A 57671-nucleotide genomic window follows, 5' to 3' on the forward strand; every position below is an offset into this window, starting at 1 on the left:
CGATCGTCTCCACCTCCGGCAAGGGGGCCGCCAGTAGCGACGGTTCCGGCCCGGTCTCGCGTGGCAGGCTGGACCAGTCGTCCAGCACATACACCTCACGCCAGCCGAGCTGACGCAGCCAGTGGGCGGTCATGCGGGCGCGCACGCCGTCATCGTCCGTCAGGATGATCGTGCCGTGCCGCACGCCGATCCACTCATCGGTCGCCTGGACAAGCTGGCCGCCGGGGGCCGAGCGGAAGCCTGCCAGATGACCGTGCACATATTCTTCGGGCGATCGAACATCCAGACGATAGACCGTACGCGCCGGGTCCGCCGCCAAGGCACGCAGGCCGCCGGCGTCGATCGCCCGCACACCCGTCCGCTCCGCCAGTGTCGCGGCGCCTTGCCGCGCCAGTGCCGTGTTGCCGGGTGTCACGTCGCCCGCGCGGCGGGTCGCGCCGCGATCCAGCGCCAGCCCTTCCAGCGTCCAGCCGATCGTGCCGTTGCGCAGCGCGACGACCGGATTGGGGATGCCCGCATTGACCAGCGACTGGGTGCCGATGATCGAGCGCGTACGGCCCGCGCAGTTCACCACCACCGTGGTCTCGGCCGAAGGCGCGATATCGCGCACGCGCAACGCCAGTTCCGCCCCCGGCACCGAACGTCCGCCCGGAATCGACATGACAGTGTATTCGCTGAAGCGCCTTGCATCGAGAATCACCAGATCGTCGCCGCGCGCGATCCGGTCATGCAACTCCCGCGCCGGGATCGATGGCGTGTGGCGCACGTGCTCGACCAGTTCACCGAACGATTTGGAAGGCACGTTGACGTCGATGAAGATCTCGCCGCCCGACTGCCGCCAGCCAGCCAGCCCGCCGTCCAGAACGGCCACCTGGCTGTAACCCAGCGCCGCCAGCACGGGCCGCGCCCGCGCCACACGCCCCGCCCCGTCGTCATACAGCACGACCGGCGCGTCGCGGCGGGGGATCAGGCCGGCGATCCGCTCCTCGATCCGCCCCAGCGGCAGGTTGACGGCGAACAGCGGATGGCCGGCCGCAAATGGACCTTCCTCGCGCAGATCGAGCAAGGCGATTTCCTCGCCCTCGCGGAGGCGGCGACGGACCTCGTCCGACGACAGCGTGGGCGCTGCGGGGTGCGTCATGGCGCTAGTCGGCTCCCTTGTTCTTCGAGCGGTCCCACAGATTGGGCACCACCGCACTGGAATAGCCGGAGATGAAGTTCTTCTCCGCCCCCGTCTCGGGGTCGTAGGTCGCGCGCGACACGCCGCCGATATTGTCGCCATAGACATGGATCGAAATCGAGGTCCGATCCGTCAGGGCATTGGCGACCTGGTGATAGTCATTCACGCCCGGGGCCAGGAGCGCGACCTCGCCCGGTTCCAGATAGCTGGTCTCGCCCACGCGGAACCGGCCGTCTGTGTCGCGGGTAAACTGCGTCTCGCTCTCGCGCCCGCGCAGCATGCCGATCAGCCCCCACACGCGATGGTCATGCAGAGGCGTCTTCTGCCCCGGTCCCCAGACGAAGCTGACGACGGAAAACCGCTCCAGCGGATCGCAATGCAGCAGATACTGGCTGTAGCGTTCGGGATGCGGCTGGGCGAATTCCTCCGGCAGCCAGTCGTCCTGCGCCACCAGGCTACGCAGCAGTCCCGCCCCTTCCTGCTGCAGGGCAGCGCGGTCCAGGCCGCGCTCGTGCAATACCGTGAAGCGGACGACGAAGTCTCTCAGTCGGGCAATCGATGTCATGTCGGTCAATCCAGCAGATCGGGTTCCTGTGCGACGATCCAGTCCCACAGGGGTTGGAAGGAGTGGTAGCCGCCCTGATGCGTGCCGACCTGACTGGCGGTCAGACGCGCGATTTCGGGCGCGATGGGCCTGACGGGTCCCGCCGCCTGGGCCAGAAGTTGCGCATGCGCCGCGTTGTCCATGGTGATGAACCACCAGGCCGCGGCCTCGACCGTCGGCCCGACCGTCAGCAGCCCGTGATTCTGCAGAATCACCGCCTTGCGATCGCCCAGCGTCGCGGCCAGCCTTTCGCCCTCGCTGTCGTCCAGCACCACGCCGCTGAACGGATCAAATACGGCATGGTCTTCGAAGAATGCACAGGAATCCTGGGTGAGCGGCAAAAGCTCCGTTCCCAGCGCGGAAAAGGCCTTGCCATAAGTCGAATGCGTATGGGCCGCCGCGATCACGTCCGGTCGCGCCCTATGCAAGGCGGAATGGATGGTGAAGCCGGCCGTGTTGATCGGACGGTCGCCGATCAGGATCGTGCCGTCATGGTCCACCAGTTGCAGATCGGAGACCCGGATCTGCGAAAAATGGACGGCCAGCGGATTGATCCAGTACTGGTCTGGAAATTCCGGATCACGCGCCGTGACGTGCCCCGCCAGGCCCTGATCGAAACCGTAGCGGCCGAACAGGCGGAAGGTTGCGGCCAGCCGCTGCTTGCGATGCAGGCGCTCTTCCGCAAACGACGCCGCCGGCGGCCGCGGTTCCAGACGACGTTCCCGCGCCTGGGTGGAAACCGGCAGTGCCGGCGGGGCCGCGCCGCGCGCGCGACCGGTCAGGACCGGAGCATTCATGTCGTGGAGTCCCCTTTCGTTCGCTTCACTGTCAACTCAATATCCACGGGTCGCATCGACCACGTCGCGCAATGGCCGGCCATCGAGGAACGATTCGATATTTTCCACGAGTTTCCGGGCGAAATTCGCCCGCACTGCCGGACCGGACCATGAGATATGCGGCGTCAGCCGTACCGCCGGATGGGTGTAGAAGGGATGGCCCGCCGGCAGCGGCTCCGGGCTGGTCACGTCCAGCGTCGCGAAGCCGACCTGCCCCCGGTCCAGGGCCGACAGCAGCGCCGCGTGGTCGATCAGCGCCCCCCGCGCGACATTGACCAGATGCAGCCCCGGCCGTGCGCCCGCCAGCACTTCGGCGTCCACACACCCCGCCGTCTCGGGCGTCAGGGGGAGCGCCAGTACCAGGTGATCCACCTGGGCTGCCAGTTCCGCCAGGCTGCCGACGGGTTCGGCCAGACCGTCCCCGGTCCACGCCCCGCGCCGCCAGGCCAGGACACGCAGGCCGAAGGCGCGCGCCCGCGCCGCGACGGCCCGGCCGATGGCGCCATAGCCCGCCACCCCCAGCACCTGCCCCTGCAGGGAATCCAGCGGCGTGACGTCCCGGGTCGCGACCGCGTCCCGGGTCCAGTCATCCGGCCCCGTGGGACGAAGCGCGTCCAGGCGCTTCGCCCGCAGCAGCAGCGCCGTCAGCACATATTCGGCGATCGGCGCCGCCGCATCGCCCCGCCCGCAGGTGACGATCCGCCCGCGCAGCAGCCAGGACGGAAACCCGTCCACCCCGGCCGAGGCGATCTGCACCCAGAGCGGCCCCCCGGGGCAACCGGACGCCCATGCGACCGGCTGCTCGGTGGGGGCCTGCTTCCAGTTGCGCGACGGGCCCGTCAGCAGGATGTCGGCCCGCTCGGCGCCCAGCGCGGTCCAGTCCCAGGGGGCCTCGGCCTCACGGCTGCCCGCGACGACGCGCAGGCGCCCGCCGAACCGGCCCAGCGCGTCGCCCACCTCCGGCCCCAGATGGTTGACGACGACAAGCGGCGAGACATCGGCGGGCATGACCGCGCGCCCTATGCCGCGCGACCCGGCGCGGCACGGTCCTCGGCCGCGACCAGGGCGCGCACGCGCGGGATCAGGTCCCGTCCATAGACATAGGCATCCAGCAACGGATCGAAACCGCGGATCAGGAAGGTCGAGATTCCCAGCCGGTAATAATCCAGCAGCGCGTCCGCCACCTGGTCCGGCGTGCCGACCAGCGCGGTCGAATTGCCCCGCGCGCCAGTCAGGGCGGCGATGCCGGTCCACAGGCGCTTGTCCAGCCGCGCACCCTGCTCGGCCGCCGCCAGCAGGCGGCGCGACCCCTCGTTCGGGATCACCGCCGGGCGCGCGTATCCGGTGCGCTCCTGCAAGGCGCGGGCGGTCTCCAGGATCCGGTCGGCCTTGCGCCAGGCCTCGTCCTCGGTCTCCGCCAGGATCGGCCGCAGCGACAGCGAGAAGCGGGGCGTGCGCCCATGCCGCGCCGCCGCCTCGCGCACGCGGGAGACGGTCTCGCTCACCTGCTCGTAGGTCTCGCCCCACAGCGCATAGACGTCGGCGTGCCGGCCCGCCACGGCGATCGCCTCGTCCGACGAGCCGCCGAAATAGACCGGGATACCGACCTCGCGATAGGGACGGACCAGGGAATGCGCGCCCCGGACATCATAGAAGCGGCCCTGATGGTCGAACGGCGCCTGCGCCGACCATTCCCGCCGGACGATCTCCAGATATTCGTCGGTCCGGGCATAGCGCTCGGCCTTGGTGGTGTGGTCGCCGTCGGCCTGCAATTCGATATCGCTGCCGCCGGTGATGATATGGACCGCCACCCGCCCGCGCGTCAGCTGGTCCAGCGTCGCCAGTTGCCGCGCCGCCAGCGTCGGCGCGGTAAAGCCGGGCCGGTGCGCGATCAGCACGCCCAGATCGCGTGTCACGGCAGCCACATGCTGCGCCAGGAGCAGGCTGTCGGGCGAATTGGAATGAAAGGCGATCAGCGTGCGATCGAACCCTCCATTCTCATGGATCTTCGCCGTGGCCTCGACATGCGCCAGGTCAATGACGGGACCGGATGGCGGGATGGTTTCCGACTGGTTCTGGCCGTTGACGAAGCCGATAAACTCCACAGTCATCCTGACCTCACCGGATAATTGAACGATTATTTCATGTTATTTGTCCTATATAACACTTGCAATCAGATCTTCATCAAGTCAGAAATGATCATCAAACGCTTTTGAATCGTTAATATGAGCGTTTGCGGTTTCTCATTGCAGTGGAGATTTCCCGCCATGTCCCAGACCGCCACGGTGGCGGCGCCCCATCGAGCAACGCGGAATATCCCTACTGAATTGCTGCGTTCGTTCGTGGCGATTGCCGAGGCGGGCTCCATGGCGCAGGCGACCGACATCATCTTCCTGACCCAGAGCGCGCTCAGCCTGCAGATGAAACGGCTGGAAGATCTGTTGCAGCAGAAGCTGTTTCGCCGCGACGGCCGCCGGCTGACCCTGACGGCGGCCGGAGAGGATCTGGTCGGCTACGCGCGGCAATTGCTCGCGCTGAATGACCAGATCGTGCACAAGCTCGGCCTGACCGATGATCCCGAACCGATCACCATCGGCATGGTGCAGGATTTCGCCGACACCATCCTGCCCGACGTGCTCGTCCGCTTCCGGATGGAACATCCCCGTGCTCGCCTGGTCATCCGCGTGGGAGGGACCGCCGAACTGCTGGAGATGTTCGACCGCTCGCGCCTGGACCTGGTGTTGTGCCTGGGCCAGCATGGCGACCGGCCGGGCGCCACCTGGAAAGTCGTCGGCCATGACAGGATGGTCTGGCTGGGCGATCCCGCGGCCACCGAGCAGGAAGAACTGCCGCTGGTCCTGCTCGAACCGCCCTGCCGTTTCCGGGACGCCGCCTTGCGGGCATTGACCGGCGCGCGGCGGAACTATCGGATTGTCCTGGAAACCCCCAATCTCCCCGCTCTTCGCGCCGGGATCAGGGGACAATTGGGCGCAAGTTGTCGCACACGGCGCTTCGCGACGGCCGAAGGGCTGCCCACCATTCCACCAGGGATCCTGCCCGATGTCCCGGACATCGAAACCATCCTGGTCCAGCGGGACAAGTTGAGCGACGCGGCACGCGATCTCGGCGACCTTCTGTCCGAGGCCGCCGGCCATCCATAAGAAATACCCAACTCTCGCTTTAGGGAAACTCCCTGGAATGGATCAGCCGCCCTGATCCATAAGTTCAGCTATTCCTTTCCCTTTGCAGGACATTTCCCCATGGGCCTTTCCGGTTCCGATACTGCCCCGACGCTGCGCGAACGTTTCCAGACGCTCGAGGACGAACGCCGGCGAAGCTGGGCGCCCGAAGCCCTGGCAATCAACGTCAACCAGCGGCAGACGCTGGTGCGCGGGCATGCGGCGACACGTCATGTCCAGGCCGGCGACACCCTTCCGCCCGCGACGCTGCGCGGAACGGACGGTGGCCCGGTCGAACTCGACGCGCTGGTCGTGGACAGGCCGGCGGTCCTGATCTTCTTCCGCTTCGCCACATGTCCGGCCTGCAACATCGCCCTGCCCTATTACAGGGACACATTATGGCCCGCGCTGGCGCGGGCCGGCATCGCCCTAGCCGCGATCTCGCCCCAGCCGGAAGCCCTGTTGGGCGAGATCGTCGCGCGTCATGCCCTGCCCTTTCCGGTGCTGAGCGATCCCGGCCTGACGCTGTCGCGCGCCGTGGGCATCACCTATCTCTTCGACGATGCCTCGCGCGCGGCGGCCGAGGCGAGGGGCGGCACCAGCCAGCAGCTCAACGGCACCGGGTCGTGGGAATTGCCCAAGCCGGCGATCGTCATCGTCGATCCCGGCCGGGTCGCGCGCTTCGTGGACATCTCACCGGACTGGATGGACCGGACCGAAACAGCCGAAATCCTGGCGGCGCTGGACCTGTCGGCGGAGGGCGCGTCCCGTGCCGCGTGACACGGGCCTGGCGCTGACCAACGAGACTATCGTGACGGATATTGGAACGGACGTCAGCCGCGACGCCTTCCGCGACGCCATGAGCCTGCTGGGCGCGCCTGTGGTCCTGGTCACCACGGACGGTGCCGCCGGGTGCCAGGGGCTGACCGTATCGGCGATCACCAGCGTCAGTGACGACCCGCCGACCGTGCTGGTCTGCCTCAACCGGGCCAATCGCTCGCACGGGGCCTTCCTGCGCAATGGCATCATCGGCATCAGCATCCTGGGCCGGGGCCATGACGGGCTCGCCGGCACCTTCGCCAGCAGCCGCCTGTCTGCCGAGGAAAAATTCAGCCAGGGGACGTGGCGCGACGACGTGACCGGTGCGCCGCTGCTGGCGGACGCGCCGGTCACGCTCGATTGCACCATCGACGCGCTGCACGCATCGGGCAGCCATGACGTGCTGTTCTGCCGCGTCCGGTCGATCGGCCTGCATTCCGGAGCACGCCACGGCCTGGCCTGGTTCTCCCGCCGCTTTCACCTGTTGCCCGCCGAGTGAGGCGCGGGATGTCGTCATTCAAGGCCAGATCAATGTCCGATATGAACAGCCTGTCTCGCCGCACGCTGCTGGGGACGTCCCTGGCGGGCGTTGCATCGCTGCCCTTCGTGCCGGGCCTGGCCCGGGCGGATGACGGGACCCACTGCGCCGCCGCCGGCAAGAGCGACGTGCCACCGGTGGCCGGGCCGCCCCGCAAGCTGACCATCGCCTGGAACCAGAGTGCGATCTGCACCGCCGCGGTGCCGGTGGCGAAGGCGAAGGGCTTCTTCGCGCGCTACAATCTCGACGTCGATTATGTGAATTTCGCCGGCGCCACCGACCAGTTGCTGGAAGCCCTGTCGACCGGAAAGGCCGACGGCGCGCCGGGCATGGCGCTGCGCTGGCTCAAGCCGTTGCAGCAGGGATTCGACGTCAAGCTGGTCGCAGGCCTGCATGCGGGCTGCATGTATCTGCTGGCCCCGCCCGATGGCGGGATCAGGCAATTGACCGACCTGCGGGGCAAGACCGTCGGCGTGACGGATATCGGCGGCCCGGACCGGAATTTCTTCGGCATCCGCCTGAAGGAAGCAGGCGTGGACCCGGAAGCCGAGGTGCAGTGGCGGCAATACCCCGCCGACCTGCTGCCCGTCGCGCTACAGCGCGGCGAGGTTCAGGCCATCACCGATGGCGACCCGTTTTCCTATCTGCAGAAGCGGCAGTTCGGACTGGTCGAGATCGACAGCAATATGCATGGCGAATGGGCCCATATCGCCTGCTGCGTCATCGGCCTGCGCGGCAGCCTGATCCGCAACGAACCCGCGGTCGCGGTGGCGGTGACCCGCGCGATCCTGGAGGCCGGAGCGTGGCTCGCCTGCAATCCCGAAGAGGCAGGCCAGATCTTCAAGCCCTATGCCGCCCACGCCAGCGCGGAGGATCTTGCCGAGATGATCCGGATCCAGGGCCATCACCACCAGACCCTGGGATCGTCCTTCCGCGACGACATCGTGCGTTACGCCGATGCGTTGAAGCAGATCGGCGTGTTTCGCCTCTCGCTCGATACGTCCCGCTATGCCCAGCGGGTCACGCAGGATCTCTTCGCGGCATGAGCGGCTCCGGCTCCCTGGATCTGCCGGCCGGGCGGCCCCGTCAGGACCGCCAGGCCGTCACGCGCCGGCCCGTCCTGGGGCGTACCGTGCCCTCGCGGGCCCTGCTGCCTTGGGCCGCCGGGCCGGCATGGTTTATCGCGGCGCTGGTCACCTGGCGCTGGCCGGACGCCGACGATTTTCCCGACACCAACCAGCTCGCGGCCCTGTTCCTGGCCGCCGGGCTCGGCCTGACGGCCGCCGCAGCCCTGCGCCGCCTGTCGGCGCGCGCACCCTGGGCCATCGCGCTGGGTCTGGGCTTCACGGCATGGGAAATCGCGCAAGCCAAGCTGCTGTGGCTGCCCCGCCCCTTCTTCGGCACCCCGCAGGATCTGCTGGACGTGTTCCTGACCGACTGGAAGCGGCTGGGCGACAGCCTGCTGCATTCGCTCGGCCTGCTGGCGGTGGGGTACGGCATCGGCGCAGCACTTGGGGTCGCCATCGGTGTCGGGCTGGGCCGTTCGCTGCGGTTCCGCTACTGGGTGCGCCCGCTGATCCGCCTGATCGGCCCGCTGCCGCCGGTGGCGTTGCTGCCGCTGGCCTTCGTGCTGATTCCGTCCGGCCGGCTGGCCAGCGAGGCCCTGCTGGCGCTGGCGGCGTGCTTTCCCACCACCATCCTCACCTGGTCGGGCGTCGCCGCCGTCGATCCGGCCTATTACGATGTCGCCCGCACCATGGGGGCACGCAACCGCTTCCTGGTGCTGCGCGTCGCCCTGCCCGCCGCGATGCCGCAGATCTTCGTCGGCCTGTTCATGGGGCTGGGCGTGTCCTTCGCCACCCTGGTGGTGGCCGAGATGCTGGGCGTGAAATCGGGCCTCGGCTTCTACATGCAATGGGCCCAGGGCTGGGCGGCCTATCCCAACATGTATGCGGCGCTGCTGGTGATGTCGCTGATGTGCACGGGGCTGGTCACTCTGCTGTTCAAGGTACGCGACCGCGTCCTCTCCTGGCAGAAGGACGGCCTGAAATGGTAACCACCCCCACCCGCACCGCGCACCCGCTGGGGCTGGAACTCGACCATATCGACCACGGCTACATGATCGGCGGCGCGTTCACGCCGGTTCTCGACGATATCAGCCTCACCATCGCGCCGGGCGAATTCGTCGCCCTGCTCGGCCCCTCGGGCTGCGGCAAATCCACCCTGCTGCGCCTGATCGCAGGGCTGGAGCCCCCGCACGGCGGCACGATCCTGGCCGAGGGCACCCCCATCACCGGCCCGGGCCCCGACCGCATCGTGATGTTCCAGGACCCAACGCTCTATCCCTGGCGTACCGTGCGCGGCAACGTGGCGCTGGGCCACGACATCGCCGGCCGCAAGGACCCGGCATCGGTCGACGCCGCCATCGAACTGGTGGGGCTGAAGAGTTTCGAACGCGCCTGGCCGCACCAATTGTCCGGCGGCATGGCCCAGCGCGCGGCGCTCGCCCGCGCCCTGGTCAACGACCCGCGCGTGCTGATCCTGGACGAACCGCTGGGCAAGCTGGACAGCCTGACGCGGCTGACGATGCAGACCGAACTGCACCGCCTGTGGCGCGATCGCGGCTTCACCGCCATCATGGTCACCCACGATGTCGAGGAAGCCCTGCTGCTGGCCACCCGGATCATCGTCTTCAGCCCCCGCCCCGCCCGCATCATCGGCGACCTGCCGATCGACCTTCCCCCCCACCGCCACCGCGACGATCCGCGCCTGCTGGACCTGCGCAAGAACATCCTGGTCCAGCTCGGACACAGCGCAGACTGGTAGAAGGCATTCAAAAGCCCCGCTGCAGCCGGCCCGATGCCGGGGCCACCAGTTCGCACTGGTATCGGCCCCGGCACGCGCGACGGGTTTATGCGGCGGCGGCGTTCGCCCGCGCCTTCAAGGCGGCAACGCGTTCGCGTACCAGCGGGATCAGTTCGCGCCCGTAGCGTTCGGCATCGTCCAGCGGCTTGAAGCCCAGGATCAGGAAATTCTCAACCCCCCGAGCATGATAATCCAGCAGCGCGTCGGCCACCTGCTCGGGTGTGCCCACCAGTCCGGTCGAATTGCCGGCAGCCTCGGTCAGTTGCGCGACGCCCGTCCACAGGCACTTGTCACGCCGCAGGCCGGTTGCCGTTTCCAGCAGGCGGCGCGATCCGTCATTGGGCGGGGTGTGGCCACTGGTCGGCAGGCCCGCTGGCTCGCGGTTCGCGCGTACCTGCTCCACGATGTCCGCCGCGCGCTTCCACGCGGCGTCGTCAGTGTCCACGATCGCCAGCGACAGGGAAAACCCGACCGACCTCTTTTGGCGCGCGGCCGACGCCCGGACGCGCGCCACACCCGCGCGCGTCGCATCCAGGGTTTTGCCCCAGGTGGCATAGACATCGGCATGCCGGAGAATTCGACCCGAACGGGATCAGCACTCGATCGAAGCCTCCATCCTCCTGCACCTACAGCGCTGCCCGCACGTAATCGCCATCCAGCGACCGACTGCCTATGCCGGCATGCAGTTCCGAACTTTTGTTGAAGCCGATATAGCCGACAAAATTCACAGGCGCGCACGCTCTCTTTCCACGAACATGATGAGACGCGGAATGTCGGCCGTCATGGCCGTGCCTGTCACACGAGTAAGGATCAAGTCTCGATCCACAGCCCATCACTTGTCACCGGTCCGAACGCCACATGTGCTCGGGCATAGGGGTGCCGGCGACATACCGATGTGGGTTGGTTTTTTTCTCGCGCCCGAAAATTACAACGACGATAAAAATAATTTCGGTATAGATATTAACCTAATATCGAATCCGAAACAGACTGCGGTCAGAAACGCGCATATTATTTGATTAAAATTCAAAATGTCTGAGTTATGTTATGTAAAACTGTGGCAATTATACATCAATGTTTTACATTTACATTTATATTCACCTTTTCTTATTTTGCGTCAGGCTAATTTAACGCAATCATTCGTTCACTACTCAATAGAATTCTCGGAAGATCTTCATATGCTGAGGAAAAACTATCTCCTGGCTATTACAATCCTGACAAGCTCTGTCGGGTATGCGAATGCCGCCACGCCCCAGACGGACAGAACGCATTCTTCGCGCAAAACCACTCCTGCCACGCCGGTGACGCATGTGGACGCCAAAGCCTCCCCAACTGCCGTGATAGAACCAGTGACCCCAGCGACATCACGCCGCGACGCATCCAATGACGCAGCCGAGGCAGTGATCGTCACCGGTACCCATGCCTTCAATCGCAAGGCACGGGATAGTTCTGCGCCTATTTCTGTTATTTCAAATGCTCAGATACAGCGTTCCGGGCAGCTCAATCTGGCGGACGCCATCGCCCGAATCGACCCATCCATTACGCTGGGTGCCATGGGGAATGACGTTGGAGCATTGACGTCATCCATCCGCATGCGTGGCCTGAACCCCAATGAGGTTCTGGTGCTCGTCAACGGCAAGCGTCGCAATACGACGGCAAACATCTATGCCGATGGCGGGCCGCAGCAAGGCTCGACCCCGGTCGACGTGAATATGATCCCCGCCGGAGCGATTGACCATATCGAGGTCCTGCGTGACGGCGCAGCGGCCTTATACGGTTCGGACGCAATCGCCGGCGTGATCAACATCATTACCAAAAAGAGAGACCATGGCCTCAATGCAGTCACTCAGACCGGTGCGAACGCCTATAATGGCGATGGCTGGCAGTATCTGGTCGGCGCCGATGGCGGCCTGAAACTGGGCAATGACGGATTCTTGCATCTCAGCGGTCAAGTCTATCATACGGATCATTTCGTATCAAAATCGACTGGCACGAATGATCATCGTTGGACACCGACTTCAACCTGGCCAGCCAACTCGAACCAGAGCCTAATGACGCCCGAGGAAACCCGCGAAAATCTCTCGATCGAATGGGGCAAGCCCATTACCGAGGGAATTGAGACCTATGGCCTGATCACCTATGCACACCGTCACTCGGAAGCATATGAAAACTACCGCCTGCCTTCCATCGCCCCCAATGCCTATCCTTACGGCTTTTCACCGCTGGAGACGATCGAAGAAAACAATTTTCAGGCCAATATTGGGTTGAAGGGGGGCAATCTGCTCGGGTTCAACTGGGACCTCAGCACGCTATATGGCGAGGATGCCGACAAGATCGGGAACAAGAACACCTTCAACCCCAATTACTACGCCGCTTATGGCTGGTCGCCGACGACCGTTCGGGCCGAAAGCTACAGCCTCGCGCAATGGACCAGTAATTTCGACCTGCGCCGCAATTTCAGCATCGGGCATGTCGTCCCGGTGACATTCGCGATGGGGGCCGAACACAGGCTGGAAATATACGACGTCAAGGCAGGCAATCCACCCTCCTATCTGCTGGGCGGTACGGCCGGCTATGCGGGGTTGACCCCGCAAAACGCCGGCAACTGGCAGCGCAATGTCTGGGCCGGATATATCGACGGCGACTTCCATCCGCTGAAACACTGGGATCTCGATTTCGCCGGTCGCTTCGAACATTATACCGATGCAGGCGACACCGAGACCGGCAAGGTCACCACGCGCTATGACTTTACCCGTCGGATCGCGGTTCGCGGCACGATCAGCAACGGTTTCCGTGCCCCCACGCTGCCGGAAGAACATTTCAGTGCGCTCAACGTCTCGCCGACCGGTGCGTCCGGCCTGCTCTCCACGACCAGCGCCGCGGGCCGCTCCATCGGGGCGCAGCCGCTCAAGCCCGAACGGTCGACCAGCATCGAGGGCGGCATCATCGTCGAACCTGTCGACGGCTTCCATGTCTCGGTCGATGCCTACCAGATCAATATCCGCGACCGTATCGTGGGCGCGGCCAGTATCAACGGCCTGGCCGCCTATGACGCGATCGCGCTGACCGGCGTGACCGTGCCGAGCGGGCCGGGGGTCGAACTCAATGGCATCTCCGCGAACTATTTCGCCAACGCGGCCAGCACGCGCACGCAGGGCGTGGATATCTCCGCAGATTACGATTTCAGGCTGCATCAATACGGCAATCTGAACCTCTCCCTGCAACTGAACCTGAACCGTACGCGTATTCACCATGTCAATACGAATGCTTACGGCAATTCGCTGGTCAACGCCCAGACTCTCGCCTATCTGACGACGGAATCCCCCCGCAGCAAGATCGTGCTGGACGCGTACTGGACGTATCATGACTGGGGCGTGAACATTCGCCAGACCCGCTACGGGCAGACCTCAGGAATGCTGTCCTATTCGGATCTGGCCCCGTCCTCCATCCGTTATTCGACGACGACGTTCGCCCCGTTCACGAATACCCCAGCCTGGCTGACGGATATCGAGATCGGCTATCGGATCAATGCGCACTGGCACCTCGCTGTCGGAGCCAATAATATCTTCAACGTACGCCCGCGTCGCGTGAACCCAATCAATAACTATCTCGGTCCCAGGATGTATGACGTCAACTCGTCCGGCATTCCAATCACTGGTGGCTATTATTATGGCCGCGTAAACGTCAGCTTCTGACAGCAGCACCCCCACTTCGTACATGCGGTGGGGACGCTCATTCTTCCCGTCGCACGAGGATCGTTGTAATCAAGGCGTGTCCGGAGCCTCGGCTTGGCGGGCACCGCGCGCGGACGATATCTCCACCCCCTCCCTGAACAGCGGCCCAAGCTGCCAGGAGACGCGCAGGGGATCGTCCGTGCCGCCGTCCCAACCATAATCATGGCGCAGACGCCCGATCAACGCGCCCGGATGGCGCAGGGCTGTCCCGTCCAGCCGGCGCGCCGCCGCCTCCAGCCGGTCCGCACGGCGCCACGGGGCCCGATCCAGGTCCAGGATTTCCTCCCGCGTCACCCGCGTCGCCGCCCAGACGATCATATCCCGCCGTGCCGCCGATCGAACCGTCCGGCCGCGCCTGAAGCTCCAGCACCGGATGATGGTCGCGCACACGCACGCCCAGAGCTGCCACCGACGATCAGCACATCGGCCTCTATTTCTATCATGAGCCTGTTCGCTTTCACTTTTCCCGACCGAGACCACCAGAACGGCGCGAACGCCCGGCGACGGATTGCAATTGCCGATCATGAAAGCAGGCCAGGCCAGGCGCATGTCTGAATCATGCCTGCCGTCCTGAGTAAGCGGGAGTGCGCACCCACGCGCCGTGGCATAGCGCCCCGGCCATCTAATCACCGGCCTCCCCGCGCCAGGCTCTCACCCCGACACTACTGGATGCGGTCCATGACGTCGCATCTCACGACGATCATTTTCCACTGCTCGACAGTCAGGGCGACAGGACGGCCTTGCGGACATCCACCGCCACGGGCAGCAATCCTGCCTTATGGAACGTGTCGGCGATAAACTGTTGGCGGGCCATCGTGTCGGGTCCGACCGGCTGGATCCCATAAGTGACCTTCGCCACCGATCTGGCCACGACCGCCGGGTCCAGCCCCGTGGTGCCGGCAAGTATCCGCGCGACTTCCGGCTTGTTCGCCTGCGCCCAGGCATCGCATCGTGCCAAGGCATCGCGAATCACGTTCAGCAGCGCCCCCTGCCCTTCGACGAAGGCCCGTCGCGCCAGGAAGAACTCGGTGCCGCCGCCGACATCGGCCCCAGTCATCAGTACCCGCACGTCCCGCCCTGCAGCCGACAGGAACGGATCCCAGATCGACCAGGCATCCACCACACCCGTTTCGAACGCAGGCCGCGCCGCAGCGGGCAGCAGATAGCTTACAGAGACATCGCGCAGCGACAATCCATTCTTCAGCAACGCCGCCAGAAGCAACCAATGCGCATCCGAACCACGTGTCACGGCGATCTTGCGGCCTCGCAGATCGCCAACCGCCCGTATTGGACTACCGCTGGGAACGATGATGGCTTCGCTGGACCCCACCTGCGGTTCATGCCCGACATAGACCAGGGCATCTGGCGTACTGGCCTGGGCGAAGACCGGCGGCAGGTCGCCGGTCTGACCGAAATCGAGCGCGCCTGATGCCATCGCCTGCAACATCGGCGGCCCCGCCGGGAATTGCGCCCACTGCACGGCAATGCCCTCCGGCGCCAGGGCTGCCTCCAGGATCCCCTTCTGCTTCAAAAGGATCAAGGAGCCGTATTTCTGATAGCCGATGCGGACAATGCTATCGGCGCCATACGTGACACGCGACGAGAAAGACAACACCAGCCCCGCGAGCCCCAGCGAGAGCGCCGAACGTCTGGACGGGATCATCTGCCGAGCCATTTCTTGTCCTCAGATTTCATATTCGAGCGGCGGCAGCGTCTGATCCATGGTCAAGGACGGCAATCCTTCGTGGCGCGTACCGACGACACGCGCGGGATTGCCGACGACCGTCGTAAACGGCGAGACGGATTTCAGCACGATCGACCCGGCACCGACCTTCGCGCCTTCGCCGATCTCGATATTGCCCAATACCTTGGCCCCGGTGCCGATCAGCGCGCCGCGCCGCACCTTGGGGTGCCGATCACCGCTTTCCTTGCCGGTGCCGCCCAGGGTGACATTCTGCAACAGGGCGACGTCATCCTCGATGACCGCCGTCTCGCCGACCACGATGCCGGTCCCATGGTCGAACATGATCCGTTGCCCCAGCCGCGCCGCGGGATGGATATCCACCGCGAACAATTCCGATGCCCGGCTCTGGACATACTGTGCCAGCGGCTGGCGGCTCTCGTGCCACAGCCAGTGCGCGAGCCGGTAAGACTGGATCGCGTGAAAGCCCTTGAAGAACAGGAAAGGCACCAGATAACCGGTCGCAGCCGGATCGCGCGCGCGGATCGATACCAGATCGGCCGCCGCCATCTCGACCGTCGACGGGCGACTACGCTGGAAATCCCGCACCAAGGCGAAAATCGTGGCCTTGCGCACCAGATCGCTGCTGAGCTTGCGCGACAACAGGAAAGCCAGGGCGGAGGCGAAATCCGGCTGGTCGAGGACGGCAGGCCGCGTCAATTCCCGCAGCACGGGGTCGCGATGGCTCCTCGCCTCCGCCTGCATCAGTTCCCACAGCCCGGCCGGGGAGGAGGACAAGGAGGGCGGCAACGGCTTCGTCGTAACCGCCGTATCCGACTCCCCGCGCTCAAAGTAGGCGCGCAGGCTGGTGACGTCTCCAGCCATCTTCTGCTTCTGCTTCCGCTCCGGCTTCATTTCGGATCGTAGGGAGGGTCGCCCATGCCTTGCGGCCGGCTCGGCCCTCCCCGCATCCCTCAGTAACCCAGATCCGCACCTGCCGACGCGGTCGCCGGTTGCTTGGGCTCGGCCCTCTCGGTCACCAGCGCCTCGGTGGTGATCAGCAGGCTGCCCACCGACGATGCATCCTGCAACGCGGTACGCACCACCTTGGTGGGGTCGATGATGCCGGCCACCACCAGGTCCTTGTATTCACCGATTTGGGCATCGTAGCCATAATTGTAATCGCCGGTCTCCAGCACCTTGCCGGCGACCACCGCTCCGTCCTCGCCAGCATTCACCGCGATCTGGCGCAGCGGTGCCTGTAGCGCCTTGCGCACGATTTCGCCGCCGATACGCTGGTCCTCATTGTGGAAATGCAGCCTGGCGATCACCGAGGTGGCGCGCGCCAGCGCCGTCCCGCCACCGGGCACGATCCCTTCCTCGACCGCGGCCCGCGTCGCATTCAGCGCGTCGTCCACACGGTCCTTGCGCTCCTTCACCTCAACCTCGGTCGAGCCGCCGACGCGGATGATGGCGACGCCCCCCGCCAGCTTGGCCAGGCGCTCCTGCAGCTTCTCGCGATCGTAGTCCGAACTCGTCTCTTCCACCTGCGCGCGGATCTGTGCGATGCGCCCTTTGATGGACTCGGCATCGCCTTCGCCATCGACCACGGTGGTGTTGTCCTTGTCGATCACGACCCGGCGTGCCTGGCCCAGTTGCGCCAGCGTCACGCTTTCCAGCTTAATGCCCAGATCCTCGCTGATGACCTCGCCCCCGGTCAGGATCGCGATATCTTCCAGGATCGCCTTGCGCCGGTCACCGAAGCCGGGCGCCTTGACGGCGGCAATCTTCAACCCGCCGCGCAGCTTGTTCACCACCAGCGTCGCCAGCGCCTCGCCTTCCACGTCCTCGGCAATGATCAGCAGCGGACGCCCCGACTTGACCACGCTCTCCAGCAACGGCAGCAGCGGCTGAAGCGACGACAGCTTCTTCTCGTGGATCAGGATATACGGCTGCTCCAGATCCGCGATCAGCTTTTCGCTATTGGTGACGAAATAAGGCGAGATATAGCCGCGATCGAACTGCAACCCTTCGACCACGTCCAGTTCGGTCTCGAAGCCCTTGGCCTCCTCGACGGTGATGACGCCGTCCTTGCCCACCTTCTGCACGGCGTCGGAGATGATCCGGCCGATCGCCGCCTCGCCATTGGCCGAAATGGTCGCAACCTGTGCGGTTTCCTCCTTGGTTGCGATCGGGCGGGTCCGGGCACGCAGTTCCTCGATTACCGCGGCGGTGGCCTGGTCGATTCCGCGCTTGATATCCTGCGGGTTGAATCCCGCCGCCACCGATTTCAGCCCTTCCCGCACGATCGCCTGGGCCAGGACCGTCGCGGTGGTGGTACCGTCACCAGCCAGGTCATTGGTCTTGCTGGCGACCTCGCGCAGAAGCTGCGCGCCCAGATTCTCGAACCGATCCGCCAGTTCGATCTCCTTCGCAACCGATACACCATCCTTGGTGATACGCGGCGCGCCGAAGCTCTTCTCGATCACGACATTACGGCCCTTCGGGCCCAGGGTGACCTTCACCGCGTCGGCAAGGATATCGATCCCCGCCAGAAGCCGCGCCCGGGCATCACCCGCGAATTTGACGTCTTTCGTAGCCATGATGCTTGTCCTTGTCCCGCCTGTTACCGTGTGCCGCCGACGATGCCGAACAGGTCGGCTTCCTTGGCGATCAGCAGATCCTCGCCGCCGATCCTGACCTCGGTGCCCGACCATTTCCCGAACAGGACATGATCGCCCTCGCGTACCTCCAGCGGCACGACATGCCCGCGCTCGTCCCGCGCGCCGGGCCCGACCGCCACCACGACGGCTTCGACCGGCTTCTCCTGCGCCGTATCGGGAATGATGATGCCTCCCGCCGTCTTTTCGGCAGGAGAGATGCGCCGCAGGACCACGCGGTCATGCAGGGGACGAAAGCTGCTCATTATCTTGAAACCTCTGAATATCCTGAATTATCGCAACGGGGCGTGGGCGTTTGCCTGGGCCCGGGCATGGCGGAACTGGCGCGCCACCTGCCGCGTCAGTTCATCCGGCTCGGCCAGGACGCGGTTGTGCAGGGGGCGCACGCTGTCATGCGTCGCATAGAAGCGCCGCGTCCTGCGGTCACCTTCCACGATCAACGCACCCAGGAAGGTGCCCTCGATCTCCACGATCTGCGATTCATACATGGGTTGCTGCCTTGTCGTTCCGCTTGCGCGGGCCCGCCGGCAGCCTTCGCCGCCGGCGCGTTATCGGGCGGGCATCGGTCTCGTGCGGCCGGCTCGTCCTGCGCTACATCGTTCGATGCGACACATTCGCGCGGTGATGCGGGTCATCGGGCTCCATCCCTGGATCGGGCCGTCACAACGGGTGGCGACCAAGCCACGATTACAGCGTCCCCGCCTCGCGTCAAGCCAATACAATCATTTAATATAGTAATATGTAAAATTTACCGTCACTAACGAACCGCGATCACAAGACAGCGCATTGTCACTTTAACATATTGATATTTAAATATATAATATCCATATCGCCGCGACGAATCAGCATTCCGCACCTCGCCAGTCAAGCCGGGCTTGCGCCGATTGTGGCGCATTCCCATCGACATGAAAATTTAATCACACGATTATTTTTGTTGTTTATTTCATATCACGATTATATATCGCAGAGTGATGCATCCGACTGCCAAGCGAGCAAGACCGAGCAAACTCCCTGCGCCAACCATGCGCGCCGGATATTCGGGGAACGCCATCGATCGGTCAGGATCATTTGTCTGCGAGAGGATTCCGGAAAGACCATGCCGTCACGCGCTGCTCCGTCCACAGCTTGCTGTCCACCGTTCCCTTTTTACGCATTGCCCGCCCGGCAGAACCCAGGACGCTGCGGATCGGCAACTGACTGACATGACAGTTGGCATGAAGCCAGATCCGCTCCCCACGCCTATCGCACACGCGATTGTTCTCCGAAATATGTTCAGGATTTGGAATCGGGATAAATGAAAGCCAGCACGTCAGATTCCCCGTCGATCCGCGGGCCGTCTTACAAGGGCGTCTCCTTTCCCACAGATCACAGCGGACGCCAGGCCTATCCGGAAAAGCGCTTTATAAAATATGCCTCTTCCGATCTGCCACAGGACCTTCATACCGTTCGTCAGGTGTGGGTGTCCAAGTTCGCGACGATGGGCGCCATCTATCGTATCAAAGGCGAGCCGCGCGACGACGGATGGTTTACCCCCGAGGATGAAACACAAGCGTTGCGGATCGGGAGGGACTGCTTTCTCTCGCGCTACGAAGCCGCGCTGGATGCCGATTCACGACGCCAACACAAGATCACGTCCTTGAAAAATACGCTCGAACGGATCGAGAAGCTCATCGCCTCCGATTAGGCGCCCGTTCACGTCCATCCGCTCCAACGATCCGAAGCGATTCAGTTTCAAGAGGCCGACGAATGGCACTGTTCCCCGGCTGGACGGCTCCGGACTTCGCCTGCGACACGACATCCGGGCCGGTCCGATTTCACACATGGCTCGGCTCAAGCTGGGGTGTCGTTCTGACGCATCTGGATGATTACACGTTTCAGAGTCTTGAAGCAGGGATGGCATGGGCCAACGCATGTACCCGACCGATCAAGGTACTGGGCCTGGATTCCACATCCCATGAGTACAGCGTGCCGGCCGATCGGCCCTCGGTCTCCTTGCCAGTCCCACGACTCATAGACCCATCTGGCGCCGTTCAGGGCCTTTGGCACGGCATCGCCGTTGATATCGGTTGTAAAGCATCCGCTTTTGACGATGACCATGTGGTCTATTTTCTGGACCCGGCCAAAACCATACGCATGACGCTTTCATATCCCATTTCCCAACATCGTGATTTTTCGGAGGTTGTCGCTATTCTCCATGCCTTGGAGGCAGACCGCCATTGCGGATGCCGTCCCGCCCTGCGGGCAGCCTGAGATATGACCAGATTGCTTGGCACGCCCTACGCCCGTACGACGCACGACACGGGCCCGGTCGCGTGATGCAGGGACTCACTCCGGCTCTTGCCGCGCTGGAAACCGGCATGCTTGACCGTTCGCCGGAGGACAGCGAAGCGAACCCCTGGGAGTTCGTCTCTCCCTGGATCGTCTATGGACCATTGGTGATCTTCTGGATCATGATGGGGTTACGCTATCGCGACTTCGCCATCGCGACGCTCGCTAATCCGCATATACCGACCGGTGGTCTTTGCGGTGAAAGCAAAAGCGGCATCCTTGCCCGACTCCGCGCGCCACAAAGCTTTTGGATCGCCCCCTGGCAGGCCTTCATGACCGGCAAGGGCAGCATCCGACACGCCACGGATGCCATGGAGCGATTGGATCTATCTTTCCCCGTAGTCCTGAAGCCCGATATCGGCTGCAAGGGCGCCGGCGTCAGGCTGATCCGCACCATGGACCGCCTGGAGGAGACACTGGCTCTCTATCCGGACGATATTCCGGTCATGATCCAGAAATTCATCCCCTACGAATGTGAAGCCGGCATTTTCTATTCCCGTCTGCCGACCGAGAGCGAAGGGCAGATCCTGTCCATGACGTTCAAATCGTCACCTTTCGTGACAGGTGACGGCGTATCCACCCTGCATGAACTCATCCTCGGTCATCCCCGCGCCGGCAAGCTGCCTCACATCTATCTACCCCGGGTGAAAGGCCGCCTGGATGATATCCCCCCACGGGGCGAAGTCGTTCCTCTGGTCTTTACGGGCAATCATTCCAAAGGATCGCTGTTTCGCGATGCCACGCATCTGGTCACACCAGCGTTGACGCGACGCATCGATAGCATCCTGCGCGCGCTTCCCGATTTCCATCATGGGCGTGTGGATCTGCGTTTCGCGTCTATCGAAACCCTCCGGGAGGGACGCGGCTTTCAGATCATCGAAGTGAACGGCATCGGCTCCGAGCCGATCCAGATGTGGGCGCCGGAAGCGACTCTCGTTTCGATCTGGCGCACACAATTTCGCTTCTACGGCCGGGCCTTCAAGATTGGTGCGTTGATGCGGCAGCGCGGCTTTCGCAGCAAGGGAGCATTCGACATGCTCAGACAATGGAGACGCCAGTCGGCCCTGATCGCCCGGTATCCATCAAGCGACTGATCCAGCCAGCAGAATCACTCTCAAAAAAGGAGGAACCACCGATGCAGGTTGCCAATCAGCCCGACCAGGGCACAGACATCCTGCGCCAGTCACTGACCTGTCGTCAGTCAACTCCGCTGACGCTCGAACCGGTTTCCACTTCCGACACGATCGACATCCTGTCCCGCTTCGAGATCGTGATCGTTCCCGGTCTCGACGATTCTGGCCCCCATCACTGGCAATCAAGGTGGGAGCATTTTCTAGGTCAGCAGGGCGTTACAATCCACCGGGTCATCCAGACGAATTGGGAACAGCCAAGCTATCCCGCCTGGCGCCGTGGGTTGTGGCACGCTCTGGCAGTCTGCCGGCGCCCAACGATCCTGGTTGCACACAGCCTCGGCGCCGTCCTGGCCGCCCGCTGGGCCAGCGAGTGTCCCATGGAACCTGTCTCGGGTGCATTTCTGGTAGCCCCGGCTGACGTGGAACAGTATTCTGGGCCGGATGCCGGGCGAGTTTCCGATTTCGGCCCACTGCCGGCCGATCGCCTACCATTCCCGTCAATCCTGGTTGCGAGCCGCAACGATGAATGGCTGACCATGCAGCGCGCACGCGCCATGGCGCGTCAGTGGGGATCGACAATGCTCGATGTCGGTCAACTCGGGCATATCGGCAATAGATCGGACGTCGGACTATGGCCGGCTGGCTTGTCCGCCCTTGCCGACCTGGCGCGCTCATTGTCCGGCATCTCTGCCTGATCGTTGACGGGTCCACATCCCACAGCGATGGGAGCGAACCTCTCAGTCCTGCCCTTCGCCATCTGATGAACCAACGCATTTTACCATGATACAGGGCGTTCTTGCAGTGCATGACGTGAAGCCCAAATTTTCTCCCGAGTCCATAACATGGAAAGCCGAAACAATGAGCCGACTGACGATCTATCATGACGATGCGCCCCAGACGAAGCTGCTCGACATTACGCAGCCGCGTCTAATTGCCGAGACACTGCGGCCTGTCGGCATTCGTTTCGAGCGCTGGGAAACACCGGTCGTACTGCCCGCAGACGCGGAGCCAGAAGCTGTGCTGGGAGCCTATCGGCCTTATCTGGACGGCCTGATGGGAGAAACAGGCGCGGGTTCGGCAGATATGATACGCATCAATGCGAACACACCCAATCTGCCCGCCCTGCGGGACAAGTTCCTGTCCGAACATACGCACTTCGAGGACGAAGTGCGCTTCTTCGTCCATGGCCAAGGGACTTTCGTCTTGCATATCGATGGCAAGGTCTATTCGATCCTCTGCACGCAGGGCGATCTAATCTCCGTCCCGGCCGGCATTCCGCACTGGTTCGATGCCGGACTCTCACCAGATGTCGTGGCCCAGCGCATCTTCACCAACACCACCGGCTGGATCGCGCACTACACCGGGGACGAGATCGCGCGTCGTTTTCCGACGGAAATCCCGCAAACAACCCCGGCATAAACTCAGCGCGGTTCAATTCTACCGGTTCGAGGCTTACTTCTGGGCGAGGATCATCCATCGGCACCCAAAGTCGCTCAATCCTTAGGGATACTCTCAGAATCTGGCTTTGATGCTACCGCTCCAGGTTCGCATCATGAAGGGGTGGTAAAGGTATATAGCGCGCGTTGTTGATGTTATCGACGCCGATATCCGCCGTCATTGTCTTCGTCAGGTCGTAATGCACATGCAGGTCGGCGACCAGGAACGCGTCGAAGGCGCCAAACACGTTGGCGATCCGGTCGGTATTGTCCAACGTCGAATACATCTTGCCCTGGTACCGCAGCGCCCCGGTCAGATCCAGCCGCTTCGTCGCGTGCCACGTCAGTTGCAGCGTATCGCGCCATGCCGGCACATAGGGCACGTGCTTGCCGGTCGCGGTGGTGCCGCTGGTGCTGGAGAAGCCAGGGTCGGACAGGATGCGGGAATCGACATAAGTGACGCTGTTCGTCAGATCCAGGCCGCTGCCGAACAGGCTGCGTTTCTGGAGCACGAACTCGACACCACGATTGCGGATTTCAGTCACATTCTGGTTGGTGGTGACATAGATCTGATTCATCAGCGTCATCTGCGAGATCAGGGCATCATGCGTGTTTTCCTGGAACAGCGACAGCCGGACCAGGCTGTCCGCGGCGCGGCGTTCGATCACCGCCTCGCCGGACAGCACGCGTTCGGGGCGCAGGTTCGCGTTCGGTACCGCATAGGTCGGGCCGGTAGCGACGATCTGATACAGTTCCGACACGGTGGGGAAGCGCCACGCCTCGCCGAACGACAATTTCGCCTGCCAACGCGGATCGATCTCCCACGTTAGTGTCGCCTTGGGTGAGAAATGGGCGTCGGTCACACGCGGCTGCGCCCGGCCAACCGTTCCGGCCAGATTATAACCGTTCGACGCCTGCCAGAATTCCATCCGGCCGCCGACGGTCAGCGTCCAGCCCGGCAGAAAATGCCATGCATCCTTCTTCTGCCTGACCAGCAGTTCGAGGGCACGGAAGCGGCGCCCGCCCGCCGGCACCTCGAACGTGCCAGTTTCCGCGCCGTCCGCATCGAGAACCGGCCGCACGTTGAGGCTCTGCAACAGCCCGCGCCGCGCGATGTCGCCGGCCTTCACCCGGCGGACATTGGCCTGCGACAGCACCAACCTGTTGAAGGGAATATCACGGGACGAACTGAGGGTGATTTTCTGGATGGCGCTTGTCATGGCGGGAAACTCCGCGACGGACGGCCGGAAGACCCTCTCCCAGCCTCGAAATCCATCGCGCCCCCCCCCTCCCCTCTTCCTCCACCCAGGCTTCCCACCCGCGCGTCCTCTCACTCCATACGAATTCATTTGTCAGCAATGGCAGAAAGAACCATCACGATTCATCTCAGATCCGCACCACCAAACCCCGAGACTAAACACCTCGCGCGGAGGAATGAATCCTGGCAGGGCAAACCAGACTTCAGAACGCGCAATGACGCCCGGTCATAGAGAGGCCATCAGGGAAAAAACTCTGTCGATTTCCTGATCATCGATTTCGCCATAGCCGTGCGAGATGATGCGCGCGTTTATGGGCGACTTCATGTCCGAAGCCGGGACCAGCGGGTAGCGGCCCGGAACATAGATCCCAGCTTCGGCGGCGCGCGCGACGAAGATGGCCGTGTCGGGCCATTGTTCGGGAAGAAGCCAGCTCATCCTCGGCGCTTTGCCGGTGCCGACGGGCGTGACCTCGCCCAGATGGCGGCGCTGTGTGTCGAGAACCACCTGGCGGCGGCGCATCATCACCGTTCGGGTGCGGCGCAGGAGCTGGTCCAGTTCTCCGCTGTCGATCAGGCGGGCGAGGGCTTCCTGCTCCAGCCAGGGGAGGCCGTTATCCATGAGGAGCTTGGTCTCGATCACCGCCTGGAGTTCCGCCCACGGCACGACGAGATAGCCGAGCATGACGCCGCCGCCCAGCGTCGGCGCGAACAGCCCCGCATGGATGACGCCCTGCCCGCCGCCGAGCGACAGCAGGGACGGCGGATCGTCATCGAGGCTGAGCAGGTCGTACATCGATTCCTCGACGACCAGCGTTCCGGCCGCGCGCGCGGCGGCCAGGAGCTGGCGCCTGCGGCCGAGCGGCAGCGTGACGTTAAGCGGGACGTGGCAGCCCGGATTGACCACCGCGAGCCCCACGCCGTCGAACGAGGCGTCGTGCAGGTTGATCCCGTGTTCATCGACCGGCACCGGGCGGACGCCCTCGCCGAATGCCGCGTAGAGGCGGCGTTTGCCGACATAGCAGGGATCTTCCAGCATCACGCTCCGGCCGGGCCGCAGCAGCGCCCTGGCGATGATCGAATGTGCCTGCTGGAGTCCGGCGACGACAATGACCTGCCGGGCGTCGACCGGCAGGCCGTGCCGGGCGGTCAGCCAACGGGCCAGCGTTTCGCGCAGGAAGGGTAGGCCGGCATTGGGCTGGAATTGGCCGCCGCCCCGCCAGCCGTCATGGGCCAGGAGGCGCTGGACGACCCGGCGCCATTCGCGGGCGCGATAAAGCGGCATGTTGGAGCCGAAGCCGAGGCTGAGCGGCACCGCCTGGAGCGGCCTGTGCTGGCTGTCATCGACGAAGGCCGGATCGAGCGCTGAACGGGCCGGGCGCGGGCGCCGGCTTTCCCCGGCCTCGAGCCCCGCGGACGGATTGGTGATGGCCTGCCGGGCGCCCGGCGGCATGCGATGGACGAACGTGCCGCTGGAGGAGCGGGCCTCGACATAGCCTTCGGCCTCCAGGCGCTCATAGGCCAGGACGACGGTGTTGCGCGACACGCACCAGCGGGCGGCGCTTTCCCGCACGCTGGGCAGTCTCTGTCCCGGACGCAGACCGCCTTCCGCGATCGCCGTGATGAACTGGCGGACGATCTGTTCCTGCAAATTGTCGTCCGCACCCCGGTCCAGGGACGGAAGGAAGGCCTTCATGGGGTTACCTCATGCTTACTCACTATTTTATACCGTTATATCTGTACCCATGTAAAATTTAATCACTGTCCCTATGATGTTTTTTGGCCTCCACTACACTACGTTTCGTTGTTGTTTATGTGAAAAGGCATACACAAGTGTCCAATACCGTCCGGCACTTCTATCCCACGTTCCAGAACCGGAGAGGACGCCTGCACGCGCCCCGTCCCGGCATGGGCAGGCAGAGGGGAATGACGCCTGCCGCGCGCATTCTGGTGTGTGGTACGGTGCTTGTCGGCCTGTCCTGCCCCATTGCCCGGGCGGATACGCCGGCCCGGAAAGATGGCCATCGCCAGCCGCCGGCCCCCAAAGCCGCGACGACGGAGAAGAATCCACAGAACCATGGTGTGGAAACCGTCATGGTGACGGCGAACCGGCGGTCGCAGGATATCCAGAAAGTCGCCGGCACCGTCACCGCCATCAGCGCGCAGACGATTGCCCGCCAGCATCTGGACAGCGCGGCGGATGTCGCCGCGTTCGCGCCCAATGCGCTTGGCTACAATTTCGACGGGCGGCTGCGGCCGCGCTATTATATTCGCGGGGTCGGCAACGGAAACCAGGCGAACAACGCGGTGGGCGCCGTCGCGGTCTATGCCGATGACGTCTATCTGAACAGCCTTGCCTTCCAGGGATTCCCGCTCTTCGACCAGGCACAGGTGGCGGTGCTGAACGGGCCGCAGGGTACGCTCTGGGGCAAGAACGCGACGGCCGGGGCGATCCAGTTTACTTCGCACCGCCCGGAATTCGGCGAGAGCGGCCATGCGCAGGTCGATTTCGGCAATTACGGGCAGAAACGCGGCGAACTGGTGTTCAACACGCCCGTGGTGAAGGACAGGCTCGCCGTTCGGCTTTCGGTCCGCGATGAAAACCAGGATGGCTGGGCGCACAACCTGTACAGCGGCAAGCGCGTGGGGACGTTCGGCGATTTCGCCACCCGCTTCCAGGCGTTGTGGAAGCCCACCGACGCGCTGGAATTTCTGCTGAACCTGCATGTGCGCGACATGCAGGGTACGAACGTGCCCTATTACAGCGCCCGTGGCACGTCGGTCTATTCACCGCTGGTCATCGGCAGCCGGGACCATACGAACACCAACGTCAACGGACGCCAGGCGCTGGTGTCGGAAGGGGTGTCGCTTCATACCATCTGGCATCCGGGCCATGGGCTGACCTTCACCGCGATTACTTCTTTCGACAATGCCGAGCGCCGGGTATCGGGCGACGGGGATTATACGCCGATGGAATACAGCCGGTCGTACGACAAGCTGCACCCCACGCAGGTGAGCCAGGAATTCCGCCTGGCGTCCGATCCGCGCCGGCGCATTTCCTGGATCGCGGGGGCCTATTATTTCCACGAGAACCTGAACGACAGCTACGCCACGGCGACATTGCCGCCCGGTGCCGTCACCACGCCCACGATCATCGGCCAGCCGGCATGGGCGGGCACGCATTATACCCAGACGACCGACAGTTTCGCGCTGTTCGCCAATACCACGATCCATGTGGTGAAGTGGTTCCAGATCGCGGGCGGCGTGCGGTGGACGCATGACCACCTGCATCTGGACCTCGACAGCCGGCAGGCGCTGTATCCCGTCTCGTTCGCGGCCAATCCGGCGAACTGGTGGAACGCCGCCAGCGTCGGCAGCGGGATTGCGACGATCGACGCCTATCATGGGGCGCGGAACTGGTCGAATGTCAGTTTCGACGTCGAGCCGCAATTCCTGATCGCCGAGCATCAGATGCTCTATGTGCGGATCGCGGACGGATACCGGTCAGGCATCTTCAATACCCAGATCACGCCCAATCCGGTCAATCGCGGCGGGGCGCCGTTGCAGAAGGCAGCACCGGTCAGTCCGGAAACCCTTATTTCCTATGAGGGCGGATACAAGGGGAGCTGGTTCGATCGTCGCCTGATGCTGAGCGCCGACGGCTTCTATTCGCAGTACAACAACATCCAGACATCGTGGACCGCGACCGACGCGGCGACGAAGGCGACCGTGCTGGCACTGACGAACGCGGCGTCGGGCAAGTCCTATGGCGGGGAGTTCTCGTTCCAGGCCCGGCCGGTCGAGGACCTGACCCTTTCGGGCAATGTCGGCGTGCTGCGGACGGAGTTCACCCGCTTTGCAGCACCCGCCGGTACCACCGGGGCTACCAACCTGACGGGGAACGAGTTTGCCCGCGCGCCGCACCAGACGGCCAATATCGCGGCCGACTGGGACTTCCGCACGCCCATCGGCAATGGCTCGGTGGGCACGCGGTGGAACTATACCGGCCATTATTACTACCTCGTGTCCAACGAGACCGCATCGGCGCTCCAGCAGCGGGCGGTATGGCTGGGGGATGTCCATGCCTCGTTCCGCCCCGGCAACAGCCGGTGGGAGATCAGCGGCATCGTCAACAACGTCGCGGGTGCGCGCTACCTGGTGCAGGTGCTGCCGTACTCGGCCACGTCGCAGACCTTTACCTACCAGTACGGCGCGTCGCGCATGTTCCTGCTGTCCGCCCGTGCCGATTTCTGAGAGGTTTTCCATGAGCAGCACACGCCCTGTCATCGACCTGCATGCCCACTGGTTCCCGCCCTCCACGCTAGAGATTCTGGGCCGGCGGACGGAGGCGCCGCGCATCGGCACGGCGAACGGCGCGCTGGCCATCTGGCGCACCGGGGCCGGTGCGGGGGCCGGTGGGGCCTTTCCGCTGGGGCCGCAATGGCATGATGTCGACCGGCGCCTGGCGCATCTGGATGATGCCGGGATCGTGCATCAGCTTCTGTCCTGGCCGACGACGCTGGGGGTGGATGCCGCCCTGCCCGCCGAGGCCACGCGCGACCTGTGGTCGGCCTGGAACGACGACACGGCGGCGCTGATCCGGCGCCATCCTGACCGCTTCAGCGCGGTGGCCGCCCTGAGCACGAGCGATATCGGCTGGTCGGTGCGCGAGCTTGAGCGCGCGCATGGCAGGCTGGGGCTGATCGGCGGCGTGCTGCCGGTCAACGGCTTCTTTTCCCGCGCCTCCGCCGAGCAGTTCCGCCCGCTGCTGGAAGCTGCCCAGGCGCATCGCAGCCATCTGTACCTGCATACGGGTTTTGCCAATCCGGCCATTACCGGGCAGCCGCCCGATATCGTCCATGGTGACAATGACGGCATCCGCTGGGTGATCGATAACGGCTTTCACTTCGCCTCGGCGGTGGCGACGCTGGCCTTTACCGATTTTCTCGACCCCTTCCCCGACGTCACGATCCAGATCGCGATGCTGGGCGGATCGGGGCTGGGGGCGCTGGCGGCCGAGCAGGCCGAAGTGTCGCCGCGTATCGAAATCGGTCCGCTGCGCCGGCATTTCCGGCAGATCTGGCTGGATACCGGGGCGGCGGGCAGCGGCACCGCCGCCGTGGCCGCCGCGATCCGCGTGCTGGGAGCGCAGCGCATCGTCTTCGGCTCGGACTATGCCCCCCTGCCCGACGCGGTGCCGACGCTGGAGCGGGTGCGTGCCGCCACGGCGACCGACCCGGACAGCCAGGACGCCGTGCTGTTCGGCAATGCGCGCGCGCTGCTGGCGCGGCACGGACATCTGCCCGCATCCCTTTCCTGGCTCAAGGAGCAAACATCATGACCGCGCCTGTCATTTCCTATACGCGCTGCCCATCCGTGCCGACCGTCAGTGCGATCGCCCAGGCGCGCGGCCTGCTGGAAGACGAGTTCCGCGACGAGCGCGACGTGCGGTTCGCCTTCAAATCGGTCGGGTTTTCGCCCCAGATCGCCTACGGCCATGACGAGCGTTTCTGGATCCGCAATGCGGGCCATGCGCCGGCCGTGTGGAAGCGCAGCCAGGGCGTGGACTGCAAGGTGGTCGGGCTGGCGTTTCTCGACGGGCGCTATCCGGTTCTCTCGCTGCACCGGTCGGGCCTTGACCGGGTGGAGGAGCTGCGGGGGCGGAAGCTGGCGGTGTTCCATAATCCCGACAGCCCGTTCGACCTGATGGTGGCCCAGCAGCTCAAGATCTATCGCGTGGCGCTGCAACAGGCGGGACTGACGCTGGAGGATGTGGACCTCGTCTATATCCCGCGCCGGTTCAGCCCGGCTGTCGCCAAGGGGGGCTTTCTGCGCTTTGCGTTCCAGACCGCGCTGGAAGCGCTGGAGAGTGGTGCCGTGGACGCGGTGACAGCCTCGATTCCGCCCGATGGCGGGTTCTATCCGCTTTTGAACGTGCTGTACGATACCCGCCTGGCGCCCGACCTGACCGCGCGCGTGCATCCGTCGGTCCTGCGCGGGCTGGTGGTGAGCGGGCCGCTGCTCGAAGAGCGGCGGGACCTGGTGGTGCGTGTCGTCGCGCGGCTGATCGAGGCGTCGGACTGGGCGGCGTCGGCGCCGATCGCGGCCGTGCGGGCGCTGGCCGCCGACCTGCATCAGGAACCGGAAAGCCTGACGGCGGTGTACGAGAACATTCCGCAGGGCATTCGCCTCTCGCTTGAAGACGCCTATGTCGAGACGCTGGCGGTGCAGAAGGCGTTTCTGCTCGAACAGAAGCTGATCGAACGGGATTTCGACCTGGAAGGCTGGATCGACCGGGACATTCTGGCCGAGGCCGCTTCGCTGCTGCGCGCGCGCGATGCCGCCGTGCCTGCCGACGTGGAAACGTAAGACGATGTCCGCCACGCAGATGCTGTCGCCACCCGTACAGGGCGGCTCCGCGCCCGGCAGGATCGATGCCAACGGGACCGTACGCACGCGCTCCGTCGTCGTCATGCTCGCGACCGGGACCGTCGCCGCGATGGAGAGCATGATCCTGTCCGGCCTGCTGACGCCGATAAAGGCGGACCTTCACCTGTCCGACACGGCTTTCGGCAGCGTCATGGCGGTCTCGACCCTGGCCGGCGTGATCGGCGCGCCGCTCTTCGCCCTGCTCACGGGGCGCTTCGGGCGCAAGGCCGTGCTGGTCGGCACCGTCATCCTGTGGAGCCTCGCCTCCGCCGGCAGCGCGCTGGCAGGAGGCCTGCCGACGCTCATCCTATGGCGGGCGCTGACCAGTTTCGGCATCGCCGCCTATCTGGGGATCGCGCCCGGCTGGCTTGCCGACCTCTATGACCGCAAGGCCCGAAATCTCGTGTTCGCGCTGTTCATGGTGCGCAACAAGCTGGGTTCGGCCCTGGCCTTCGGCCTGGCAGGATGGATCGCCGCACGGTACGGATGGCATCAGGCGTTTCTGCTGACCGGCCTGCCCGGATTGGTTCTGGCGCTGTTTCTGCTCTTCCTGCCGGAACCGCGTCCGGGTCATGCGGACGGGCTGGCGGTGGATGCGCCGCGCGGCGCATCGTGGAAGCAGCAGCTTGCGGTGCTGCGCATCGGGCCTTACGTCACGCATCTTCTGGCGTTCAGCCTGTTTCTGTCCGGCATGATGACGGCGCAGATGTGGCTGCCGCCTTTCCTGCACCGGGTGCATGGGGTGGATAACCTGCATGCGACCGGTTTCCTGTCCACCGTCCTGCTGCTGACCCTGCCGGTGGGGCCGCTCGGCGGGTGGCTGACGGGGCGGTATCTGGCGCATCGGGCCTGGGGCCTGCCAGCCAGCCTGGCCGCGACGACACTGATGGCGGCGGTGCTGTTCACCGTCTCGTTCTGCACCGGCAGTCTGCGCGTCAGTGAAATCACGGCCCTGGGCGGCATCATCGCCTTCGGTTCGACGGCCGGCAGCCTGACCACGCTGCTGATCGAGACGGTGCCCGCGACGCTGCGGACGATTTCGGGCTCGTTCGGCGCCATGGCTTCCACCGCCGTTTCGGGCTTTTTCGCGCCCTGGCTGCTGGGGGCCCTGTCGGACCATTACGGCCTCGCCCATGCCATTCTGATCGGACCGCTGTTCTACGCCTGCGCCGGGCTGCTCTGGACCGGGCTCGCTCTCCATTCGCTCGTTCGCAAGACCGCTGCCTAACGGCTCTTTCTACAGGATATCCCGACCATGAATCAGGTTTCTTCCGCTCACCCGTCCGCGCCCCATGCCCTGTGGGAGCAGACGCGCCCGCGCGAGCATGCCTCCTACCCTGCCGACTGGATCGGCAAAGCCCGCGAACTGGCGGGCATTTTCTCCGAAGGGACAGTCGATCGCGACCATGACGGCACGCGGCCTCTAGAACAGATCCGGCTGCTGAGGGAAAGCGGGCTGGTCAATCTGCTTTATCCCGCGCCGCTAGGCGGCGGGGGTGGCACGCTGCATGACGCAGCGCATGCAGTGCTGGAAATCGCGAAGACCGATGGCTCCACGGCGGCTCTACTGGGCTTTCATTTTTATAATTCCCTTGTGCCGCTACTGACGGATTACGAAGACCGCAATGCGGAGATCGTGCGGCGTGCGACCGGGGCACGGTGGCTGTGGGGCAATGTGACCCAGTATGTGAACCGCGCGTTCGTGGCGCAGCATCATCCGGATGGCGGTTTCGTGCTCAGCGGCACCAAGCGCTGGAATACCGGGGCGCCGCTGGCTGAGATCACGACCGTTCTGGCCATTCATCCGGACCAGGACCGCTATCTCTACGCCACCATTCCGACGAGCCGTGAGGGGCTGCATTTCCACGACGACTGGGCGCCGATCGGCCTGCGGGGCACGGATTCGAGCACGATCACCTTCGAGAATGTCAGGATCTTTCCCGACGAGGTGCTGTACTGGTCGCACGGACCGGCACAGACGGGGCCGTTGCCGCTATGGGCCAGTTTCGGTGCGATCTTCTATTCCGCCGTCTATGTCGGGCGCACGCTGGGGGCGCTGGATCTGGCCCGGAACTGGACCTTGCAGGGCAAGCGCCAGGGGACGTTTCCCGGTTCCGACCTGTCGGCGGATGATCCGTTCATCCAGGCGGAGTTCGCCGAATACTGGATCGAGGCCCAGGCCGCGCTTGCCTATCTGGACAGCACCATTACCCGGGTTCAGCAGGCATGGGATGCCCGCGCCAGCCTGACCGAGGAGGATCGGGGGCGCATCGCGCTGGATACGCTGGCGTTGCGCACGTTCACCTCGCGCACCGCCCTGCATGTCACACCCCGGATCTTTGAATTCGCCGGAGGCCGAGGCACCGGCTTCGCGGCCGATTTCGACCGGTTCTGGCGCGATGTGCGCACCCTGTCGTCACATGACCCGGAGGTGCTGGCACGGCGCACGATCGGGCGACATGTGCTGCATGATATCCCGCTTGTCTTTCCGCCGCATTTCAAGCGGTGACCTTGCCCCCTGAAATGCCCACGATTTGAAGTAAGGTCTGTCCACTGGTGACGTGCTCCCCGAAAACACGGCCATTTTGAGTTGGAATTTTCCCCGTAAGATCCCGTAAGCGGGACGAGGAGAGTTTCATGAAGGCATCGAAGTTCACCGAGGCGCAGATCGCGTTTGTATTGAAGCAGGCGGAAGGGGGAACACCTGTCGCCGAGGTCTGTCGGAAGGCCGGCATTTCGGATGCGACGTTCTACAACTGGCGGAAGAAATATGCGGGCCTGATGCCGTCCGAGATGAAGCGGCTGCGGCAACTTGAAGACGAGAACGCGAAGCTGAAACGGATCGTGACGTGCTGTCAAAAAAGCTCTGAGGCCTGCGCGCAAGCGCGAACTCGTGGACAAGCTTCAGGGGGAGTGGAAGATCTCGACACGGCGTGCCTGTGCGGTGCTGCAGATCGATCGTTCCCTCTATGTCTACAAGTCGAAGCGCGGCACGCAGGCCGAACTGGCACAGCGGATCCGGGAGATCTGCGCAACCCGTGTGCGCTATGGCTATCGCCGTGTTCATATCCTGCTGCAGCGGGATGGCTGGGTGGTGAACCCGAAGCGGATCTATCGTCTTTACAAGGAGTTGGGCATGCAACTGCGCAACAAGGTGCCCAGGCGCCGGGTCAAGGCGAAAGTGCGCGAGGACCGTCGTCCTGCGGCGCACACCAATGATAGCTGGGCAATGGATTTTGTTCGCGACCAGCTTGCGACGGGCCGCAAGATCAGGATCCTGACCGTGATCGACACCTTCTCCCGTTTCTCGCCGGCCACGGATCCCCGGTTCAGTTATCGCGGCGAGGATGTCGTCCAGACCCTGGAGCGGATCTGCGGGCAGATGGGTTATCCCAGGAGCATCCGGGTCGACCAGGACTCGGAGTTTGTCAGCCGGGATCTTGATCTATGGGCGTATCAGAAGGGGGGCGTGCTCGACTTTTCCCGCCCGGGCAAGCCGACCGACAATAGCTTCATCGAGTCCTTCAACGGCAAATTCCGGGTCGAGTGTCTGAACACGCACTGGTTCATGAGCCTTGACGACGCCCGGGCAAAAATGGAGGCTTGGCGTCAGGACTACAATCCTGCTTCACAACACCCATCTGTCTATATGACTGTTTCGAATAAGTTTTCTTGTGCATGTGTTTGTCCTGCAATCTGACTACGCCGTGTTTTTGCCTGGCGGGCGATAAGCTTCGCTTTGTCGCTATCGAGGATATGTCGGTCGAATATCCAGGGACCGTCAGGCAATGGGTGCGTTGCGGCGATCTTTCCGGCCTCGGCAGCAAGCCGTAGCGTTTTGGGGGCGATGCCGAGTAGCTTCGCAGCTTCACCCAGATTGAGGCACGGCTTTTCTTCATCAGGCATGACCCGACAGACCGGGATCCGATGATGCGAGCGCATGGAAGTCACCCGTTCGCGCGTCCAGCGGTTTCCATTCCCGGTCCGTAGCCCGTTACGGTTCAGAAGGCTGGCTATCACATCGTCATTGGCGATACGGACGAGATCGCGCACGGCCGCGATGATGTCGGCGCCGGTGCTGTTACGCTGGCCGCGCCGGCGGCGAGGCAGGCGCAGTTCGGTGTGGATGCCCCCTGCCCAATGGATGGCAAGCACGATCTCCGCCGTTTCGGTATCGAGATCGGCAACAACCTCTTGCACCAATGTCCGGACGATCCGTTTTTTAAGACGGACGTCCGTTGCTGGCGCCTGTCAAACGGATTTGAGATCGTTCGCCAGTTCCAGCAACGAGAGCGGTTCGCATGCGGGTTCGTGCCCTCGTGCCGCGTCGTGGTCGACAATCCTCTGCTCGATCGTGGACGCAGCAGTCAGCGTAGCATTCCATCGCCGTTCCAGTTCTCCGGTCACGAGCCTGTTTTCCGGATCGGCTGCATTGTATTGGCGGAATGCCCGTTCAGCCTCGTAGCGGGCCGCCTGAAGATCGCGTGCCAGAGCTTCGCGTATCTGGTCGCGCTGCTCATTGATGGTCGCCTGAGCGGTGACGGCGGCCTCGATAGCACCGGGTCCTACGACCTCGAGCAGGGCCGTCTCGATCGCGTCATCGACCCGCAATCCACCAAAGGCGATACAGCGCGGTTCCCCACTATCGAGCCAGCCGCGCACACAGCTGTAGCGCGGGATATTATGTTTGGCTCCCGTGTAGCATACCGTCAGCTTGCGTCCACACCGGTGACATCGCAACAGACCGGCCAGCAGCGCGTTCCCGTGTTTGGGCGCGCCATGATGACGTCCGGTCGGCACGTTCTCGCTCACCATGCGGCGGATCGCCTCTGCCCTGTCCCAGCTCACATAACCATCATGCGTGCCAGGAATCAGGGCAAGCCAATTTTCGCGAGGTTTACGCTGGCGCTGGGCATTGAACGCACTGCCGTCATATGACGCGGCCACGCCGGTTTTGCCATAGGCATAGGTGCCGCTATAGATCGGATTGGCGATCATGCGATGGATTGTGGCATAGTCCGGCCGTCGCCAGACAACATCGCCGTTCCGACGTCGTGCCGGCAGATCCAGGTCATGCGTATGAAACCACAGGAGTGCCTGCCGTGCGCTGCCGAGTTCGGCGACCTTGTCAAAAACGAGGCTGATGGCTTCCTGAACCCGCATGTCAGGGTCTTTCTCATAACGGTCGCCAGTTTTGATAAACCCCACAGGCGCACCGACCACGAGTTCGCCGCGCCGTGCTTTCTCATAACGTGCCGTCAGGGACCGCTGACGCAGAAGGTCCAGCTCATATTCGTTCAGGCTGCCCTTCAGACCGAGCAGGAGCCGGTCATTCCCGACACGTGGTGCGTAAATGGCCTCCTGATCGATCAGAAGTGTGTCGACGACACGGCACATTTCGATGAGTTTCTGCCAATCGCGGCTGTTCCGGGAGAAACGGGAGACCTCCAGGGCCGCGACCGCACCGACACGCCCCAAACAGACCTCGGCGACCATGCGGTCGAAACCTGCGCGCGTTACGCCGCCCGCTGCCGAGCAGCCCAGATCGTCGTCGATCACGTCAATCGTCTGCCAGCCCAGCTGGGCGAGCCGTTCGCGCATGGCATATTGCAAGCCGCGGCTTTCCCGGTTGTGCTGCACCTGGTGCGCGGATGATTGCCGCACATACAGAATTGCCCTGCGCTCCAGATGACGCGGGCTGATCTTGTCACGGCTCATCGCAGGCCTCCTGCACGACACCGGGTCCGCGACTGCGTACGTGATCGAGGATCAGGCGAGCCATCATCGACTGTAGATCGTTCCGCGCCTGCTGGGGGAGGTCCCTCCAGATCAGGTTCGGACTGGGCCGATCGGCTTTCTTGTCGTCGAACAGATCCGGCTGCGCCGATATGGTCCCCACACGGGAGCGCTGTCGTCCGTCGTGTCGCATGGTCCTCTCTCCGATTCCGGTCAGGAGAGAAGCCTGCGACGGTTTCAGATGGGTCCGACGACAAAAAGCCCGTCAGCAACGATTGCAGATCGTAAAGCGCTCCCAGGGACACGGTCGGATCCGGGGCCAGCCGCATCCCGGCGCAAGCCGCGCGATCAAGCATCCACGCCGGCAATTCAAGGAGCCTGACCCCTCCCGTGTCAGACAGGCGACAGCGGGAAAGGACTTGGCCGCCCCGCTCAATCATGTCCTCGACGCACACCCGACGCCCAAACCAAGGGTGCCAGGGGTAGAGAACCTCCCGCTCGTCGGTATTATGGGTCTTGCAGAGTCGCGTTCTACAACGAGGTCCGGCCACACAGCGCCATCGGTAACAAACCCCCGATATCGCTGCTGAACGGCTCTCCGGCGGATCTGCCGGTTGAGCCTTGACCCCGGAAGGTTCCAGTTCACGCTGGCCCAAAGTCGGGGAGCACTTCAATACCCCACAGACCCTAACTCAAAACTGAGGGCACGTTCGGATGCAGGGTCAGGCAAGGTCACAGCCATCACACAGATGCGAGAACCGACAATTTTACGCCCCGGTACCTTTCCAGGTGTTTCCTATGTGTTTCCTGCGCGGTGTTCCGGGCACAAAAAAAGCCACCCTTTCGGGTGGCTTTTCCTTAGTCTTATCAGACATATATTCATGGTTGCGGGGGCAGGATTGCTTCTCAGCTTGCAAAAATCGCAAGTTGAGAGAAAATCGGGATTAAAAGACTGTTTTAATGAACTTTTTTCTGCCCACGCATGAAATCTTACTGAAATAAATCGCCCCTGCCCTCATAAAACGTAGAATTTATGCATCCAAAGCCACGTCAGCTTCCGCCTCTTCGCAGACATACAGTTCCTGAATCTACCTTTCCGTATAACGGACACGGTTTGGCCGTCTGCTCCCTACAAATAAAATACACAAAGAGCTTTATTGGGACTTTCCCTATGTATAAAAATGTCGATGGTTAGAACCATCATATACCCCTGCAGGGTGGGCTAACTTGCCATCTTGTCCACTCCCGCTAGCTCACGCCGGGCTGCCAACCCCACACGAAAAGCAGCAGCTTGACGTTGAAAACTTCTTCTTAACGTTCCGGAGCGGGTATGTAAAAAACCGACATTTGCCAACTCAGAATGGCGGGTATATTTAAAAAAAAATTGGTCTACTTGATGATCCACATACAATGTACTCGGAAATTATCTTCTTCGCATTCAAAATATCCTTGATTAACGAACCTAGCCCGGTTCTTAGAAACACCAAAAATTCTTTCAGGATCATGTATATTCGATGTCTTGGTTGGATCATGTATCCAATCTTTATACATCTTGGTATATTCTTCGGAAAACGTAATATTTCCAAGATCATCTTCGATGCAACAACCATGAACTCGTAGTCCCTTGGCTCCTTTAAGCAACTGAAGCTCTTCTATCGTGACTGAAAAAAAATCGGCACTCCCGGTAACGCGGTCCATATGAACTTTATCGATCATGGCAGCGAGTTTGAGCTTGCTATGCGTCTTTTCTAAGCACGTGATAAATTCTTGTGTCGTGAGGCCGAAATCCAAAAATGCCCAGTAGGTCAGAAGCAACGCGATCTTTGACTCAGCACGGATCACGACAGGAAACTGTTCCTGCTTTAAGCCATGATCATCTCCATGCGCGACGCGATTGCGAACTTTCTTAATCAGAGAGAACTCCTCCTCTGATAGATTGATAATTTTCGTAATATCAGCATCCGTCTCTTTAAGCGCCAGTTTATATTTATCTTCTAAATTGAATTTGTTTGAGGAAAATGACTTATTGGCGAGTTCGACGATCTTATCTCTCTCATTAGAGAGTATGGTTGGAAGTTCTTTTGCAAGATCCTGACGGAATTTTCGTAATTTCCTCGAGGAAGGTGGTAGAGATTCAGAGAAGGAGACTTTATCAAATCTAATGTTCAGATAGCTCTCTAAGAGACTGACATAACCAAGTGCTTTGTATTCCCAAAATCCTTCATATCGCTGCATGCCTGACAGACGTACCCAACAAACCTTTCTGTACTTAGATTGGTAATAGTGGTCGAAAATCGACTGCCACCGTCCGTCTAGCGCAGGCTGTTGGATAAAGCACCGAACCCAAAAGCTACTATCATCTTTGGTCCGTTGGGGTCGTTCAAATGTGGGAAAATAGATCCGATAGGAGCGACCAGGTCCCTGTGAAACAATAATGCTTATGATAGTGGCTGGGTAGGCTAGCAAAATAGAAAGTAAGCATGAGAGTTCATGGGTCTTTGCCTTCACATCTGCAAGGCTGAACTTGCTCGCCCTCGCCGAAAAAATGAACTCCACATGCTCATGTAGTACGAGATCCTCCCCCAATTGGCTATGAGAACTACAATACGCGCTTCGTAGATCGAAGTGCTCATTATCTGTTTCGACGCTGACATTGATATCCTTCGGGATTCGTGTCCAGCTGAGCGTTTTACCAACTGAACCGTCAACCGTTCGCCAGTGGAGAAACCATTCTGATACGTCACTGTAACGCACTGAAATTGAGTCAACCGCCGCTTCTTTTAAATCGCCGTCGATCACATAGTCTGCGTAAAGAGCAATACCGTTAACCTTGCAATCACAGAGACAAAATGTGCTTCCTTCGTTCGTTACCGCCTTAACGAGATCAAATTTCGCGTCGTCCGCGCGCAACTCTAGGGCATTGTCTGAGATTAAGAGATTGACGCAAGCCCATTGATTGCCTCCGAAAGATAAAACGCCAGATCCTAGTCGTCCGAGTTGATCGTGATATAATTCGACGTCAAAATTCTTTGGCTCTGGATTATGGTTATTTTTACGCACGTCGCATCCTCATCGAGAATTGGGTAGATTTATTTTCCATTTCGGAGATAAAGTTGATCCATTCATTTGTTAGTATTGTCATTATACGTTCGGGCGGTAGCGTGCGGTGGTGAGATTGTCGCCTCGGAGCAAAAGCAAGATGCGCTTAAAACACCAGATATCCGACAGCATGTCCATTGACACCATCCCGGAAAAACCTGGCTCCGAGTTGCGTCACTCGATCCAGTATATGTGCCAGGATCCTAAGCATAGTGGTCCCTAACAGCCATAAACGCGCCTGAAATATTCTCCGACGTATGCCATCCATCTATCACTTGGATGGCAGCGTGTCTCTTCACCCCGCTTAGGAGCAGACATTCCGCTTCCCCCCTAATCTGCCTGTCCGCTTAGTGATGCAGAAGCAGACAGGCAGCAGTCGCCCTTTCTCGGACAGCAGGGAGTCAATCCGCGCCTTCTCGAAGCGGACGTGAAACAAGGGTTGTGGACTTTTTGGTCACCGCCAGTCTCAGCGCTGTTCACTGCACTCCCAACTCATGCCACCGATCAGGCCGATCATTTTCATCACGTCGTGGCCTCCTGCATGAGGGGATAGAGCGAGGCCAGCAGCAGGAGCGCCATGCCGATATTGAACCCGCGCAAAATCGTCGGGCGTGTTAGCCATCGCCGCATTGACGCACCGAATCCGGCCCAGAGGCTGACAGTCAGCAAGCTGACTATCCCGCACATCAGGCAGGCAACGGGTAGATTGAACAGGAAATCATGGCGGGGTGTGTAGGCTGAGACAATACTGACGGCCATGACCCACGCTTTCGGATTTATCCACTGAAATCCGGCCGCCTGCAAAAAACTCAACGGCTTGGTGCTGCCAGTAGTTGATCCGCTCGCATCGGAAGTGGCGATCTTCCAGGCGAGCCATATCAGATAGAGTGCGCTGATGTATTTCAGGGCGACGTAGAGAAAGGGCAGCCTATCAAAAATGCTGCCCAGTCCAATCCCAACCAGAGCAACCATGACGACAATGCCTATACTGATGCCTAACATTTGCGGAATCGTGCGCCTGAAGCCGTGATTGAGGCCTGATGCCGCCAGCATCGTATTGTTCGGGCCAGGCGTGATCGAGGTGACGAGAACAAATACGGCCAGAGGTCCGAAACTGTCCCAAAGAGAGGGCATCGGCATACTTCCATTGGTGCAAAAATTATATTCAGGAATATTATGTATCGAGTTTGATCAGAATTGATGCAGTCATGCAGAATACTTTTATACAGTTTCTGTGATGCCGATATGACAGTCAATCCTGTTCACGACGTCATGTTGTTGGTCCGTTCGTAGCCGATCCACGGCGGAAACCGAATGCTAGTCGCTCTGGACCGCTCCGGTATTGGCGGAGACGTCCGCTTTCATGCATCCGTTCTGCGAAGCGGACTGTCCGTTCCCCCCGCAATCAAGAAATCTGGCTTCTTGGGGGAGTGGAATATACTGCTTTCGCCAGTAGGATGCCGCCGGACGCATTCCCTGATAGCGTTGTCTTCTCGCAGGGCTAGACGTTTTAACCCCGCTTCTCTTCCGGCCTGGTGCCGGCCTCGCCCTCAATGATTGATGCCCGCCGGCCGGAGCACGAGGGGTGCGGCGGTCCCCGGCTAGACGGCGGGCGGAACCATCTGAACCACTGCGGTCCTCAAGAGGGTGTCTCGGGGCTCCTCAGCGTTGCCCGTGTCTGGCGCATTATCCAGGGCGGGGCGCGCCTCACCGGTAATCACGACGTTCACTGCGGCGCCGCGGGCTCTGAGCTCTTTGATGGCCTCAGCCGCAGCCGTGCGCGCAGGCAGGCCCGTCAGGCGCCAGGACGTGTCGAGATTGGCCCCCTCGGGATTGGCGCGCTTGACGCTCAGCCAGTTGAACGAGCCTTCGATGAGCACCGTGGGCGTAATGAGCGACTTGGAGTGCAGTAGCGCAATGTGATGGAGGGTCGCGCCCATCTCGCGCAATAGCACCTGCAGGCGGGCATCGACAGGTCTGGTCGCCGGTCGCGTGACGATGTGCACGGAGCAGCGCCGTGCGATAGCGCCGCTGACGACGTCCTGGAGGGCCTCGGTCTCCACGGGGTCCGCGCCCAGGAAAGGCGAGACGACCACTGCGTTGCATCCTGACGCCAATTCGTTCAGAGCAGCGTTGAAGGCGTTGACATGAGCGGCGTGGGTCGACAGGCGCTCACCGCGCAGGACAATGTCGTCGGGGGCCGCATAGTTGCCGGTGACCTCGCGCAGCTCTGAACCGCGCGTAAACATTGATCGACCCACGATACCCAAGGTGGAGGATGGAATACCTTCGAAATGCTCCATTGCACCGATGATGACGAAGCTGTCCTTTGCTCGCGAGATGGCGACGTTCAGGAGGCTGCGGCTGCCTTCGATGAAGGAGGGGGGCGTGTCGCGGTCGTAGGTCGGCGAAAAGATGACGATAGGCCGTTCCGCGCCCTGCAGTGCGTGGACGGTGCCCACGGTGATGTTCGAGAAATCCAGTTTCCCATTGTCGCGCATATGGCCAATGGTCGCGTGGAGCACGCGCTTCTGCGCCGAGAACGGAGTCACGACAGCCACGATCTTCGATAGCTCGCAGCCGTAATGGTTAACCCACTCCTGCGCATGCGCACCGATCCAGCGCGCGATAGCGGCGGCTTCTTTTTTGTTGGTCCCGCTGCCGCCGACGCGCTCGTATCGCCCGGAGACGTTCGCCCATGCCAGAGCGGGCACCGGAGGCGGCGCCTTGGGCTGCGCCGTCATAGGCTCGAGCCGACCGCCATAGACCAACTCGTTGCAGATTTGAATGATGTCGCGGTGACACCGGCGATGCTCGGAGAGAAACATGCCTGGTAAAGGGGCCTCGGGCGAGGAATACCGTGTTGAGGACTGGACAACACGCATCACGGACCCCGGCAGCTCGTTGCGCGCGCTGGCCGTCACGACCCGGCCGTCGGTCACGGCATGGTCCTCGTTCCACCAGCTCTGGTAGACACCCGCGGCCTGGGCGTTGCCGCAATCGGTGGAGTGCGGCATCGTTACGACCGGCGCGATCTGGAAGATATCGCCTACGACGACCGCACGCTTGGCCAGCGCCATCGCGGGTGCTGCCTGGAAGGGCGGTATCTGCCCCGCCTCGTCGATGATGAGCGTGTCGATGAACCCCGTCATGTAGAGGCTTTGCCATTTCTGGTCGACGCGAGCGGTCCTAATGAAATGCCTGGGCAGCGTCGCTGTCGTCGAGACGAAGCACGGCGTCAGCATCGCCCAGCGGCGATACATGGCGACTAGCGCCTTCTCGCCCGCCCCCTTGAAAGGGTAAGCGCGTGTATCGCCGCCGGAGAGTGCCGCCTGGAATCTCTGCGTCTCAAGGATCCAGCGCCCTTCCCAGTAGCGTAGGGCCAGGTGAAAAAGCTTGAAGCGCACTGTGCGGTCAAGCAGTGCATCGAGTGCGCGGTGATCGGATGTCTCCCGGAGCCAGGGCAGCTCGCCTTCGGAGACCTCAAAGTTCTGGCGCCACCAATCCGGTTCGCCCACGGCGTGGCCGGCTTCTGCCAGCATCCGAGGCAGAGCGGCGAGTTCCGCGCGCTTGCTGGCGAGTTCGCGCATGGGAGCATCGCAGCTGCGCGCCTTCATCTCGTTGAGCTGGCGCAGCTCACTTTCGGATACGACCTTTTTGTTGGCGCATTCCTCGGCCTGCGCCCCGATCTGGGCAAGTCGCGCTTTTCGGGTTCTCTCCACGGCTGCCAGCTCCGCCTCCGCGTCCCCGAGGGCTTTGCGGGCCGTTTCCTGCAGGCCCGCGATCACGCCAAGATAAGCCGCGCGTGTGCGGGCCTGCATGGCGGACACAAACGCCGCAGCGTGAGGCGATTGAGCGACCATGACTTCGGCCGCCTCCCATTTGCGCGTCGAGAAGAGGCCACCGAAAATCCCGCCTTCGCTGGGAAGGGACGCGATGACGCGGGCGGCGAACGCGTCGGTGTCTTCGACCTGTCGCCGTTGCTTTTCGACGGTGTCCTGGGCTCGGGCCAGCAGGCGGGCCTCGTTCTGACTTTCAGCGCTGTAACGCCTGCGCGCAGCGTCAAGGGCGCCGGTTTCTTCTTCAAGGCGCGCACCGACGTTTCCGGCCTTTTCATCAAACTGTCCTTTCAATCGGACGAGTTCAGCCTCCTGTTCGTCGAGGGCGGCGGCGTCGGGGCCTTCGCCCGTAAGCTGGTCATAACGCTGATAGGCGGCGATGAGGGGGCGCACGCGATTATGAAGATGCGCCATCTCCTTACGCAGGATTTCGACCGCTTCGTGAACGTCCTCCACATCTTGCAGGTCCAGCCGATAATCATGAAAGCGCGCCATCCACGTCACCATGGCTTGGTCGAGAATGGCGCAGTCGCGCTCCAGGGCTGGGAATCCAGACCAGTCCTCCGGGGCCGGCCTGCGCCCAGGGACCGCGACTAGGAATCCCTCCTTCTCTGCCCTGGGAGCGCGCTCCTTTGAGATGAGAAGCAGCCCCAGGCTGTCTGCACCATCCACCCAGCGCCGCGCCCAATTGCGGTCGGAGGGGTCAATCAGCGCGGAGCCCATCGCGACAATGATGTTTTGTACGGCCTGATTGTTGGTCGAGGTGCAGACAAAGACGACGGGCTCCTCGTTACGCAGGGCGCGGTAGACGAGCTCGGTCGCGATGATGCCTTGCAAGAGAGTCGTCTTGCCCGTGCCCGGCGGCCCATTCACAGCCAACATCTCACCCTCTTCGAGGGCTAGGTATGCGCCGACCGTATCGGACTGGTTGGGTGACAGACCATATTTGCCGTTCATCGACCCGCGGGGCGCCTTCGACATTTCATCGCGGAACGCCCCATCTACCAATTCTGCGTCATTGAGCGGGGTGATGTAGCGCGCAAGCAAAGGCGACATGATGCTGGTTGGCTCAGCGCAGGCTGCATCGTAAAATTTCTTGAGGTTGCGGATCATCGCCATGTTGGCGGAAGACGCGACCGGCAGCGCGGGCACGGTCTCGGTCAGCACCCATCCCTGGGGCACCACCCCATCGGTCACCGCGTCCCAGCAGCCGTCTGCCCAATCGAGCCAGCGCGACCACTCGGTGCAATCCGGCGGGTTCGCCTGCAACCAAGCGTCCATCCGTTCCACGTGGCCGATGGTTACGATGCTGTCAGTTGGCTCCAGATAGTGCCGGTTTATCCAGGGCGGCAGGTCCTCATGAACCGATAGCTGGCCCGTCGCGCTGACAGCCACGACGACGCCCTGGACATAGGCACGGGCGTGCCGAAGGTCTCCGGCACCGTGGGTGACTGTCAGGTTGAGCGCGCGCAGCGCTATGCTAGCTATGACGACGTCGCTGTCCTTGTCCTCTGCGGCATCCTTTTGCTTTAAGCGGAGGGCGTGCAGAGCCTCGACGTCGCGCGGCGGTAGAACGCCACGGCGCAAATCCTCGACCCGAAGTGTCACGACCTCCTTACCTTCGAAGGACAGTGTCGCCTGAGCTTCGTCGACGAGGGATCGGCGCCAGTATTCGAGCACATCCAATGGGCGTGGCGACTTCTGATTGACCGGCATACATGCTCCTCCGTCTCAATAGGAAGCTATGCCAAGCTATTCCGCAGTTCAATGCAGCCGGAAAATGCTCGCACAGGCCAAGGGCGGGAGCGGATCACCACCGGATTAGATCTATCATTTGCTTTGAAGGCTTGGCGGCGACCTGAGGAAATACATTGCTCATAGGGGGTATAGGCACTACAGATGCATGTGTTTAGCAGGCATCCTTTGCGTTACTTTAATCTGTGCTGAAAATGGAGGAAATGTCCGCTTCTGCATGTCTGAGCCGGAAAGCGGACAACCCGCAATCCCCCAAATTGCCGTCATCCCGACGTAGCCCTCGTCGAGGGAGTTCTCGCGTTCCCCTCGGCTGCCTCCTGTCCCCTCCCCCGTTCTTTCTCCTCCGGCCGAGTTACGCCCCGGCACCCCAGATCCCGCTCGTACGCCCATGTACGAAGCAGTTGGTTGCGGGTTCATTTGACCTCGATTTGAACCTACCTGTGCCAAGGCATTGAAATGATGGGGAATTTGGTAGGCGTGTGGTGTGTGGAGCAACAAAAAACCCCGCCAAGTCAGGGACTTAGCGGGGTTTTTGGGATGTTTCTGGTTGCGGGGGCACGCAAGCACCGATGCCCACACTCACTTCAGGCGGTAATATAATTACGCGATATCAGAAGTTTAACACCTTAAATCAATACAGATGCTCGGTTTACCTCCGCCGAAGCGTTACCGCTCACAGGACTAAACATCTTCTGCATTTGGACCGCTCATCCAGAGCGGAATATCGTTGCGCGCATGCAGCACGCGCCAGACATCAATACGATCCTCACGCTCAAGATAAAATACGAGGTAAGGATAACCTTTCACGCGATGGGCACGCAGTCCCGGCAGGTCCAGCTCATAGGCATAACGGAGCGATCCCGCACCCGGATAGTCTCCGATGAACATGAAAGCGCTCTGTAATGCCGCGATGAAGCCCATTGCAATGGCCTCACCCGCCTCGGCAGCATAGTAATCAACCGCCAGCTCGACATCCCGCTCAGCCTGTCCGCGCGGAACGACCAGTCGGCCTGTCATTCCTTGCCAGCAGTGCGGCGCGCACGCTCGCGCAGCCGGTCGAAATAACCGGTATCCGCCGGCACTGTGGCAGGAGACGAAGCGCCTTCGATCAACAGCGCACGCAAGTGCTGCCGGTCCTGATCCCGACGGATCAGTTCGCGCACATATTCGCTACTGGTCCCGAAGCCGCGTCCGACGACCTGCTCGTCGACGAAGCTTTTCATGGTCTCCGGGAGCGAGATGTTCATCGTACTCATACCGACACCTTATTCGTTATGGCAAAAATTGGCAAGAAAATTACAGCCTCAATTGCATCTTCGTTGCCCTTGCCTAAACGTAGCCCTGCACTTGCCGAGAAGCACTTGCGACCGGTGACGCCCAGAATTAGGTGCGTGCCGTACGAGCGCCTTCCAACTGCTAAAGCTGAACCGGCCGACTTCTTCGGCCAAGAGATTACGAAGCGAGACTTGGTCGCTACTGTGCGTCCTAGATTCGTGAACCGACATGCACAGCGCCGAGCCCGATGAACGGCTCCCAGAGACCAGCTCTTCGGCAGATCTCCGTGCCGGTTCGACCCATGGCACACGAAGTTAAGCCAAGCGCCGTAGCCACGAGACAGATCGTCGCGCTTAAGGCACCGGCATCACGGACAAGCAACGATTCCGAGTTTTCGTAGCCAGCGCCCGTCCTTGTCGGATCCGCTACAATCTGAACAGTCGTCCCAGCCTTGGCGCCGGTCAACTCCGAGACACTGGCCTCGTTCGCGCGCCGCACCGTCCTTTCATCAGCCGAGCAAAGAAGGATGGCGTGTCGCTCGGGTTCATAGACGCCAATTGGATCGCCATTGCCAATCGGGATGATCAGGAGACGCAGCGGATGCAGACCACCGGCCGAAGGCGTATTGCGACTTTCCCACCCGATACCGAAGCGCCCCGCCGAGCGCCTCTCTCGCAGGAGCATCGAATGCCAGAGCACCGAGGCTAATTCCACCTCGGCGACGGGACCACCGATCGTCGAAACCCTGTCTCGTAGAACATCAAGGAAAGGAATCGAGGGCGTCAGGATGTCCCGTGGCAGAGCGTATGCGCCAGTATGGGGCACCGCTGTCGGGCGCCACTCGAGCGGTAGGTCACGCGGACAAGGTTCATCGTCAATAGGCATCGCCATAAATCTCGTGGGCAACTTGATAATGCTTCACGCACCCCCGACACGCACCACAGGCAAGATTGCCGAAGTGACAGGAATGGGCCCACGACAGGAGTGAGCGTGGTACCCCGGAGGCGCGAACGAGTTCCGCAGTCGTCATGCCGATCGCAGGCGCAACGACACGCATGCCTCCCTCCTGCCCAACCAAGATCTTGTCCATCATTGCATAGAACTCGGGCCTTCCGTCGGCGTGCGAGGCGTCAGATGCAACGGATCCGAGCATCAGTTCGTTGACGCCTATTGCAATGCCACGCATTGCCGCGAAAGTGATCAGCATCTGATTCCGATAGGGCCACCATTCAGGAACCGGTGCCGCATCGAGCGCCGGAACGCCGGCCATGTCGCCGGATCCCAGTGCCGAGCAATCAATGCGGACCAACTCGTGACGTATGCCGAGCTCATCGCTCACCCTTGCAGCGGCCCTCATCTCGGCTTCAGCGGCCCGCTGCCCGTAATCTACGGTAATCGCCACCTCTGGACGCTTCCAATAACCGAGAGCAATCGAATCCATGCCGCCGGAGAGCAGGATCGCCCTCATGGCAGTGCCCAGACGGCATGATAGACTGCAGACACCAGGTCGCCGACGACCTGGCATCTGGAACCGACAACCATTTTAAGATCCTCAGGACGCATGTTCTGAGCCAACGCAACGACGGGGATGCCCTTCGCCCGTGCCCAGCCGACCTCGAACACTGTGCCCGGATCTGTGCCATTCAGAATCGCGATCATAGCTTGGCATCTGTCGACACCAGCAAGATCGAGCGGCGCTACGACCTCTCCCGGCCCCGGCCCTACATCGTGGAGCGGCGAGAACACCTCGACGCCCATATGCCCGAGCTGGGTACGGATCTCCTCGACCATCCACCGCTCAGCTAGATTGAAAAACGGTGCCGCGATGTAAATACGACCGTGGCCCGGCACCACCGGGTCAAGCTCCAGAGATGCTAGCTCGTCCGCGGTTGAGATCGGCAGAACCCGCGTCGCGCAATATCTGCTTGTCGCACGAGACGCGAGATCGGCCGCTTCGACCGGATCGCGTCCCTCAACCGCCCAAAACTGCGTAAACGCGGCGGAATAGACGTCGCCTGATCCAATCTTCCAAACTGTGGGACTGCGGTAGGCTGGAACGCGGGCGCACCCCGACGCAGTCCCGACGAGAGCACCGTAGCCGCCCATCTTGAGCACCACTACCTCCGCCCCCTGCGTCTCGATCAGATCCTGGACAATCTCGTCGGGGTCCGTGCGGTTGGTCAGACATCCCGCCTCGAGGCGATTCAGGATGAGTGCGAGCCGTTTCGCGGTCGATCCATTCTCGCCGAAGGGCCTCGGATCAAATGCCGATTGCGGATCGTATACGGCAATCTTCGCCGTGACCCTCGCGGTGCCCTCCAGCATGCCGAAGCGGAGGACAACATCATCTTCGACGATGAGCGGATCATGCTTTTGAATCGCGTCAGGGCGGGGCGAAATCCTTGGCGTCGCCAGCGAGTGAAAATAGTCGAACGCGATACCGATGGGAACTTCTGGTCCCCGCGCCTCGAAGCCATACACACCCTCGAGATTGGCGACGCCGTCTAGGAGCGGCACCGCCCTATAGGTCATTAACCCGACATCAGGAACAGACGCGCTGATCGCGGCTGCGGCTCTGCCGCCCGACCCATAGACGTCGTCCCAGAAGGGCTCGATGCACCTCTCCAAATAGACACCGCCGACGACCGTGGTCATGCGGGCTGGATCCGAAGCTCGACTAGCCCGCTGGAGATGCTTGTGACGATCGCCTTATAGGTCCATCCGTCCCCAATGCAGCGGATAAGCGTGAGATGACCACGGTGGGTCAGTGCTCCAGCTACTGAGCCGCCTTTCCTGACCTCGAGAATAGGTCGACCGCTTGATGTCGCCAGCACAATGTCCAGCTCCTCGCCGACTCTGAGCGTGGCTACCACAGCGGGCACCGGGCTGTTCAGAGGAGCGCGCTGCGCAATCGCGCACTGGTCAGGATCACCGCCTCCGCTGCCACCACCGCCTGGCGGACCACCGCCGTTGCTTGCAGGACGAATACTTCCAACGTAACCGTCATCGCGGCCGCCACCACCACCAGACATAGAATTGTCCCTTAAGAACTTTCCTCTGGATTCATAATAGATCGTGTAATCAGATAAGGGTCAACTGGGTCGTCACATCCAATTTGGAGGAATTTCCTCGCCGCGTCTTCGCACTATCAGCCTTCTCTAGCATGGACTTCAGGAGGGCAGCGGGTATCTCACGCATCGACGCCCACATCACGGAGTCAAGGATCGATGCCCGGATGCCGATGCTTCGAGCGAATTCTAGATAAGCGCTCTCCAGTAAGAGGTAATGCCGTTCGACGCGCCAATCCTCGCGGAAGATGCCGAGAATAGCGCCAGCGCGGAGAATGTGGATGTCGAGGATCGATACCTCGTCGCTGCCGCGCCAGTTCCGCACGATCCAGGAGGCGGTCTTCGGCCCGATGCCAGGAATGCTGACGAGCGCATTCCGAAGGGCACAGTCGCCGATACGGTCATCAATATCCTCGAGCGCGACCATCGCAGTAGAAACGTAACGCGCTTTCTGCGCCGCGAAACGATACCGCACCGGCCGGCCATTCACGACGAGTGGATCGCGCAACAGCCGTTCCACAACGAACTGATTCTTCAACGCTTCTGCATCCGCCCGCATCACGTCGCGGAGGCGGCGATACGCGGCGAGGCCGACTTCAGCCGGGATACCATAGCCTCCGAGCAGGCAGGCCAGCGTCTCCTCCGCCAGCGTCTCGCCGAGCCTGTAGTGTTCGGGCTCCTCCATCTCGAGCATCCAACCTTGGGAGGCCCAATATGCGGGGGTGCATATTTCTTCGTGCCGTCCCCATCTGATGAGCCCCATGCCAATGGGCTGCTCCGGCGCGGGTATCCTACGCGTCGCGAGACCCGAAGGGGTGAGCATGCTGACCTGCTGCATTGCCGCCTTCCTTATAAATGCATATATACATTTATTATGCATGAATCAGCAATGCAATGTCCGACCTGATCGAGCGTGCCGAGATGGTGCGGCGGAGACTTCGCCTACGCCAAGCCGTCGTAGCGGCCGCCCTTAACATATCTCAGGGCCACTACAGTAAGGTCGTGGCCAGACGGACACCTCTTGCCCGTAATCTGGCTGAGCGCTTGGCAGCATGGGTGGACGTCAACAGCACGGGCGAGCACGCTGACGGCGACCTCGTGACGCACCGGATGGCGATGCTCGCGGAATCTATTCAACGCCAGTGCGTAGAGCTTCTTCAGTTAACAACGCGCGGAATACATGCTTCCGCTTCTCCAGCGGATGGTGAACCTTTCCAGCCAAAAACTGCTTCAAATTTAGAAACAACCCGGAAAGCGGCCGACAGTGAAAGATGAGTGCTCCGCAACTTTTTGATCACAAATCTTGACGGCGAAGGTTGGTCGCACGCCTGCTTCTGTCGCGTCTAGCGAGCGATCTTGATATCAAGCCGTCTTTAATCGTTCTCGGCAGCTCCTGACCGGGAATTACGGGGAGAATTGGAATTTTTTCGAACGCTGCAGAGTTATACGACCTACTCGAAGCTGCCATTATCGACGGTGGGCTGGCTGCCCGTGGCCGTGTCGAGGCCGTAGCGCGCGATGCCGACGACCTCTCCGTCACGTTCCCGGCATACGCCGCGCTGATGGCTTGGGGTGCCGAGGGTATGGGTCTAATCGTCGGGATCGCGCTGACGCACCACACCGTAAAGAGTAAATCCGCGGCACTCACGCTCTTCAGTATCGCTGCGCTAGACGGCAGGATCTCGCCGCCTCCTTTGATAACCATGGTCCCCCTGTCGATCCAGAAGGCCGCGAACGCAAAGGTGGATTCGAGGGTCCTGCGATCAGATGCAAGCCACGCCCTGCGTACACTAATCCTGTCGTTACCGACGGACGATCTCATGATCCCGCTCAGCCAGAGCGTAATGCATCTCATGAGCCGGCAGGACGTGGTGGAAACGCTGATAGCCGCCCTCGGGGTGAAATGGCTTCGCTTCGGCCCGCCCGTGCTCGACCAGTATCGCCGGCTGATTGCCGAACGCCCGGACGACGAACCGGCCTGTCAGGCCTTCTTCTGCCGCTACCCGCAGCTACTCGATCCGATGGCCGTTCAGGTCTGGAGCCAGCCTGACTTCCATGGCGCCCTCGAACCAGACTTCGTGGTCCGCAGAGCTGATGACAGCTATCTCGTGGTCGAGATCGAATGTCCGGGTAAGCGGCTCATGACCAAGGGAGCTCAGTTGAGTGGCGAGGCAACCCATGCCGAGAAGCAGGCCGTTGAATACGAGAGCTTTCTGTCGGAGAGAGTCCAGGAGGCGCGCACGCACTTTCCGAAATACCGCAGGGCTGATTGCCTCGTGATCATCGGCACTGAGGCCAGTCTCGATCAGGCGCAGTCCGAAGCTCTTGAGCGGGCGAATCAGCGCCGTCAGAATGTGCGGATCGCCGGGTTCGACTGGCTCGAGGCACGGGCGCGGAAGCTGATCGAAAACGTGAGCCACGGCTCCATCGACGTCATAACCCGGCACCGTGTGATCTGAGACGGGCGGGTAGCGCTGCTTACCCGTCGCCCTCTCCGCTTCCTGCGCCCATTCTTAATAAGCGGCTGGCTTTGGGATCGCGAAGATTGAACGGTAGCGGCGCACTGGGGGGCCCCTGCTCCCGCTCATTTCAAGGAAGCGGGAATGGCCGGTTTCGGCAAAGGCAGCCGTTCTGGCGCAGGTCGGGGATTGGTCGAAAGCCGCCGTAAACCCGCTTCAGCCTCTGTCAAATCGGGCTATACGGGCTCTATGAATAATCATGATGCACTTCCCATCGACCTGATGGTCGCTCCGATCTGGCCGCAGTGGCAGCGGCTAAGCCGTCTGCTCTTTAGTGGTCAGATTGCATTTAACAGCGAACTGGCACGCTGGGAGACCACCGAGTTCGATACCGAGCACGGTGTCCGCTTGCGCGATCGGACAATGCAGTCAAAATATCGCGTCACCCTCGACGAGCATCTTACGACGCTTCGCGATCGCAGTCAGTTTTTTGAAGTTATCCTGATCAAAGCCTATTCTCTAATGGACGCCCACGGTCGGTACGTCCGATATATTCTCGACAGCAAAAAATTCGAATTGTTGTACAGAGTTCCGACCGAGAGCGAGCTTCAGATCATCTTTGATATCCATCTCACCGGTGGCGTCGAGGCATGGGGCGGCAAGCTTCTGACGGAGCTTGGGCGCGACTGGCGCATCATCGACGGCAAGGCGGGACTGATTCAGACTTCGATCCTGCGCAATGCCTTCGCGCATGGTTATGTTAGCGCGACACAAGGAATGCTGGATGCCGCGGTGGAGCGCGGCGCGAGCCTTCCGTTGGCGGCCGGCGACCCTATTGCACTAACGTTCGAGCAATGCAGACTTCATCTCTCGCGTATCAAATCGTTCTGCAGGCGACTGGACGGCGGGCTGATCAATCTCGCTAAGGTAAATTCCCAAGGGCAATGACGCAGTTCAAATCCACCCATTTCCGGGCCTATCGATCAGCAAACCCATGACAGTTTTCAGGATCGCCAGTCGTCCAACAGTGTGACCGTTGTGGGCGAAAAGCCCCACGAACGCTCAATGGAATGAGGATGGCGGGTTCTGGTAGGAGCGGCTATTCACGGGAAATCTGTGGAACGACGAGAATTGGTCGAAAGCTGCCGCACTGCCGGCCTGGGCACTCAGGTATCGGGCAATAGCGTGGAAACGGCGCCTTGTATACCGCACGATGGTATGCGGTGATCGGCGGCAATATCGGGCTATGGAGGGCAATCGGCGGATCGGGAGGGATTCGAACTTTTACATTGAGACCGCTTCGCTGCCGTAGCGCTCAGCGTGCTGACAGCCGCTGATTCCTTGATCTCAACGTATCTGGTTGCGGGTATCGGGCCCCGATTTGAACCTGTTTATGTCAACCTGTTGAAATCAGGTGATTTTTTAATGGTTCTGGGATATGTTCTTGGGAGGGCATCAACAAACTATTGATTTAATTGATTATTTTTTATCTGATATGGTTGCGGGGGGCACGCCGCCCCCGATACCGACAATCGCTGATGTTTTCTGTCTAGACGAACAGGCAATTCACAAGGCGCCAAGGAACAATTAGCCATTTTAACATGGCTGGTTCGGCGGGCGTCCAAACTGTCCGGTTTGGCGCAGCGGAACTAAGAAAAGCGGCATTTTAAAATCTTCTAACGAATAGGAATTTACCCGTTCCGCATAAAATGGTCGAAGACATCACTCGCCTTTTCTTCCTCTTGGAAGCACGGACCATCTGACTCAAACTGTAGCACCGTGATTTCCAGATCATACCGCTCTGAACGAATACACATCTCGTGTACTGGCTCGGCAAACCAAACGCCAGCTTGGTGCATAACTCCTGTCAGCGCCGCGTCAGAAAAATCTCGTCTTACTGCAAATGCCTGAGGGGGGAGCTCAAACACAGTGTCCCTCGTACGAATATAGCGCCCCGATTTGAGCGCCGCGTCGCTTGTCTTCGCCCAATGAGCAAAGCCCTCATTCGAAACCACCATGATTGCTCGCGTCTCAGTATATTCAAGCCACCGCAGGATCGCCGCTGTCAACGAAACGCCGTAGCGCTTTGCCAGTCGACCGAGCGCTTCAAAATCGGCGCGAACCTTGGCGGGCAACTGGCGGCGAAAATCATGTAACGGCATCAGTAACGCAGCGGCAAAACGGTCGGCTTCAAGCTCAATGCCAGATCCATCGCGACGAACTATCGCATTTTCGTCGCAATATGCACCACCATCGAAGCGATTATCTTCCTCTATCAGCTGACGATGCAATAAATAATGAGCGAACTCATGCGCGACAGTAAACGAGCGGCGCCCGACAGACTGGTCGGCATGGTACATGATTGCCCATTGGCGCGGCCGGGCCTCACTATAAACCAAGGCACCCACGCAACCTGGGATATTGCGCTCAACAACTTCATGGACTGGATTCTCGGGCGCTACATGCCGAGAATACTCCAAGGCTAGGTCAATTACATTCACTGGAACGTGATCAAACCGATCCGCTCCAAGGACCAGATCGAGCATCTGCGTGATACGGGCTGCTTCTTTTAGCGGCCGAGGACGGCTGCCCTCGCTCACTTGCGGACCTTTGTATCAAGAATTCGGGCCATTTCGCGGAGCTGCCTGCGCGTGTCCTCGGGCAGGCCGCTGTACTGCCGGAAGAATGCAGTATCTTCGGCTTCGCTGAGCGTCTGCGCGTCGGCCCCAAACAGATAATCGACAGTCACCCCTAGCGCACCGGCAATCGCGGACAATTTCTCGGCCGACGGCCTCGGCGGATTCTTATTTTCCAACTCCCATATATAGCTCTTTGATGAGCCAGTCTCTTGAGCGAGCTGATCAAGAGTCAGGCCTTTCTTTGTTCGTAAGTCCTTGATCCTGTGGCCAAATTTCATAGCCAACTCTCCAACTCAATCTATCCAGATTCTTGTTCGTAATAGCTATATTGTATGTTCCTTGACAGACGTATTCAAGCTACCTATTTTGTTCGGAGTAGGCATACTATATTTTTTATCACCCCGAACATCTCTTGGGCGGTAGCGAGATGCCCAGATGCGACTCAACCCTCTGTGGAGGTCAATTTGAACGTCCAGCTTGCGCCGACAGGCCTCAATCCCTTCGAAGACCCTCTCAACCGCATCCTTGCAGAGATCGCGCTCAGCGTTCAGCTTCCGCCTTCGCTGCATGACAAAGCGAAATCGCGCTACGATGCGGTGCGGCGCCATCTCGAGGGCACCACCGCCTTCTTCGACCAGATCGAACACTTCTACCCCCAGGGCTCCATGGCGATTGATGCCACGATTTCGACGCGCGGCACCGACGACGAGTACGATCTCGACATCGTCTCGCAACTCGGGGGCCGCTTTCGCGGTATGGCACCACTTGAAATCCTAACCGAACTCGAAACCGCCCTCGCCAACTACCCGGTCCAGCGGGTCTTGCGGCAGACACGTTGCGTCACTCTGTTTTACGCCGACAAGATGCATCTCGACATCACGCCGTCGCTGCGCGTCTATGCTACGCTCGATCGCGAAAGCCTGATCACCCACGCCAAGGGTCCGCGGCGTTCGGACGACGACCGCCTCGTCGACATGAACGCCTATGGCTTTGCGCAGTGGTATGCGAACAGGACGCCGATCGAACTGCGCATGGCAAAGGAGTTCCACCGGCGGTGGCTTGTCCATGCCGGCCTTGCCGTTCGCGCCGACGCCGATATGGACGATGTTCCGGATCAGTGCGACTTCATCGTCAAGAACACGGCAACGCTTGCCCTCCAGCTCCTCAAGCGCTTCCGGAATATCCGCTACACCAACTATGCTGGGCGCGTTCCGCCATCGGTGATGCTCTCTTACTACGCCGGGCTCGCCGCGCAGCCGAACATGTCACTCAGCGCAATGCTCGTTCGCCTCGCGAGCTGGATCATGCGCGACATCGAGCAGGCCTCGCTCTACGGGCGGCTCCTGCATGTCGCCAATCCGGCCTGCGCGACCGATGTCTTCACCGACCGCTGGCCGGAATCCATCGCTCAGCAGAATGAGTTCGCCGAACACCTGCACGAGTTCATCCGTTCGCTCGAGGCTATGCGCAAGGGCGAGTTGTTCCCAAACGCGATGATGGACACGTTGCGCGACGACTTCGGCGACCGCGTCGTGACCCGCGCCGCAGATCAGATCGCCACCGAGGTTGGTGGCGGGATACAGCAGTCGCGTCAGCTCTACACGCGGCGCGGCGGCGTGCTCTTGCCTACCGCCGCTGCGGTCGCAGCGTCTACCGTCAACCCGGCGGTCTCGGCGGCGCGGCCTCACACTTTCTTCGGGCGCAAGATCTGATGCAGGCGGCGTCCCTCTCCATCGACCAGCAAATCGCCGCGATGAAGGCGACTTGGCCGCAGTTCGCTGCCCGCCGCGTTGACCGCCGCGCTCAGTCCGCTCGGTGGGTGGGAAGCGTGAGGCCGCAATATTCAAACTACGCACTGGAAATCCGTTATGGGCTCGGGTCGTTCCCCGAGGTGCGGGTGCTCTCACCCGAGCTGGTTCGGTTGTCCGGCAATTCCGAGGGGCAGCTGCCCCATGTCTATCCGCCGGCCGAGGATCCGACTCTTTGCCTGTTTGATCCTCGCGAGAGGGAATGGTCATCGGCGATGACCATCGCCAGCACGACCGTCCCTTGGGCGCTCGACTGGCTCGCCTGCTACGAACTTTGGTTGATGACCGGACGCTGGACCGGCGGCGGACGGCACGCCGGATCAGAATTCGCCGAGGTAACGGAGACCACCCCATGAATTATGTTCCACCGCGCCGGTCAGACGGCACGATCCAACATGCTCGCCTAAAGCAATCATGGCCACAGGGTCGCCCGTTCCGCATCCTGTCAATCGACGGAGGCGGAATTCGCGGCGTGTTTCCTGCGGCCGTCCTGGCCGAACTCGAAAGCCGCTTCCTAGGCGGCGCCTCTATCACCAATCACTTCGATATGATCGCGGGCACCTCAACGGGCGGCATTATCGCGCTCGCCCTTGCCCACGGGATGACGGCCCGACAAGCCTTGAACATCTATCTCGAACGCGGTGAGCACATCTTCCCGCCGGTAGCTGGGCTCGGCAAGGTATCGAGGGCGCTGCGCTGGGTATTCAAACCGAAGCACGACCAGGCGGCGCTCAAAGAGGAGCTGCTACGGATCTTTGGCGACAAGGTGCTAGACGATGCCGTCACCCGCTTGGTCGTCCCGAGCTTCGAAGGGCGCCACGGCGAGCCATTCCTCTACAAGACGCCGCACCACCCGGACTACCAGAAGGACCGCCACAAGAAATTCGCCCATGTAGCGCTCCACACGACAGCAGCCCCATCCTACTACCCCGGTGTCGAGGACGACGGTTACGTCATGATCGATGGCGGTATCTGGGCCAATAATCCGGTCATGAACGCCCTGGTCGACGCCCTGGCCTGCTTCGACATTGCACGCGAGGACGTGCGTATCCTAAGCTTGGGAACGGGTGAGTCCACTTTCGCGGTCGATGAGCGGGCTCGCAACGGAGGCATCAAGGATTGGGCGTTCATGCGCTCATTCAACGCGGCTGCCCGAGCACAGTCCCGCAATGCCCTCGGCCAAGCCTATCTGCTGGTCGGCAAGAACAACGTTACACGGATCGATGTGCCGGAAAGCGACACACCGATCGCGATGGATGATGTGCAGCGCTCGGTCCGGGAGTTGCCACTGGTCGCAC

General features: G+C 61.6%; 50 protein-coding genes and 2 pseudogenes (2 of these 52 only partly in view). 24 read left to right on the top strand and 28 right to left on the bottom strand.

Annotated elements, in window-relative coordinates; translation table 11 throughout:
- The 5 genes in view from HLH36_RS06875 to HLH36_RS06895 are tightly spaced (at most 36 nt apart) and all read right to left on the bottom strand, a layout consistent with a single transcriptional unit that may run on beyond the window.
- Positions 1–1141, bottom strand: the 5' portion of a protein-coding gene (locus HLH36_RS06875) for a rhodanese-like domain-containing protein (RefSeq protein ID WP_182985675.1). Its footprint begins 449 nt before the window's first position; only the first 1141 of its 1590 coding nucleotides appear in the window; it begins with the start codon at positions 1139–1141; the stop codon falls past the left edge of the window.
- 4 nt (positions 1142–1145) lie between these two features.
- Positions 1146–1745 (bottom strand): cysteine dioxygenase family protein, encoded by a 600-nt coding sequence (locus HLH36_RS06880; RefSeq protein ID WP_182985676.1) that lies wholly within the window; start codon positions 1743–1745, stop codon positions 1146–1148.
- Positions 1746–1750: 5 nt separating this feature from the next.
- The gene (locus tag HLH36_RS06885; RefSeq protein ID WP_182985677.1) at positions 1751–2581 is read right to left on the bottom strand and encodes a class II aldolase/adducin family protein; all 831 of its coding nucleotides are present in this window, start codon (positions 2579–2581) and stop codon (positions 1751–1753) included.
- Between the two features lie 36 nt (positions 2582–2617).
- Positions 2618–3628 carry an NAD(P)-dependent oxidoreductase gene (locus HLH36_RS06890; protein WP_182985678.1) on the bottom strand — a complete coding sequence of 337 codons (1011 nt, stop codon included), beginning with the start codon at positions 3626–3628 and terminating at the stop codon, positions 2618–2620.
- 11 nt (positions 3629–3639) lie between these two features.
- Positions 3640–4731 carry an LLM class flavin-dependent oxidoreductase gene (locus tag HLH36_RS06895; protein WP_182985679.1) on the bottom strand — a complete coding sequence of 364 codons (1092 nt, stop codon included), beginning with the start codon at positions 4729–4731 and terminating at the stop codon, positions 3640–3642.
- A 156-nt stretch (positions 4732–4887) separates the two neighbouring features.
- On the opposite strand from HLH36_RS06895, the gene HLH36_RS06900 reads away from it, so the two are divergent.
- The 6 genes from HLH36_RS06900 (at position 4888) to HLH36_RS06925 (ending at position 9982) form a co-directional block, all read left to right on the top strand.
- The gene (locus tag HLH36_RS06900) at positions 4888–5781 is read left to right on the top strand and encodes a LysR substrate-binding domain-containing protein (RefSeq protein ID WP_182985680.1); all 894 of its coding nucleotides are present in this window, start codon (positions 4888–4890) and stop codon (positions 5779–5781) included.
- 99 nt (positions 5782–5880) lie between these two features.
- Entirely contained in the window at positions 5881–6579 is a 699-nt protein-coding gene (locus tag HLH36_RS06905) for a peroxiredoxin-like family protein (RefSeq protein WP_182985681.1), read from the top strand.
- Complete coding sequence (locus tag HLH36_RS06910; protein WP_338030408.1) at positions 6569–7117, top strand: flavin reductase; 549 nt, start codon at positions 6569–6571, stop codon at positions 7115–7117. The genes HLH36_RS06905 and HLH36_RS06910 overlap by 11 nt, the downstream gene beginning before the upstream one ends.
- Before the next feature lie 32 nt (positions 7118–7149).
- Positions 7150–8202: an ABC transporter substrate-binding protein gene (locus tag HLH36_RS06915; RefSeq protein WP_182985682.1), complete on the top strand. Its 1053-nt coding sequence runs from the start codon at positions 7150–7152 to the stop codon at positions 8200–8202.
- Entirely contained in the window at positions 8199–9212 is a 1014-nt protein-coding gene (locus tag HLH36_RS06920) for an ABC transporter permease (RefSeq protein WP_182985683.1), read from the top strand. The genes HLH36_RS06915 and HLH36_RS06920 overlap by 4 nt, the downstream gene beginning before the upstream one ends.
- Complete coding sequence (locus HLH36_RS06925; RefSeq protein ID WP_182985684.1) at positions 9206–9982, top strand: ABC transporter ATP-binding protein; 777 nt, start codon at positions 9206–9208, stop codon at positions 9980–9982. The genes HLH36_RS06920 and HLH36_RS06925 overlap by 7 nt, the downstream gene beginning before the upstream one ends.
- Positions 9983–10067: 85 nt before the next feature.
- On the opposite strand, the gene HLH36_RS19600 is transcribed toward HLH36_RS06925, so the two are convergent.
- Positions 10068–10598 (bottom strand): LLM class flavin-dependent oxidoreductase, encoded by a 531-nt coding sequence (locus HLH36_RS19600; protein WP_338030412.1) that lies wholly within the window; start codon positions 10596–10598, stop codon positions 10068–10070.
- Between the two features lie 598 nt (positions 10599–11196).
- On the opposite strand from HLH36_RS19600, the gene HLH36_RS06935 reads away from it, so the two are divergent.
- The gene (locus tag HLH36_RS06935) at positions 11197–13713 is read left to right on the top strand and encodes a TonB-dependent receptor plug domain-containing protein (protein WP_182985685.1); all 2517 of its coding nucleotides are present in this window, start codon (positions 11197–11199) and stop codon (positions 13711–13713) included.
- Between the two features lie 69 nt (positions 13714–13782).
- Here HLH36_RS06935 and HLH36_RS06940 read toward each other — a convergent pair whose 3' ends face one another.
- The 6 genes from HLH36_RS06940 to HLH36_RS06965 all read right to left on the bottom strand — a co-directional run bounded on the left by HLH36_RS06940 (position 13783) and on the right by HLH36_RS06965 (position 18602).
- A complete protein-coding gene (locus tag HLH36_RS06940) occupies positions 13783–14070 on the bottom strand; it encodes a hypothetical protein (RefSeq protein WP_182985686.1) in 288 nt (95 codons plus the stop codon).
- 403 nt (positions 14071–14473) lie between these two features.
- Positions 14474–15415 (bottom strand): aliphatic sulfonate ABC transporter substrate-binding protein, encoded by a 942-nt coding sequence (locus HLH36_RS06945; protein ID WP_182985687.1) that lies wholly within the window; start codon positions 15413–15415, stop codon positions 14474–14476.
- A 21-nt stretch (positions 15416–15436) separates the two neighbouring features.
- Positions 15437–16318, bottom strand: coding sequence for a serine O-acetyltransferase (cysE, locus tag HLH36_RS06950; RefSeq protein ID WP_408871849.1), 882 nt, complete (start codon positions 16316–16318; stop codon positions 15437–15439).
- An 89-nt stretch (positions 16319–16407) separates the two neighbouring features.
- On the bottom strand, positions 16408–18036 hold the full coding sequence (gene groL, locus HLH36_RS06955) for a chaperonin GroEL (protein WP_182985688.1): 1629 nt from the start codon (positions 18034–18036) through the stop codon (positions 16408–16410).
- A 23-nt stretch (positions 18037–18059) separates the two neighbouring features.
- Entirely contained in the window at positions 18060–18359 is a 300-nt protein-coding gene (locus HLH36_RS06960; protein WP_182985689.1) for a co-chaperone GroES, read from the bottom strand.
- Positions 18360–18386: 27 nt separating this feature from the next.
- Positions 18387–18602, bottom strand: a complete 216-nt coding sequence (locus HLH36_RS06965; protein ID WP_182985690.1) for a hypothetical protein — start codon at positions 18600–18602, stop codon at positions 18387–18389.
- 806 nt (positions 18603–19408) lie between these two features.
- On the opposite strand from HLH36_RS06965, the gene HLH36_RS06970 reads away from it, so the two are divergent.
- The 5 genes from HLH36_RS06970 to HLH36_RS06990 all read left to right on the top strand — a co-directional run bounded on the left by HLH36_RS06970 (position 19409) and on the right by HLH36_RS06990 (position 22994).
- Positions 19409–19798 (top strand): hypothetical protein, encoded by a 390-nt coding sequence (locus HLH36_RS06970; protein WP_182985691.1) that lies wholly within the window; start codon positions 19409–19411, stop codon positions 19796–19798.
- A gap of 62 nt (positions 19799–19860) precedes the next feature.
- Positions 19861–20364, top strand: coding sequence for a thioredoxin domain-containing protein (locus HLH36_RS06975; protein WP_182985692.1), 504 nt, complete (start codon positions 19861–19863; stop codon positions 20362–20364).
- A 62-nt stretch (positions 20365–20426) separates the two neighbouring features.
- Positions 20427–21536 carry a D-alanine--D-alanine ligase gene (locus HLH36_RS06980; protein WP_408871850.1) on the top strand — a complete coding sequence of 370 codons (1110 nt, stop codon included), beginning with the start codon at positions 20427–20429 and terminating at the stop codon, positions 21534–21536.
- Positions 21537–21577: 41 nt separating this feature from the next.
- Complete coding sequence (locus tag HLH36_RS06985) at positions 21578–22270, top strand: RBBP9/YdeN family alpha/beta hydrolase (RefSeq protein WP_182985693.1); 693 nt, start codon at positions 21578–21580, stop codon at positions 22268–22270.
- A 163-nt stretch (positions 22271–22433) separates the two neighbouring features.
- The gene (locus tag HLH36_RS06990; protein ID WP_182985694.1) at positions 22434–22994 is read left to right on the top strand and encodes a 1,2-dihydroxy-3-keto-5-methylthiopentene dioxygenase; all 561 of its coding nucleotides are present in this window, start codon (positions 22434–22436) and stop codon (positions 22992–22994) included.
- 112 nt (positions 22995–23106) lie between these two features.
- On the opposite strand, the gene HLH36_RS06995 is transcribed toward HLH36_RS06990, so the two are convergent.
- The 3 genes and pseudogenes from HLH36_RS06995 to HLH36_RS07000 all read right to left on the bottom strand — a co-directional run bounded on the left by HLH36_RS06995 (position 23107) and on the right by HLH36_RS07000 (position 25962).
- The gene (locus HLH36_RS06995) at positions 23107–23940 is read right to left on the bottom strand and encodes a TonB-dependent receptor (protein WP_246376560.1); all 834 of its coding nucleotides are present in this window, start codon (positions 23938–23940) and stop codon (positions 23107–23109) included.
- 48 nt (positions 23941–23988) lie between these two features.
- Positions 23989–24231, bottom strand: a pseudogene (locus HLH36_RS19740) (hypothetical protein); the annotation flags it as partial.
- A gap of 264 nt (positions 24232–24495) precedes the next feature.
- Positions 24496–25962 (bottom strand): aminotransferase-like domain-containing protein, encoded by a 1467-nt coding sequence (locus HLH36_RS07000; RefSeq protein ID WP_182985695.1) that lies wholly within the window; start codon positions 25960–25962, stop codon positions 24496–24498.
- Positions 25963–26192: 230 nt separating this feature from the next.
- Here HLH36_RS07000 and HLH36_RS07005 point away from each other — a divergent pair, with 230 nt between their 5' ends.
- The 6 genes and pseudogenes from HLH36_RS07005 to HLH36_RS07030 all read left to right on the top strand — a co-directional run bounded on the left by HLH36_RS07005 (position 26193) and on the right by HLH36_RS07030 (position 34395).
- The gene (locus HLH36_RS07005; protein WP_182985696.1) at positions 26193–28520 is read left to right on the top strand and encodes a TonB-dependent receptor; all 2328 of its coding nucleotides are present in this window, start codon (positions 26193–26195) and stop codon (positions 28518–28520) included.
- A gap of 10 nt (positions 28521–28530) precedes the next feature.
- Positions 28531–29607 carry an amidohydrolase family protein gene (locus tag HLH36_RS07010; RefSeq protein WP_182985697.1) on the top strand — a complete coding sequence of 359 codons (1077 nt, stop codon included), beginning with the start codon at positions 28531–28533 and terminating at the stop codon, positions 29605–29607.
- The gene (locus HLH36_RS07015) at positions 29604–30635 is read left to right on the top strand and encodes an ABC transporter substrate-binding protein (RefSeq protein ID WP_182985698.1); all 1032 of its coding nucleotides are present in this window, start codon (positions 29604–29606) and stop codon (positions 30633–30635) included. The genes HLH36_RS07010 and HLH36_RS07015 overlap by 4 nt, the downstream gene beginning before the upstream one ends.
- A gap of 4 nt (positions 30636–30639) precedes the next feature.
- Positions 30640–31923: an MFS transporter gene (locus HLH36_RS07020; RefSeq protein ID WP_182985699.1), complete on the top strand. Its 1284-nt coding sequence runs from the start codon at positions 30640–30642 to the stop codon at positions 31921–31923.
- 27 nt (positions 31924–31950) lie between these two features.
- On the top strand, positions 31951–33204 hold the full coding sequence (locus HLH36_RS07025) for an acyl-CoA dehydrogenase family protein (protein WP_182985700.1): 1254 nt from the start codon (positions 31951–31953) through the stop codon (positions 33202–33204).
- Between the two features lie 128 nt (positions 33205–33332).
- Positions 33333–34395 (top strand): annotated as a pseudogene (locus tag HLH36_RS07030) (IS3 family transposase).
- On the opposite strand, the gene HLH36_RS19750 reads toward HLH36_RS07030, so the two are convergent.
- From HLH36_RS19750 to HLH36_RS07080, 11 genes are all read right to left on the bottom strand, one after another.
- On the bottom strand, positions 34341–34898 hold the full coding sequence (locus HLH36_RS19750; RefSeq protein WP_246376525.1) for a MerR family transcriptional regulator: 558 nt from the start codon (positions 34896–34898) through the stop codon (positions 34341–34343). The pseudogene HLH36_RS07030 and the gene HLH36_RS19750 sit on opposite strands and share 55 nt — an antisense overlap.
- 48 nt (positions 34899–34946) lie before the next feature.
- Complete coding sequence (locus tag HLH36_RS07035) at positions 34947–36413, bottom strand: recombinase family protein (RefSeq protein ID WP_246376527.1); 1467 nt, start codon at positions 36411–36413, stop codon at positions 34947–34949.
- Between the two features lie 1407 nt (positions 36414–37820).
- The gene (locus tag HLH36_RS07040; RefSeq protein ID WP_182985701.1) at positions 37821–39491 is read right to left on the bottom strand and encodes an ApeA N-terminal domain 1-containing protein; all 1671 of its coding nucleotides are present in this window, start codon (positions 39489–39491) and stop codon (positions 37821–37823) included.
- A 561-nt stretch (positions 39492–40052) separates the two neighbouring features.
- Positions 40053–40664, bottom strand: a complete 612-nt coding sequence (locus HLH36_RS07045) for a LysE family translocator (protein ID WP_182959343.1) — start codon at positions 40662–40664, stop codon at positions 40053–40055.
- A 467-nt stretch (positions 40665–41131) separates the two neighbouring features.
- Positions 41132–45085, bottom strand: a complete 3954-nt coding sequence (locus tag HLH36_RS07050) for an AAA domain-containing protein (protein WP_182985702.1) — start codon at positions 45083–45085, stop codon at positions 41132–41134.
- 720 nt (positions 45086–45805) lie between these two features.
- Positions 45806–46141 (bottom strand): type II toxin-antitoxin system RelE/ParE family toxin, encoded by a 336-nt coding sequence (locus tag HLH36_RS07055; RefSeq protein ID WP_182985703.1) that lies wholly within the window; start codon positions 46139–46141, stop codon positions 45806–45808.
- The gene (locus tag HLH36_RS07060; RefSeq protein WP_048848967.1) at positions 46138–46380 is read right to left on the bottom strand and encodes a type II toxin-antitoxin system ParD family antitoxin; all 243 of its coding nucleotides are present in this window, start codon (positions 46378–46380) and stop codon (positions 46138–46140) included. Before HLH36_RS07060 ends, HLH36_RS07055 begins: the two co-directional genes overlap by 4 nt.
- A 229-nt stretch (positions 46381–46609) precedes the next feature.
- The gene (locus HLH36_RS20250; protein ID WP_408871851.1) at positions 46610–47290 is read right to left on the bottom strand and encodes a nitroreductase family protein; all 681 of its coding nucleotides are present in this window, start codon (positions 47288–47290) and stop codon (positions 46610–46612) included.
- On the bottom strand, positions 47274–47867 hold the full coding sequence (locus HLH36_RS07070) for a 7-cyano-7-deazaguanine synthase (RefSeq protein ID WP_182985705.1): 594 nt from the start codon (positions 47865–47867) through the stop codon (positions 47274–47276). The genes HLH36_RS20250 and HLH36_RS07070 overlap by 17 nt, the downstream gene beginning before the upstream one ends.
- Complete coding sequence (locus tag HLH36_RS07075) at positions 47864–49054, bottom strand: PfkB family carbohydrate kinase (RefSeq protein WP_182985706.1); 1191 nt, start codon at positions 49052–49054, stop codon at positions 47864–47866. The genes HLH36_RS07070 and HLH36_RS07075 overlap by 4 nt, the downstream gene beginning before the upstream one ends.
- Positions 49055–49480: 426 nt before the next feature.
- Positions 49481–50305 (bottom strand): 8-oxoguanine DNA glycosylase, encoded by an 825-nt coding sequence (locus HLH36_RS07080; RefSeq protein ID WP_182985707.1) that lies wholly within the window; start codon positions 50303–50305, stop codon positions 49481–49483.
- Between the two features lie 56 nt (positions 50306–50361).
- Here HLH36_RS07080 and HLH36_RS07085 point away from each other — a divergent pair, with 56 nt between their 5' ends.
- The 3 genes from HLH36_RS07085 to HLH36_RS07095 all read left to right on the top strand — a co-directional run bounded on the left by HLH36_RS07085 (position 50362) and on the right by HLH36_RS07095 (position 52874).
- On the top strand, positions 50362–50742 hold the full coding sequence (locus HLH36_RS07085; protein WP_182985708.1) for a hypothetical protein: 381 nt from the start codon (positions 50362–50364) through the stop codon (positions 50740–50742).
- A 545-nt stretch (positions 50743–51287) separates the two neighbouring features.
- Positions 51288–51926: a Shedu anti-phage system protein SduA domain-containing protein gene (locus tag HLH36_RS07090; RefSeq protein ID WP_182985709.1), complete on the top strand. Its 639-nt coding sequence runs from the start codon at positions 51288–51290 to the stop codon at positions 51924–51926.
- A 144-nt stretch (positions 51927–52070) separates the two neighbouring features.
- Entirely contained in the window at positions 52071–52874 is an 804-nt protein-coding gene (locus HLH36_RS07095) for a hypothetical protein (protein WP_182985710.1), read from the top strand.
- A 743-nt stretch (positions 52875–53617) separates the two neighbouring features.
- On the opposite strand, the gene HLH36_RS07100 is transcribed toward HLH36_RS07095, so the two are convergent.
- Positions 53618–54472 carry an ImmA/IrrE family metallo-endopeptidase gene (locus HLH36_RS07100; RefSeq protein ID WP_220792730.1) on the bottom strand — a complete coding sequence of 285 codons (855 nt, stop codon included), beginning with the start codon at positions 54470–54472 and terminating at the stop codon, positions 53618–53620.
- A 50-nt stretch (positions 54473–54522) separates the two neighbouring features.
- Positions 54523–54843, bottom strand: coding sequence for a helix-turn-helix domain-containing protein (locus tag HLH36_RS07105; protein ID WP_182985712.1), 321 nt, complete (start codon positions 54841–54843; stop codon positions 54523–54525).
- Positions 54844–55029: 186 nt separating this feature from the next.
- Here HLH36_RS07105 and HLH36_RS07110 point away from each other — a divergent pair, with 186 nt between their 5' ends.
- The 3 genes in view from HLH36_RS07110 to HLH36_RS07120 are tightly spaced (each overlapping or abutting the next) and all read left to right on the top strand, a layout consistent with a single transcriptional unit that may run on beyond the window.
- Positions 55030–56277: a nucleotidyltransferase domain-containing protein gene (locus HLH36_RS07110; protein ID WP_182985713.1), complete on the top strand. Its 1248-nt coding sequence runs from the start codon at positions 55030–55032 to the stop codon at positions 56275–56277.
- Entirely contained in the window at positions 56277–56729 is a 453-nt protein-coding gene (locus tag HLH36_RS07115) for a hypothetical protein (RefSeq protein WP_220792731.1), read from the top strand. The genes HLH36_RS07110 and HLH36_RS07115 overlap by 1 nt, the downstream gene beginning before the upstream one ends.
- On the top strand, positions 56726–57671 hold the 5' portion of the coding sequence (locus HLH36_RS07120) for a CBASS cGAMP-activated phospholipase (protein WP_182985714.1). 89 nt of this gene lie beyond the right edge of the window; the window shows 946 of its 1035 coding nt (coding positions 1–946); its start codon is at positions 56726–56728; its stop codon lies off the right edge, out of view. Before HLH36_RS07115 ends, HLH36_RS07120 begins: the two co-directional genes overlap by 4 nt.

Origin of the sequence: Gluconacetobacter aggeris (genome assembly GCF_014174395.1) — a bacterium.
Lineage (GTDB): Bacteria > Pseudomonadota > Alphaproteobacteria > Acetobacterales > Acetobacteraceae > Gluconacetobacter > Gluconacetobacter aggeris.

Coding starts and splice junctions, on each gene's coding strand:
- HLH36_RS06880 (WP_182985676.1), bottom strand. CDS start 1,745: ATGACATCGATTGCCCGACTGAGAGACTTCGTCGTCCGCTTCACGGTA.
- HLH36_RS06885 (WP_182985677.1), bottom strand. CDS start 2,581: ATGAATGCTCCGGTCCTGACCGGTCGCGCGCGCGGCGCGGCCCCGCCG.
- HLH36_RS06890 (WP_182985678.1), bottom strand. CDS start 3,628: ATGCCCGCCGATGTCTCGCCGCTTGTCGTCGTCAACCATCTGGGGCCG.
- HLH36_RS06895 (WP_182985679.1), bottom strand. CDS start 4,731: ATGACTGTGGAGTTTATCGGCTTCGTCAACGGCCAGAACCAGTCGGAA.
- HLH36_RS06900 (WP_182985680.1), top strand. CDS start 4,888: ATGTCCCAGACCGCCACGGTGGCGGCGCCCCATCGAGCAACGCGGAAT.
- HLH36_RS06905 (WP_182985681.1), top strand. CDS start 5,881: ATGGGCCTTTCCGGTTCCGATACTGCCCCGACGCTGCGCGAACGTTTC.
- HLH36_RS06915 (WP_182985682.1), top strand. CDS start 7,150: ATGTCCGATATGAACAGCCTGTCTCGCCGCACGCTGCTGGGGACGTCC.
- HLH36_RS06920 (WP_182985683.1), top strand. CDS start 8,199: ATGAGCGGCTCCGGCTCCCTGGATCTGCCGGCCGGGCGGCCCCGTCAG.
- HLH36_RS06925 (WP_182985684.1), top strand. CDS start 9,206: ATGGTAACCACCCCCACCCGCACCGCGCACCCGCTGGGGCTGGAACTC.
- HLH36_RS06935 (WP_182985685.1), top strand. CDS start 11,197: ATGCTGAGGAAAAACTATCTCCTGGCTATTACAATCCTGACAAGCTCT.
- HLH36_RS06940 (WP_182985686.1), bottom strand. CDS start 14,070: ATGATCGTCTGGGCGGCGACGCGGGTGACGCGGGAGGAAATCCTGGAC.
- HLH36_RS06945 (WP_182985687.1), bottom strand. CDS start 15,415: ATGATCCCGTCCAGACGTTCGGCGCTCTCGCTGGGGCTCGCGGGGCTG.
- cysE (WP_408871849.1), bottom strand. CDS start 16,318: ATGGCTGGAGACGTCACCAGCCTGCGCGCCTACTTTGAGCGCGGGGAG.
- groL (WP_182985688.1), bottom strand. CDS start 18,036: ATGGCTACGAAAGACGTCAAATTCGCGGGTGATGCCCGGGCGCGGCTT.
- HLH36_RS06960 (WP_182985689.1), bottom strand. CDS start 18,359: ATGAGCAGCTTTCGTCCCCTGCATGACCGCGTGGTCCTGCGGCGCATC.
- HLH36_RS06965 (WP_182985690.1), bottom strand. CDS start 18,602: ATGTATGAATCGCAGATCGTGGAGATCGAGGGCACCTTCCTGGGTGCG.
- HLH36_RS06970 (WP_182985691.1), top strand. CDS start 19,409: ATGAAAGCCAGCACGTCAGATTCCCCGTCGATCCGCGGGCCGTCTTAC.
- HLH36_RS06975 (WP_182985692.1), top strand. CDS start 19,861: ATGGCACTGTTCCCCGGCTGGACGGCTCCGGACTTCGCCTGCGACACG.
- HLH36_RS06985 (WP_182985693.1), top strand. CDS start 21,578: ATGCAGGTTGCCAATCAGCCCGACCAGGGCACAGACATCCTGCGCCAG.
- HLH36_RS06990 (WP_182985694.1), top strand. CDS start 22,434: ATGAGCCGACTGACGATCTATCATGACGATGCGCCCCAGACGAAGCTG.
- HLH36_RS06995 (WP_246376560.1), bottom strand. CDS start 23,940: ATGGAATTCTGGCAGGCGTCGAACGGTTATAATCTGGCCGGAACGGTT.
- HLH36_RS07000 (WP_182985695.1), bottom strand. CDS start 25,962: ATGAAGGCCTTCCTTCCGTCCCTGGACCGGGGTGCGGACGACAATTTG.
- HLH36_RS07005 (WP_182985696.1), top strand. CDS start 26,193: ATGACGCCTGCCGCGCGCATTCTGGTGTGTGGTACGGTGCTTGTCGGC.
- HLH36_RS07010 (WP_182985697.1), top strand. CDS start 28,531: ATGAGCAGCACACGCCCTGTCATCGACCTGCATGCCCACTGGTTCCCG.
- HLH36_RS07015 (WP_182985698.1), top strand. CDS start 29,604: ATGACCGCGCCTGTCATTTCCTATACGCGCTGCCCATCCGTGCCGACC.
- HLH36_RS07020 (WP_182985699.1), top strand. CDS start 30,640: ATGTCCGCCACGCAGATGCTGTCGCCACCCGTACAGGGCGGCTCCGCG.
- HLH36_RS07025 (WP_182985700.1), top strand. CDS start 31,951: ATGAATCAGGTTTCTTCCGCTCACCCGTCCGCGCCCCATGCCCTGTGG.
- HLH36_RS07035 (WP_246376527.1), bottom strand. CDS start 36,413: ATGAGCCGTGACAAGATCAGCCCGCGTCATCTGGAGCGCAGGGCAATT.
- HLH36_RS07045 (WP_182959343.1), bottom strand. CDS start 40,664: ATGCCCTCTCTTTGGGACAGTTTCGGACCTCTGGCCGTATTTGTTCTC.
- HLH36_RS07050 (WP_182985702.1), bottom strand. CDS start 45,085: ATGCCGGTCAATCAGAAGTCGCCACGCCCATTGGATGTGCTCGAATAC.
- HLH36_RS07055 (WP_182985703.1), bottom strand. CDS start 46,141: ATGACAGGCCGACTGGTCGTTCCGCGCGGACAGGCTGAGCGGGATGTC.
- HLH36_RS07060 (WP_048848967.1), bottom strand. CDS start 46,380: ATGAGTACGATGAACATCTCGCTCCCGGAGACCATGAAAAGCTTCGTC.
- HLH36_RS20250 (WP_408871851.1), bottom strand. CDS start 47,290: ATGGCGATGCCTATTGACGATGAACCTTGTCCGCGTGACCTACCGCTC.
- HLH36_RS07070 (WP_182985705.1), bottom strand. CDS start 47,867: ATGAGGGCGATCCTGCTCTCCGGCGGCATGGATTCGATTGCTCTCGGT.
- HLH36_RS07075 (WP_182985706.1), bottom strand. CDS start 49,054: ATGACCACGGTCGTCGGCGGTGTCTATTTGGAGAGGTGCATCGAGCCC.
- HLH36_RS07080 (WP_182985707.1), bottom strand. CDS start 50,305: ATGCAGCAGGTCAGCATGCTCACCCCTTCGGGTCTCGCGACGCGTAGG.
- HLH36_RS07085 (WP_182985708.1), top strand. CDS start 50,362: ATGTCCGACCTGATCGAGCGTGCCGAGATGGTGCGGCGGAGACTTCGC.
- HLH36_RS07090 (WP_182985709.1), top strand. CDS start 51,288: ATGATCCCGCTCAGCCAGAGCGTAATGCATCTCATGAGCCGGCAGGAC.
- HLH36_RS07095 (WP_182985710.1), top strand. CDS start 52,071: ATGGCCGGTTTCGGCAAAGGCAGCCGTTCTGGCGCAGGTCGGGGATTG.
- HLH36_RS07100 (WP_220792730.1), bottom strand. CDS start 54,472: ATGCTCGATCTGGTCCTTGGAGCGGATCGGTTTGATCACGTTCCAGTG.
- HLH36_RS07105 (WP_182985712.1), bottom strand. CDS start 54,843: ATGAAATTTGGCCACAGGATCAAGGACTTACGAACAAAGAAAGGCCTG.
- HLH36_RS07115 (WP_220792731.1), top strand. CDS start 56,277: ATGCAGGCGGCGTCCCTCTCCATCGACCAGCAAATCGCCGCGATGAAG.